Source organism: Streptomyces abyssomicinicus (assembly GCF_008974245.1).
GTDB classification, from domain to species: Bacteria; Actinomycetota; Actinomycetes; order Streptomycetales; family Streptomycetaceae; genus Streptomyces; species Streptomyces abyssomicinicus.
In genome coordinates, this window is the sequence record NZ_BBZI01000011.1 from 55,568 (window position 1) to 110,497 (window position 54,930).

At 72.2% G+C, this 54,930-nt stretch carries 53 protein-coding genes, 1 tRNA gene and 4 pseudogenes (1 of these 58 running past the window's edge); 29 read left to right on the top strand and 29 right to left on the bottom strand.

The annotated features are described in order from the left end of the window. Window positions 1-166: 166 nt before the first annotated feature. The 3 genes from GBN72_RS25555 to GBN72_RS36115 all read right to left on the bottom strand — a co-directional run bounded on the left by GBN72_RS25555 (window position 167) and on the right by GBN72_RS36115 (window position 4,038). Window positions 167-1,693 carry a response regulator gene (locus GBN72_RS25555; RefSeq protein ID WP_151774280.1) on the bottom strand — a complete coding sequence of 509 codons (1,527 nt, stop codon included), beginning with the start codon at window positions 1,691-1,693 and terminating at the stop codon, window positions 167-169. Window positions 1,694-2,126: 433 nt separating this feature from the next. Further along, complete coding sequence (locus GBN72_RS25560) at window positions 2,127-3,275, bottom strand: C40 family peptidase (RefSeq protein WP_151774281.1); 1,149 nt, start codon at window positions 3,273-3,275, stop codon at window positions 2,127-2,129. A gap of 430 nt (window positions 3,276-3,705) precedes the next feature. Beyond that, window positions 3,706-4,038, bottom strand: a complete 333-nt coding sequence (locus tag GBN72_RS36115; protein ID WP_369695906.1) for a GIY-YIG nuclease family protein — start codon at window positions 4,036-4,038, stop codon at window positions 3,706-3,708. Window positions 4,039-4,543: 505 nt separating this feature from the next. Here GBN72_RS36115 and GBN72_RS25570 point away from each other — a divergent pair. From GBN72_RS25570 to GBN72_RS36120, 3 genes are all read left to right on the top strand, one after another. Then, window positions 4,544-4,705 (top strand): hypothetical protein, encoded by a 162-nt coding sequence (locus GBN72_RS25570; RefSeq protein WP_246212902.1) that lies wholly within the window; start codon window positions 4,544-4,546, stop codon window positions 4,703-4,705. Window positions 4,706-5,128: 423 nt separating this feature from the next. Next, window positions 5,129-5,605, top strand: a complete 477-nt coding sequence (locus tag GBN72_RS25575; RefSeq protein ID WP_246212903.1) for a hypothetical protein — start codon at window positions 5,129-5,131, stop codon at window positions 5,603-5,605. A gap of 162 nt (window positions 5,606-5,767) precedes the next feature. After that, complete coding sequence (locus GBN72_RS36120) at window positions 5,768-5,998, top strand: DUF5959 family protein (RefSeq protein WP_369695907.1); 231 nt, start codon at window positions 5,768-5,770, stop codon at window positions 5,996-5,998. A gap of 93 nt (window positions 5,999-6,091) precedes the next feature. Here GBN72_RS36120 and GBN72_RS25580 read toward each other — a convergent pair whose 3' ends face one another. Beyond that, a complete protein-coding gene (locus GBN72_RS25580; RefSeq protein WP_151774283.1) occupies window positions 6,092-6,853 on the bottom strand; it encodes a phosphoglyceromutase in 762 nt (253 codons plus the stop codon). 141 nt (window positions 6,854-6,994) lie between these two features. Here GBN72_RS25580 and GBN72_RS25585 point away from each other — a divergent pair, with 141 nt between their 5' ends. Further along, window positions 6,995-8,284 carry an MDR family MFS transporter gene (locus tag GBN72_RS25585; RefSeq protein WP_151774561.1) on the top strand — a complete coding sequence of 430 codons (1,290 nt, stop codon included), beginning with the start codon at window positions 6,995-6,997 and terminating at the stop codon, window positions 8,282-8,284. A gap of 144 nt (window positions 8,285-8,428) precedes the next feature. Here the strand turns inward: GBN72_RS25585 and GBN72_RS25590 are convergent, their stop codons facing one another. Then, entirely contained in the window at window positions 8,429-8,941 is a 513-nt protein-coding gene (locus tag GBN72_RS25590; RefSeq protein ID WP_151774284.1) for a DUF2199 domain-containing protein, read from the bottom strand. Then, window positions 8,938-9,558, bottom strand: a complete 621-nt coding sequence (locus GBN72_RS25595; protein WP_151774285.1) for a nucleotidyltransferase family protein — start codon at window positions 9,556-9,558, stop codon at window positions 8,938-8,940. The genes GBN72_RS25590 and GBN72_RS25595 overlap by 4 nt, the downstream gene beginning before the upstream one ends. Before the next feature lie 153 nt (window positions 9,559-9,711). Between GBN72_RS25595 and GBN72_RS25600 the strand changes: the two are divergent. Continuing rightward, window positions 9,712-10,116, top strand: a pseudogene (locus GBN72_RS25600) (GNAT family N-acetyltransferase); the annotation flags it as partial. A 98-nt stretch (window positions 10,117-10,214) separates the two neighbouring features. After that, window positions 10,215-10,814, top strand: coding sequence for an HD domain-containing protein (locus tag GBN72_RS25605; protein WP_246212904.1), 600 nt, complete (start codon window positions 10,215-10,217; stop codon window positions 10,812-10,814). Window positions 10,815-10,855: 41 nt separating this feature from the next. Here GBN72_RS25605 and GBN72_RS25610 read toward each other — a convergent pair whose 3' ends face one another. Together GBN72_RS25610 and mshA are read right to left on the bottom strand one after the other, a co-directional pair. After that, window positions 10,856-11,341 carry a type III secretion system chaperone family protein gene (locus tag GBN72_RS25610; protein WP_151774287.1) on the bottom strand — a complete coding sequence of 162 codons (486 nt, stop codon included), beginning with the start codon at window positions 11,339-11,341 and terminating at the stop codon, window positions 10,856-10,858. After that, window positions 11,334-12,680 (bottom strand): D-inositol-3-phosphate glycosyltransferase, encoded by a 1,347-nt coding sequence (gene mshA, locus GBN72_RS25615; RefSeq protein ID WP_151774288.1) that lies wholly within the window; start codon window positions 12,678-12,680, stop codon window positions 11,334-11,336. Before mshA ends, GBN72_RS25610 begins: the two co-directional genes overlap by 8 nt. A 258-nt stretch (window positions 12,681-12,938) precedes the next feature. On the opposite strand from mshA, the gene GBN72_RS25620 reads away from it, so the two are divergent. Beyond that, window positions 12,939-13,754: a class I SAM-dependent methyltransferase gene (locus GBN72_RS25620; RefSeq protein ID WP_174887200.1), complete on the top strand. Its 816-nt coding sequence runs from the start codon at window positions 12,939-12,941 to the stop codon at window positions 13,752-13,754. 153 nt (window positions 13,755-13,907) lie between these two features. On the opposite strand, the gene GBN72_RS34305 is transcribed toward GBN72_RS25620, so the two are convergent. After that, window positions 13,908-14,063 (bottom strand): hypothetical protein, encoded by a 156-nt coding sequence (locus tag GBN72_RS34305; protein ID WP_164540881.1) that lies wholly within the window; start codon window positions 14,061-14,063, stop codon window positions 13,908-13,910. Window positions 14,064-14,278: 215 nt separating this feature from the next. Then, window positions 14,279-14,947, bottom strand: a complete 669-nt coding sequence (phoU, locus tag GBN72_RS25625) for a phosphate signaling complex protein PhoU (RefSeq protein WP_151774289.1) — start codon at window positions 14,945-14,947, stop codon at window positions 14,279-14,281. A 277-nt stretch (window positions 14,948-15,224) separates the two neighbouring features. Between phoU and phoR the strand changes: the two genes are divergently transcribed. Together phoR and phoP are read left to right on the top strand one after the other, a co-directional pair. Then, entirely contained in the window at window positions 15,225-16,565 is a 1,341-nt protein-coding gene (phoR, locus tag GBN72_RS25630; RefSeq protein ID WP_151774290.1) for a two-component system sensor histidine kinase PhoR, read from the top strand. 5 nt (window positions 16,566-16,570) lie between these two features. Continuing rightward, window positions 16,571-17,242 (top strand): two-component system response regulator PhoP, encoded by a 672-nt coding sequence (phoP, locus tag GBN72_RS25635; RefSeq protein WP_501207498.1) that lies wholly within the window; start codon window positions 16,571-16,573, stop codon window positions 17,240-17,242. 106 nt (window positions 17,243-17,348) lie between these two features. Here the strand turns inward: phoP and GBN72_RS25640 are convergent, their stop codons facing one another. Then, window positions 17,349-17,987, bottom strand: coding sequence for a copper chaperone PCu(A)C domain-containing protein (locus tag GBN72_RS25640; protein WP_151774292.1), 639 nt, complete (start codon window positions 17,985-17,987; stop codon window positions 17,349-17,351). Window positions 17,988-18,666: 679 nt separating this feature from the next. Here GBN72_RS25640 and GBN72_RS25650 point away from each other — a divergent pair. From GBN72_RS25650 to GBN72_RS25675, 6 genes are all read left to right on the top strand, one after another. Further along, window positions 18,667-19,149 carry a CarD family transcriptional regulator gene (locus GBN72_RS25650; protein ID WP_003953493.1) on the top strand — a complete coding sequence of 161 codons (483 nt, stop codon included), beginning with the start codon at window positions 18,667-18,669 and terminating at the stop codon, window positions 19,147-19,149. Window positions 19,150-19,456: 307 nt separating this feature from the next. Beyond that, the gene (gene ispD, locus GBN72_RS25655) at window positions 19,457-20,233 is read left to right on the top strand and encodes a 2-C-methyl-D-erythritol 4-phosphate cytidylyltransferase (protein ID WP_164540900.1); all 777 of its coding nucleotides are present in this window, start codon (window positions 19,457-19,459) and stop codon (window positions 20,231-20,233) included. Continuing rightward, window positions 20,223-20,735 carry a 2-C-methyl-D-erythritol 2,4-cyclodiphosphate synthase gene (gene ispF, locus GBN72_RS25660; RefSeq protein ID WP_151774294.1) on the top strand — a complete coding sequence of 171 codons (513 nt, stop codon included), beginning with the start codon at window positions 20,223-20,225 and terminating at the stop codon, window positions 20,733-20,735. The genes ispD and ispF overlap by 11 nt, the downstream gene beginning before the upstream one ends. Before the next feature lie 151 nt (window positions 20,736-20,886). Beyond that, on the top strand, window positions 20,887-22,287 hold the full coding sequence (gene cysS / locus GBN72_RS25665; RefSeq protein ID WP_151774295.1) for a cysteine--tRNA ligase: 1,401 nt from the start codon (window positions 20,887-20,889) through the stop codon (window positions 22,285-22,287). A 104-nt stretch (window positions 22,288-22,391) separates the two neighbouring features. Then, complete coding sequence (rlmB, locus tag GBN72_RS25670) at window positions 22,392-23,333, top strand: 23S rRNA (guanosine(2251)-2'-O)-methyltransferase RlmB (protein WP_151774296.1); 942 nt, start codon at window positions 22,392-22,394, stop codon at window positions 23,331-23,333. Between the two features lie 185 nt (window positions 23,334-23,518). After that, window positions 23,519-25,579, top strand: coding sequence for a DoxX family protein (locus GBN72_RS25675; RefSeq protein ID WP_246212905.1), 2,061 nt, complete (start codon window positions 23,519-23,521; stop codon window positions 25,577-25,579). A 265-nt stretch (window positions 25,580-25,844) separates the two neighbouring features. Here the strand turns inward: GBN72_RS25675 and GBN72_RS25680 are convergent, their stop codons facing one another. The 3 genes from GBN72_RS25680 to GBN72_RS25690 form a co-directional block, all read right to left on the bottom strand. Then, on the bottom strand, window positions 25,845-26,576 hold the full coding sequence (locus GBN72_RS25680) for a nucleotidyltransferase family protein (RefSeq protein ID WP_151774297.1): 732 nt from the start codon (window positions 26,574-26,576) through the stop codon (window positions 25,845-25,847). Window positions 26,577-26,713: 137 nt separating this feature from the next. Continuing rightward, on the bottom strand, window positions 26,714-27,169 hold the full coding sequence (locus tag GBN72_RS25685) for a hypothetical protein (protein ID WP_151774298.1): 456 nt from the start codon (window positions 27,167-27,169) through the stop codon (window positions 26,714-26,716). 224 nt (window positions 27,170-27,393) lie between these two features. Then, the gene (locus GBN72_RS25690) at window positions 27,394-28,509 is read right to left on the bottom strand and encodes an ABC transporter ATP-binding protein (RefSeq protein ID WP_151774299.1); all 1,116 of its coding nucleotides are present in this window, start codon (window positions 28,507-28,509) and stop codon (window positions 27,394-27,396) included. Between the two features lie 194 nt (window positions 28,510-28,703). Between GBN72_RS25690 and GBN72_RS25695 the strand changes: the two genes are divergently transcribed. Next, a tRNA-Thr gene (locus tag GBN72_RS25695) sits at window positions 28,704-28,780 on the top strand. Window positions 28,781-28,857: 77 nt separating this feature from the next. Here GBN72_RS25695 and GBN72_RS25700 read toward each other — a convergent pair. The 3 genes from GBN72_RS25700 to GBN72_RS25710 all read right to left on the bottom strand — a co-directional run bounded on the left by GBN72_RS25700 (window position 28,858) and on the right by GBN72_RS25710 (window position 32,722). Next, window positions 28,858-30,009, bottom strand: a complete 1,152-nt coding sequence (locus GBN72_RS25700) for a tyrosine-type recombinase/integrase (protein WP_151774566.1) — start codon at window positions 30,007-30,009, stop codon at window positions 28,858-28,860. A 900-nt stretch (window positions 30,010-30,909) separates the two neighbouring features. After that, the gene (locus GBN72_RS25705) at window positions 30,910-31,617 is read right to left on the bottom strand and encodes a hypothetical protein (RefSeq protein ID WP_151774300.1); all 708 of its coding nucleotides are present in this window, start codon (window positions 31,615-31,617) and stop codon (window positions 30,910-30,912) included. 511 nt (window positions 31,618-32,128) lie between these two features. Further along, window positions 32,129-32,722 carry a TetR/AcrR family transcriptional regulator gene (locus tag GBN72_RS25710; RefSeq protein WP_151774301.1) on the bottom strand — a complete coding sequence of 198 codons (594 nt, stop codon included), beginning with the start codon at window positions 32,720-32,722 and terminating at the stop codon, window positions 32,129-32,131. 94 nt (window positions 32,723-32,816) lie between these two features. Between GBN72_RS25710 and GBN72_RS25715 the strand changes: the two genes are divergently transcribed. The 4 genes and pseudogenes from GBN72_RS25715 to GBN72_RS25730 all read left to right on the top strand — a co-directional run bounded on the left by GBN72_RS25715 (window position 32,817) and on the right by GBN72_RS25730 (window position 35,810). Beyond that, a complete protein-coding gene (locus GBN72_RS25715; protein ID WP_151774302.1) occupies window positions 32,817-33,758 on the top strand; it encodes an aldo/keto reductase in 942 nt (313 codons plus the stop codon). A 146-nt stretch (window positions 33,759-33,904) separates the two neighbouring features. Then, window positions 33,905-34,114 (top strand): annotated as a pseudogene (locus GBN72_RS35555) (NUDIX hydrolase); the annotation flags it as partial. A gap of 10 nt (window positions 34,115-34,124) precedes the next feature. Further along, the gene (locus GBN72_RS25725; RefSeq protein ID WP_246212906.1) at window positions 34,125-34,502 is read left to right on the top strand and encodes a hypothetical protein; all 378 of its coding nucleotides are present in this window, start codon (window positions 34,125-34,127) and stop codon (window positions 34,500-34,502) included. Window positions 34,503-35,459: 957 nt separating this feature from the next. Continuing rightward, window positions 35,460-35,810: a hypothetical protein gene (locus tag GBN72_RS25730; RefSeq protein WP_246212907.1), complete on the top strand. Its 351-nt coding sequence runs from the start codon at window positions 35,460-35,462 to the stop codon at window positions 35,808-35,810. Between the two features lie 216 nt (window positions 35,811-36,026). Here GBN72_RS25730 and GBN72_RS25735 read toward each other — a convergent pair whose 3' ends face one another. Beyond that, on the bottom strand, window positions 36,027-36,773 hold the full coding sequence (locus GBN72_RS25735; RefSeq protein ID WP_151774303.1) for a hypothetical protein: 747 nt from the start codon (window positions 36,771-36,773) through the stop codon (window positions 36,027-36,029). A 527-nt stretch (window positions 36,774-37,300) separates the two neighbouring features. Continuing rightward, complete coding sequence (locus GBN72_RS25740) at window positions 37,301-37,858, bottom strand: CGNR zinc finger domain-containing protein (protein ID WP_246212908.1); 558 nt, start codon at window positions 37,856-37,858, stop codon at window positions 37,301-37,303. A 72-nt stretch (window positions 37,859-37,930) separates the two neighbouring features. On the opposite strand from GBN72_RS25740, the pseudogene GBN72_RS25745 reads away from it, so the two are divergent. Then, window positions 37,931-38,017, top strand: a pseudogene (locus GBN72_RS25745) (phosphodiesterase); the annotation flags it as partial. A 154-nt stretch (window positions 38,018-38,171) separates the two neighbouring features. On the opposite strand, the gene GBN72_RS25750 reads toward GBN72_RS25745, so the two are convergent. Further along, window positions 38,172-38,843: a hypothetical protein gene (locus GBN72_RS25750; protein WP_151774304.1), complete on the bottom strand. Its 672-nt coding sequence runs from the start codon at window positions 38,841-38,843 to the stop codon at window positions 38,172-38,174. Window positions 38,844-38,911: 68 nt separating this feature from the next. Between GBN72_RS25750 and GBN72_RS25755 the strand changes: the two genes are divergently transcribed. From GBN72_RS25755 to GBN72_RS25765, 3 genes and pseudogenes are all read left to right on the top strand, one after another. Continuing rightward, window positions 38,912-39,364 (top strand): hypothetical protein, encoded by a 453-nt coding sequence (locus GBN72_RS25755; RefSeq protein WP_151774305.1) that lies wholly within the window; start codon window positions 38,912-38,914, stop codon window positions 39,362-39,364. A 28-nt stretch (window positions 39,365-39,392) separates the two neighbouring features. Then, window positions 39,393-39,536, top strand: a pseudogene (locus GBN72_RS25760) (GNAT family N-acetyltransferase); the annotation flags it as partial. 60 nt (window positions 39,537-39,596) lie between these two features. Then, complete coding sequence (locus GBN72_RS25765; RefSeq protein ID WP_151774306.1) at window positions 39,597-40,097, top strand: GNAT family N-acetyltransferase; 501 nt, start codon at window positions 39,597-39,599, stop codon at window positions 40,095-40,097. Here GBN72_RS25765 and GBN72_RS25770 read toward each other — a convergent pair. From GBN72_RS25770 to GBN72_RS25785, 4 genes are all read right to left on the bottom strand, one after another. Further along, window positions 40,051-41,265 (bottom strand): FAD-dependent oxidoreductase, encoded by a 1,215-nt coding sequence (locus tag GBN72_RS25770; protein WP_151774307.1) that lies wholly within the window; start codon window positions 41,263-41,265, stop codon window positions 40,051-40,053. The genes GBN72_RS25765 and GBN72_RS25770 overlap by 47 nt on opposite strands. A 209-nt stretch (window positions 41,266-41,474) precedes the next feature. Continuing rightward, window positions 41,475-41,975, bottom strand: coding sequence for a hypothetical protein (locus GBN72_RS25775; RefSeq protein WP_151774308.1), 501 nt, complete (start codon window positions 41,973-41,975; stop codon window positions 41,475-41,477). 179 nt (window positions 41,976-42,154) lie between these two features. Further along, window positions 42,155-43,147 carry a bifunctional GNAT family N-acetyltransferase/NUDIX hydrolase gene (locus GBN72_RS25780; protein ID WP_151774309.1) on the bottom strand — a complete coding sequence of 331 codons (993 nt, stop codon included), beginning with the start codon at window positions 43,145-43,147 and terminating at the stop codon, window positions 42,155-42,157. 70 nt (window positions 43,148-43,217) lie between these two features. Further along, window positions 43,218-43,793: a TerD family protein gene (locus GBN72_RS25785; protein WP_151774310.1), complete on the bottom strand. Its 576-nt coding sequence runs from the start codon at window positions 43,791-43,793 to the stop codon at window positions 43,218-43,220. Window positions 43,794-44,046: 253 nt separating this feature from the next. On the opposite strand from GBN72_RS25785, the gene arfB reads away from it, so the two are divergent. Next, window positions 44,047-44,481: an alternative ribosome rescue aminoacyl-tRNA hydrolase ArfB gene (gene arfB, locus GBN72_RS25790; RefSeq protein WP_151774311.1), complete on the top strand. Its 435-nt coding sequence runs from the start codon at window positions 44,047-44,049 to the stop codon at window positions 44,479-44,481. A 53-nt stretch (window positions 44,482-44,534) separates the two neighbouring features. On the opposite strand, the gene GBN72_RS35565 is transcribed toward arfB, so the two are convergent. Then, entirely contained in the window at window positions 44,535-45,137 is a 603-nt protein-coding gene (locus tag GBN72_RS35565; RefSeq protein WP_439959810.1) for a flavin reductase family protein, read from the bottom strand. A gap of 1,402 nt (window positions 45,138-46,539) precedes the next feature. Here GBN72_RS35565 and cdgB point away from each other — a divergent pair. Together cdgB and GBN72_RS25805 are read left to right on the top strand one after the other, a co-directional pair. Then, window positions 46,540-48,366, top strand: coding sequence for a diguanylate cyclase CdgB (gene cdgB / locus GBN72_RS25800; protein WP_151774313.1), 1,827 nt, complete (start codon window positions 46,540-46,542; stop codon window positions 48,364-48,366). A gap of 128 nt (window positions 48,367-48,494) precedes the next feature. Next, entirely contained in the window at window positions 48,495-49,487 is a 993-nt protein-coding gene (locus tag GBN72_RS25805; RefSeq protein ID WP_151774314.1) for a carbohydrate-binding protein, read from the top strand. A 45-nt stretch (window positions 49,488-49,532) separates the two neighbouring features. On the opposite strand, the gene GBN72_RS25810 is transcribed toward GBN72_RS25805, so the two are convergent. From GBN72_RS25810 to GBN72_RS25820, 3 genes are all read right to left on the bottom strand, one after another. Then, on the bottom strand, window positions 49,533-50,465 hold the full coding sequence (locus tag GBN72_RS25810; protein ID WP_151774315.1) for a 1-phosphofructokinase: 933 nt from the start codon (window positions 50,463-50,465) through the stop codon (window positions 49,533-49,535). Window positions 50,466-50,598: 133 nt separating this feature from the next. Beyond that, window positions 50,599-51,828, bottom strand: a complete 1,230-nt coding sequence (nagA, locus tag GBN72_RS25815) for an N-acetylglucosamine-6-phosphate deacetylase (protein WP_151774316.1) — start codon at window positions 51,826-51,828, stop codon at window positions 50,599-50,601. Continuing rightward, window positions 51,825-52,808 (bottom strand): ROK family protein, encoded by a 984-nt coding sequence (locus GBN72_RS25820; protein WP_151774317.1) that lies wholly within the window; start codon window positions 52,806-52,808, stop codon window positions 51,825-51,827. The genes nagA and GBN72_RS25820 overlap by 4 nt, the downstream gene beginning before the upstream one ends. A 123-nt stretch (window positions 52,809-52,931) precedes the next feature. Between GBN72_RS25820 and GBN72_RS25825 the strand changes: the two genes are divergently transcribed. Together GBN72_RS25825 and otsB are read left to right on the top strand one after the other, a co-directional pair. Continuing rightward, the gene (locus GBN72_RS25825; RefSeq protein WP_151774318.1) at window positions 52,932-53,159 is read left to right on the top strand and encodes a DUF3263 domain-containing protein; all 228 of its coding nucleotides are present in this window, start codon (window positions 52,932-52,934) and stop codon (window positions 53,157-53,159) included. 40 nt (window positions 53,160-53,199) lie between these two features. Then, on the top strand, window positions 53,200-54,078 hold the full coding sequence (otsB, locus tag GBN72_RS25830; protein ID WP_151774319.1) for a trehalose-phosphatase: 879 nt from the start codon (window positions 53,200-53,202) through the stop codon (window positions 54,076-54,078). 381 nt (window positions 54,079-54,459) lie between these two features. Here otsB and GBN72_RS25835 read toward each other — a convergent pair whose 3' ends face one another. Continuing rightward, window positions 54,460-54,930 carry the 3' portion of a hypothetical protein gene (locus tag GBN72_RS25835; RefSeq protein ID WP_151774320.1) on the bottom strand. It continues 162 nt past the right edge of the window, so the window shows 471 of its 633 coding nt (coding positions 163-633); its start codon lies off the right edge, out of view — the gene reads right to left on this strand; its stop codon occupies window positions 54,460-54,462.

The following is a 54,930-nucleotide window of genomic DNA, read 5'->3' on the forward strand; positions in this document are numbered from 1 at the left end:
CACCGGGTTGACCAGCGTGGTGACCGCCGGCGGTGCGCCGAGGCCGGAGCGGTAGGCCGTCTGCGCGATGAGCAGGCCAGGAGCCGTGGCCGCGGCCGGGGCCCGCGCAGGGGACGGGGCGGCCGGGGGCCGGGCGCCTCACCCGCGGCGGAGGCCGACGTCCCGGCTAGCCCCGTTCGAGCAGCAGCACGGCCACGTCGTCGGTGAGTTCGCCACCGTTGAGCGAGCGGACCTCCGCCAGCGTCTCGCGGAGCAGCGGCTCACCGCTCAGGCCCGCGGCCAGATGGTGGCGGACCAGGTCGGCCATGCCGTCCTCGCCCAGCCGCTCGCCCTGGCCGTTGCCGTCCCGGCCCTCGATCAGGCCGTCCGTGTACAGCATCAGGCTCCAGGCGTCGCCCAGCCACATCTCGGTGCGCGGCCAGCGGGCGTCCGGCAGCAGCCCCAGTGCCGGGCCGTTCTCCTCGTAGGGGAGCAGGTGCGCGCCCTCGCCCGGGCGGGAGATCAGCGGCGGCGGGTGGCCCGCCAGACACACCCCGGCGCTGCGTCCGTCGGGCGCGATGTCGACCTGGCAGAGGGTGGCGAAGGTCTCCTCGCTGTGCCGCTCGTGTTCCAGGACCTTCTGGAGGGTGGTGAGCAGGTCGTCACCGCTCAGCCCGGCCAGCGTCAGCGCGCGCCAGGCGATGCGGAGCTCGACGCCGAGCGCCGCCTCGTCGGGGCCGTGGCCGGCCACGTCGCCGATCATCACGTGCACCGCCCCGTCCGGGGTGCGCACCGTGTCGTAGAAGTCCCCGCCGAGCAGGGCCCGGGAGCGGCCGGGTCGGTAGCGGGCCGCGAAACGCAGCAGGGAGCCGTCCAGGATGGGTGTGGGCAGCAGACCGCGCTCCAGGCGGGCGTTCTCCTGGGCCCGCATCCGGGACTCGGTCAGCCGCCGCTCCGCCGTGTCGGACCGCTTGCGCTCCACGGCGTAGCGGATGGCGCGGCGCAGCAGCCGCCCGTCGAGCTCGTCGCGGACCAGGTAGTCCTGCGCGCCGACGCGCACCGCCTCGGGGCCACGCCGCTCGGCGTCGCCGGAACTGGTGAGGGCCAGGACGGCGTGCCGGGGCGCGATCCGCAGCACGTGCTTGAGCACGACCAGCTCGTCCTCGGCCGCGCCGTCCTCCGACGGGGCGGTCCGGCCGGGGGCGGGGAGGTCGAGATCGAGCAGGATGCAGTTCACGTCGTCGGTGAGGAGCCGCTCCGCCTCGGTGAGGTTGCGGGCGGTACGGACCCGTACGGGCCTGCCGTCGGAGGCGAGGAGTTCGGACACGACGGCGGAGCCGCCCGGGTCGGCCTCGATCAGCAGCAGCGTCAGCTGCGCCGGGGCGGGGGCCTTCTCGGCCACCGGGGCGCTGGACGCGGGGTTCTCCGGCGAGGGGTGCTCCTCGTGGTGCGGGTCGGCCTGGCGGACGTGGTCGTCGCGACAGGGGTCGTCGGGTCGGGTGCCGTGGTGGTGCGGGTCCTCGGGGAGGGCGTCGTCGCCCGCGGGCGGGACGGCGTGGGGGTTCGCCGGTGCCGCCGAGGTGACGGCCTCGGCCGTCTCCTGCGGGCGCGGAGCCTCCTCGGCGGGGGCGCCGTACGTCCAGGCGCCGAGGTCCGCCGCCGGATCGCTCTCCACGGACGGGACTGCCCGGGGCCGCGGTATGTGCATCGGCATGGGTTCGGTTTCCTTCCCTCCCCCCGAGACGGCGGGATCGAGAGGGTTCGACGCCCACCGAGTGGGGACCTTAGCGGCTCACAAGGGCACAACGGAATGCCGGACAGCCCTCGGGAAGGACTGCCCGGCAGTGTCAAATGCCGCGTTCAGGAGCGCTTTTGGACAGGACGGCGGCCTCGGCGGGGATGACGAACGTCACGCGTCGGAGGGGGCCGGAAGAGCGGCCGGGGTGGAATGGGTCACTCCGTCCACCGGTCACCGGAACGTCCCGCAGCGGTACTTCGGTCCCGGTTGCGGCCTCCGGTGCTCCCTGCTCCAGGGGACGGGACTTGGTCCTCCTCGACGGAGGCGTCCCGCGGCCCTTCCAGACGGAGGCGCCCCGCAGCCCTTCCAGACGTAGGCGTTCCGCAGTCCTCCTCGACGTCGGCGTTCCTCAGTCCTCCTCGACGTTCGGCCGGTGCGGGTCGGGGCGGACCACGCCCAGGATCGGCATGCTGCCCGCACCGGCCACGGTCACGGAGCGGCCGGGACGGGGCGCGTGGATCATCAGGCCGTCACCCACGTATATGGCGACGTGGGTGGCGTCGCTGTTGTAGATGATGAGGTCGCCCGGACGCATCTCCTGGACGGACATCCGGTGCAGTTGACGCCACTGCTCCTGCGAGGTGCGCGGGATCGGGTAACCGGCCTTGGCCCACGCCTGGGAGGTCAGGCCCGAGCAGTCGAAGGAGTCCGGCCCCTCGGCGCCCCACACGTACGGCTTGCCCAGCTGATCGGTCGCGTAGGCGATGGCGCGGCGGGCGGAGGCGGAGGTCGCGTCGTCGAGTCCGGCGAGGATGCCGGATCCGACCCAGGCGGCGTGGGACTGGCGGGCGGCCTCGGCCTCCATGGCGGCGAGCCGCTCCCGCTCCTCCTTCTGGAGGCGCGACTCCAGCTTCTCGGCCTCGGCGATCTGCTTCTCGATCTTCTCGCGGGCCTTGTCCTTGGTCCGGCGCTGCTCCTCCAGGTCCGCCCAGCGGGAGGAGGCGGCCTGCTCCAGCTTCTCCAGCTCGTCCCGGGTGGAGACGAGGTCGGCGAGCAGGCCCTTGGCGGCCTTCTCGCCCTCCTGGACGCGCCGGGCGCCGTCGAGGAAGTCCTCCGGGTCCTCGCTCAGCCAGAGCTTCGCCTCCGGTGGCAGTCCCGCGCTCCGGTACTGGGCGCGGGCGGCGGCCCCGGCCCGCTCGTACAGGTCGTCCACCCTGTCCTGGACGCCGGCGATCTTCCCGGTGAGTTCGTCGATCTCCTCGGACTGCTTCTTCGCCTTCTCCTCCGCCGCGTTGTACGCCTCGGTGGCGCGGGCGGCGTCCTTGTAGAGGGCGTCGAGCTTCTCGCGCACCGCCTCGAGTTCGGCGTTGGTCGCCGGCGTGGGGGCGGGCGGGGGAGCGGGGTCGGTGGGGGCGGTCACCGAGGATGGCGCGTGGGTGCCCGCGAACGCCGTGCCGGGCGCGCCGAGGGCGGTGATCGCGCAGACCAGCGCCACCGCCGTGGCGATCAGTCCGCGGCGGCTCGGGCCGCCTCTGCGTCTGTCTCTGCTCGCTGCCATGGGTCGCCTCCCACCTGCCTTACCGTCGGTAACGTCTGTTCTTCCGGGGGATGCTGCCATGCCTTGCGGGCAAAGCGACAGAGGTCGTGCCGGGCCGGTCCGAATCGGACGGGTCGGCAGCCACTCCGAGCGGCCCCCCGGCCACCCTCTCGCACGGCCACCTTTCCCGATGGGGACGCCGTGCGTGACGATCTCTCAGGTGGTGTGACGAACAGCGCAGAACGATCGTTCCCCGGGGAACGGGGTCGATCGGGTGACGTGTGTTCAGGGGCCGTGGGGCAGTGGGCCTGTGCGTCCGGTGGTCGTCGTCGGCCGTCATCCGCCCCTGTTGAGCGCGCCACGGACGGCCCGGAGGCGGTGCGGGCGACGGCCTGGAGGCGGCCCGGAGGCAGCCCGGAGACAGCCCGGACCGCGGCCCGCTCGGCGCGGCCTATGAGCTGATGGGCAACTTTCGTGCTCGCCCACGTGCTCGGGCCCGCAGCTCCTTCAGGCGGCCATGGAACGCGTTGTGGCGGTTCTGGTCGAGGTTCAGCGGGAGGTCGAGCTGGGAGACGAGCTGTGACTCCAGGTCCCATGGCTCGCTCCGCTCGATCCAGCACACCTGTGCGTGGTCCGCCATCCACCGGCTCGGTGTGGCTTCGCCGGACGAGGCCCAGGCTGTGGACGCCGCGCAAGGTACTCGGCACCGTTTCCGGACCGTCTCTCGACGGCTGGTGCGTGAGCGTCCGATTCGGATCCTCGGATTCGGCATCCGGTTCCACATTTCATATCCCAGGTTCCGAATCCAAGTCGGTCGGTGCGGTCGAATCGGTTCACCCAAAAGGGATTGCCCAAAAGAGATTGCCCAAATCGGGTTGGTAAAGCGGCTGGGGTTTCGCCGACGGGATCTGGCGGCTCTGCGGCCAATCGGGTCCCGCCGGCGTGCTGCGGTGCGGCGACGTGCGGGAAACGACGCGGTGCGGGGCGCCGGGCCGGTGTGGACCGGCACAGCCCGGTGCGGGACGACCTGAAGATTGGAAGTCGTTGGAAGAGCCAGGAAATGGTTGGAGTCTCTGCCTGTCCACGATCGTGGGCGAACTGTCTACGAAAGTGAACAGGGTGGCTTTCAGCTGCGCGTTTGTCCGTCGCGTGATGACTATGGGAAAGTTCCAGCGGCATGCGAATGCCGCCCGGGCAGGGGCGGCATTCGTCTCCGTGCCACGCCCAAGAAATCACGATGGCAAGTGAACTGAGCACAGCTGGAGGACCCCATGGTCCCACGCGTCGGCGTGACCGTTGACATCCACCTCCGCGATCTGCCGATCGCGCTGATTGGTACGGCCGGCGGCGCGCTCGCCCTCTGGGCCGACGCTCCCGCCGGGATCGCCATCCCTACGGCCCTACTGATCGTCTTCGACATCCGCGTCCGGCGCTGGTGTCGACGCGTCTGACGGCGAGAGGGCCGAGTCCCCCACCAGCGGAAGAACAGCTGACCGTCATTGGTCGCTGCTTGCCGGCGTTGAGCGGCCTCGGGCGGCCCAGAGGCGGCCCTGGCCTGGACGGTGGTGGTGAGGCAACCGACCCCCGTCGCACCCCGGGTCGCGGCCTCTGCCGTGCGGACGACCCTCACCGCCAGCAGGCTGCGCCTTCTGATCCGTAGCTCCGGAGAAACTGGTCAGCAGCATGCCATCAGCCCGTTTCCCGGCCTTGCCGGGGTACTGACGGCCAGGCGCGGTCGCCTTGGTTGCGGTACTTCGTCGCTGTACATCTGTGCTGGGCCAGAGCGGCTCCGGAGTCGACCGGCCGTCCCGGTCTGCGGGAACCGACTGCTCGTTCACCGCGTCGAGTCCAACTGGTACCGGAGGAAGGCGCATATGAGGACGCTGGTTGGTTCGCTCGGCAGTGGCCTGCTGGTTGTCGGGATCACCACGGGGGTGTGGTGGAGCTGGTCTCACGAGCCCTATGACCTGACCGACGCGCCCATGGTCGACGTGACGGTGCGCGCGGAAGGGTCCACGTACCCCGACGTGCGGGAGACGGCCGAGGACGTCGACACTCTCGTACGGGTCTACGTCCAGCGGCTCAAGGATGGAAACGCCAAGGGAATCGCCGAGCTGGCTGGGCCGGCTTACGAGCAGCCCGGCCCTACTGCGGCCAAGTACGTACGCGAGTACGGCCAGGCAGCGGGCGGTCCCGTCGAAGTCACCGTGCTGGAGGGAGTCGTTCCCTACTTCAACTCGGTGACGGTGGCGTACAAGCAAAGCGGTCAACGGCAGGAGCTGCTGCTGGTGAAGAATGACGGGCACTGGTGGATAGGCCTCGGCGACGGTGACCCTGCGGCGGGCATGTAGCGACCACCGCGGAAGACAACCTTTGAGGGTGCAGCCTCATCCTCATCAGGTCGGCCACAAGGGCCCAGGACATCCGTCAACCGGCTTCCTGCCTTGAGTGATCATCCGCGCTGAGGTCCGGAGCCGATCGCCACTGTGCGCGGTTGTTGGTGTCAGCCGCTGGTGTCGGTCGATCGACCCCCTTCCGAGGAACCGCAAAGTTTCCCCGCGGATGACCCATGGACTCGCGGATGGCACAGGTTCAAGCCCCAGGAGAGCGACGGGCTTTCGGTGTCCGTGCACGACGGGCCGGCGACCGGAATCACGGTCACCCTCCCGTTGTCCGTGCTGCCACCGACGTGGGTCGCCGATCAGCGCGACCTCCTCACCCGGTGCATACGAGTGGCGGCGTGACCGCCGGGCCTGACGGCCCGAAGGCGGCTCCGGGGTAGCGAAAAGCCCCCTGCCGGCGGAGAACCCGCGGGCAGGGGGCTCACGCGTGGGCGGTTACTTCTTCTTGCCCTGGTTCTTCACGGCCTCGATGGCGGCCTTGGCGGCCTCCGGGTCGAGGTAGGTGCCGTGCGCGACGACCGGCTTGAACTCGGCGTCGAGCTCGTAGGCGAGCGGGATGCCGGTGGGGATGTTGAGGCCGGCGATGTCGGCGTCGGAGATGCCGTCCAGGTGCTTCACCAGCGCGCGCAGCGAGTTGCCGTGGGCGGCGACCAGGACGGTGCGGCCGGTCAGCAGGTCGGGGACGATGCTGTCGTACCAGTACGGCATCATCCGGTGGACGACGTCCTTGAGGCACTCCGTCTGCGGGCGCAGCTCCGGCGGGATCGTGGCGTAGCGGGCGTCGTTGTACTGCGACCACTCGGCGTCCGCGTCGAGGACCGGCGGCGGGGTGTCGTAGGAGCGGCGCCACTGCATGAACTGCTCCTCGCCGAACTGCTCGAGGATCTCCGCCTTGTTCTTGCCCTGGAGGGCGCCGTAGTGGCGCTCGTTGAGGCGCCAGTTGCGGTGGACCGGGATCCAGTGCCGGTCGGCGGCGGTCAGGGAGAGCTGGGCGGTGCGGATGGCACGCTTCTGGAGGGACGTGTGCACGACGTCGGGGAGGAGCCCGGCGTCCTTCATCAGCTCGCCGCCGCGGATCGCCTCCTTCTCGCCCTTGTCGGTCAGGTCCACGTCCACCCAGCCGGTGAACAGGTTCTTGGCGTTCCACTCGCTCTCGCCGTGGCGGAGGAGGATCAGCTTGTACGGTGCGTCGGCCATGGCACCCAGCGTAATCGGAGGGGGGTGGGGGCCGCGCGCGCGTCCACAATGCGGTGGCTGCCGCGCGACGTGCGGGAGTAACATGCGCTGACCGCTTTTGCCGCTTACGGCTTGCACTACGGCTGCTCCATGGAGGCCACCTTGTCCCTCGTCTCGCCGAGACGTGCCCTCCGGGCGACCGTTTCCGGGCTCCCCAGGGAGTTCTGGTGGCTGTGGACCAGTTCCCTGGTCAACCGACTGGGAGCGTTCGTCGCCACCTTCATGGCGCTCTACCTGACCATGGAGCGGGGCTACTCCGCCTCCTACGCGGGCCTGGTGGCCGCGCTCCACGGACTCGGCGGCGTGATCTCGTCGGTGGCCGCCGGGGTGATGGCGGACCGGCTGGGCCGCCGCCCCACGATGCTGGTCGCCCAGCTCTCCACGGCGGCCTCGGTGGCGCTGCTCGGCTTCGTGCAGGATCCGGTGGCCATCGCGTGCGTCGCCTTCCTGGTGGGCATGGCCTCCAACGCCTCCCGGCCCGCGGTGCAGGCGATGATGGCGGACATCCTGCCGCCCGAGGACCGGGTGCGGGCGTTCTCGCTCAACTACTTCGCGGTCAACCTCGGCTTCGCGGTCTCCGCGGTGGGCGCCGGGTTCATCGCCGAGTTCAGCTACCGCGCCGGGTTCCTGATCGAGGCCGGGATGACGCTGGTCTGCGCGGTACTGGTCTTCGCGAAGATCCCCGAGTCGAAGCCCGCGGCGCCCGCCGGCGCGGCGGGCGGCGGCAAGGAGAGCGGCGCCGAGGTCAGGCTCGGCACGGTGCTGCGCGACGGGCGGTTCATGTCGCTGGTGGGGCTGTCGTTCCTGATCGCGCTGATCTTCCAGCAGGGGTACGTGGCGCTGCCGGTGGCCATGGGGCAGCACGGGTTCAGCCCGGCCGACTACGGCCTCGCCATCGCCGTCAACGGCGTGCTGATCGTCGCGGTGCAGGTCCCGGTCACGGGGCTGATCGCGCGCCGGGACCCGCGCCGGCTGCTGGTGGTCTCCGCGCTGCTGGCCGGGTACGGGTTCGGGCTGACCGCCTTCGCCGGCTCGGTGGGCGTGCTGGCGCTCACGGTGTGCGTGTGGACGATCGCCGAGATCCTCAACGCCCCCACCCAGTCCAGTCTGGTGGTGCGGCTCTCCCCGGCGGAGGGACGCGGGCGGTACCAGGGGATGTACACGATGTCCTGGTCGCTGGCGGCCCTGGTGGCGCCGCTCGTCTCCGGCGTGGTCATCGACGCGTACGGGGCGAACTGGCTGTGGGGCGGGTCCGCCGTGCTGGGCACGATCGCGGCCGTGGGGTACGCGATGGTCATGCGGAGCCTGCCGCCCGAGCCCGAGGTCGCCGTCTCGGGCGGCACGCGCAAGCCGGTGGCGGAGACGGAGCCGACCGGGGGCGTCACCGCCTGACGTCGGGCATGGCGTCACGGCCCGACAAGGGGCGTGGCCTCAGGGCCTGACGCGCGGCGGGACGGTGCGGGCGGCTGCCCTGCGGGCACGCCGCGGCCCGCGCCCGGGCTGTCCCGGGACCGGGTCGGACCGCACCGCGGCGACTCACCCCCCGTGCACGACCGCCTCGGCGATCTCCCGGACCCGCGCCAGGGTGATCCCCTCGCGCTGCTCCACCGCCAGCGGATGGTCCGTCGGCTCCAGTTCCACATAGGGCCGGCGGCCCACCTCACGGGTGTGGACGTTGGTGCGGAGATTGAGCGTGCTGGGGGAGTACAGCGGCAGCTCGGTGGTGAGCCAGCCGAAGTACGGCGGCTCCGACTCCCGCCCCGGCGTCTCCCACAGCTCGTCCGAGCGGCGGAAGTTCTGGGCGCTCAGGGAGACCCAGACGCCCCACTCGAACACCTGGCCGGTGTCGCGCACCGGAATCTCGATCAGGCCCTTCACGAGGAAGTGCTCGCCCTTGATCACGCACTGGTCGGGGGAGAGCACGCTGTCCTCGCGCTCGGCGTAGCGCGGGTCCCAGACGTCGGGCGCCTCGGTGGAGTAACCCATGGGGAGGCCTGCGTGGCGCTCGCCGCAGCGAGAGCAGACGAAGCCGGGTTCCTCTGGTGTCATGACCCGAGAGTAGTGGCCGCCTCCGACGGCCACGGCAGAACCGTCAGTCCGGGCCACTGCGCCCGCCACCGCGCGGTCTTGGCCTCGTACACCGCGCGCGGGGCGAGCACCGGGTTGGGGCGGACGACCAGGCCGAACACGTCGGACAGCCCGTGCGGCGCGTACACCCGCCATTGCCCGCCGGGTTCCAGGCGGACGCCGACGCAGCAGGTCGTGGCGGCGAAGCTGTCGATGGCGGCCTCCGTGCAGTCGTACGGGGCGCACGGCACGCCGAACCGGTCCTCGTACCAGAGGTGCACCCGCGCCTCGTTGCGGATCTCGACCTCGGCGGGCAGCCCCGCGAACACCTCGCGGCCGGCGCGGATCACGGCGTCCTCGGCCTCCCAGGAGAGATCGCCGCCGTCGAAGTAGAACAGGTCGTAGTCCTTGATCCCCGCCGTCGGCGGGCGGCCGGTCACCACGTTCCACACCGTCTGGAAGACGCAACCGGCCGTCAGGTACCAGTCGGGGAGCCGGAGTCCGGCGGCGCGTTCCAGCACCTCCACCAGGATCGTGTTCCGGGTCAGCACCTCTCGCAGACGGTCGGGCTGTTCGTCGGACGGAAGTCGTGTCGCCATCCCTGCCACCCTGCCATCCTGCCAGTGAGTCAGGAGGAGGACCGCATGCCGTATCTGCCCGGAACCGACAACACCGCGACCCGCGGCGCAACCCCCGCCGACGCCGACCCCCGCGTCCGGCTCAGGCCCGCCCGCCCCGGTGAGGCACCCGCGCTGAGCGGGCTGGCGCTGCGCTCCAAGGGCCACTGGGGCTACGACGACGCCTTCCTCGCCGCCTGCCGGGACGAACTCACCCTGCGCCCCGAGGACCTGGCACCCGGCACCGCGACGGTGGCCGAGGACGGCGCCGGGCGCGTCCTGGGTTTCGTCCTGGTCGACGGCGCCCCGCCGCGGGGCCGCCTCGACATGCTCTTCGTCGACCCGCCCGCCATCGGCTCCGGGCTGGGCCGCCGGCTCTTCGCCGCGGCCCTGTCCACCGCCCGCCGCCTCGGCATGAGCCGCCTCACCATCGACGCCGACCCGTACGCGGAGCCGTTCTACCGGGCGATGGGCGCCCAGGTCACCGGGACCGTCCCGTCCGGCTCCGTCCCGGGCAGGTCGCTGCCCCTGATGGCGGTCGACGTCCCACCGGCCGATCCACCGGCCGATCCACCGGTCGACGCACCGGCCGATCCACCGGTCGCCCCGCCCGCCGCGCCGCCCGTCGGAACGCTGCCGTGACGTCGTCCGCGAGCCTCCTGTGGCAGGCCCTGCACGGCCCCGCCGACCCGCCGCTGCGCCCCCTGCCGGACCGTGTCGTGAACCTCCTGACGGCCCTCCGCTGCCCGCCGCGGCTCGCGGCCCACCTGCGCGCCGTCCACGACGTGGCGCACCAGGTGACGGACTGGGCCGAGCGGCACCGTCCCGCCGTGGTCCTCGACCGGGAGGCGGTGCTCTTCGGCGCGGCCACGCACGACATCGGCAAGATCCTCCACCCCGGCGAGCTCTCCGGTCCCGGATCCGCCCACGAGCGCGCGGGGCGCGCGCTGTTGCTCGAGCACGGTGTCGAGCCCCCACTCGCCCGCTTCGCCGCCACCCACGCCTCGTGGACGGCACCGGGCGTCCGCCTGGAGGACCTGCTGGTGTCGCTCGCCGACAAGGCGTGGAAGGGCAGGCGCGTACCCGGCCTGGAGGACCTTGTCATCACCGGGCTGGCCGAGCTGAGCGGGCGGCCGGCCTGGGAGGAGTTCGCCGCCCTCGACGACCTGCTCACCCGCGTCGGGGAGGACGCGGACCGCCGCCTGGCGTTCCAGGCGTCGTTCCCGGTGCGCGGCTGACCGCAGCCCGCCGGGGAGGCCGAGCCCCGATCGGGTTCACGCTACTCGCGTTCGAGGAGGTGGGCGAAGGCGTCCAGGTTCCGGGTCGACTCGCCGCGGGAGACGCGCCAGGCGTACTCCTTGCGGATGGAGGACGCGAAACCCAGCTCCAGCAGCGTGTTGAAGGCGCCGTCGGCGGCCTCCAGGACCTGGCCGAGGAGGCGGTCGATCCCGTCGGCGGTGACCGAGGCCAGCGGCAGGCGGGCGGTGACGTACACGTCGCCGTGCGCGTCCACGGCGTAGGAGACGCCGTACAGCTTGAGGTTGCGCTCCAGGAGCCAGCGGTGGACGCCCGCCTCGTTCTCGTCCGGGTGGCGGATCACGAAGGCGTTCAGGGAGAGCGAGTGGCGGCCGGCGATCAGCGAGACCGTGGTGGAGAGCTTCCTGACGCCGGGGAGGGTGACGACGTAGTTGCCCGGCTCCGGGGACTCCCACTCCAGCTCCGCGTCCCGCAGGAACTCCTCGATCACCTCGCGCGCGTCAGCCATGGGCCGAGCGTACGCGACGGCGGTGGGCGTGCAGGGCGGCCGTGTAGACGTCGGTGGTCGCGCTGGCGGCACGGTCCCAGCCGAAGCCCTGGGCGTGCCGGGCGGCGTTCGCGCCGAGGCGGTCGGTCAGCGACGGGTCGTCGGCGAAGCGGCCCAGCACGTCCGCGTAGTCGGCGGGGTCGTGGCCGCGGACCAGACAACCGGTCTCGCCGTCCCGTACCGCCACCGGCAGGCCGCCCACCGCGGCCGCCAGCACCGGCGTGCCGGTGGCCTGCGCCTCGATGGCGACCAGGCCGAACGACTCGCTGTACGAGGGCATCACCAGCAGCGACGCCGCACGGAACCAGTCGGCCAGCCGGTCCTGCCCCACCGGCGGGTGGAATCGCACCACGTCACCGATACCCAGGCGCGCCGACAGCTTCTGCAGCCGCTCCGGCTTGGCCAGACCGCTTCCGCTGGGACCGCCGACCACCGGCACCACCAGGCGCGGGCGCAGCTCGGGCCGCCGCTCCAGCAGCACCGCCACCGCGCGCAGCAGCACGTCGGGGGCCTTGAGCGGCTGTATCCGTCCGGCGAAGAGGGGAATCAGGGCGTCCTGCGGGAGTCCCAGACGCGCCCGGGCGGCGGCCCGGCCGTCGGCCGGGCGGAAGCGGTCCAGGTTGACGCCGGGGTGCACGATCTCGACCTTCAGGGGGTCGGCCTCGTAGTGACGGACCAGGTCGGCGGCCTCGTCGGCGGTGTTGGCGATCAGCCGGTCGGCGGCGTCCACGATCTGCGTCTCGCCAATGACCCGCGCGGGCGGCTCGGGCGTGTCGCCCGCGGCGAGGGAGGCGTTCTTCACCTTGGCCATGGTGTGCATGGCGTGCACCAGCGGCACGCCCCAGCGCTGGGCCGCCAGCCAGCCGACGTGTCCGGAGAGCCAGTAGTGGGAGTGGACCAGGTCGTAGTGGCCAGGACGGTTCCCCGCCCACGCCTGCATCACGCCGTGGGTGAAGGCGCACAGCTGCGCCGGCAGGTCCTCCTTGGCCAGGCCCTCGTACGGCCCGGCGTCCACGTGGCGCACCAGCACACCCGGGGCAAGCTCCACGGCCGGCGGGAGGGAGGCGGAGGTGGCACGGGTGAAGATCTCCACCTCGACGCCCTGCGCGGCGAGGCGGCGGGCCAGCTCCACGATGTAGACGTTCATGCCGCCCGCGTCGCCCGTACCGGGCTGGTGCAGCGGCGAGGTGTGGACGGACAGCATGGCGACCCGGCGCGGACGGCGCGGTGCGCCCGGCAGCCGCAGCCTGGCCGGCGACGCCGAGGAGAGACGCCCGAGCCTGGTGACGTACTGGCTCACGTGGCAGTCCTCCATGGGTGTCGGGTGGGGTCGGACGGGGTAGGCGTCGGTGCCGTTCGGGCGGGTGGGCGGTCAGGCCCCCTCCACGGCGGAAACACCGGCGGGGCGCGTGCAATTTCGACTTTGCCAAAACGTTACGCCGCGTGGCGGCGGCGTTGCCCGCGCGTGAACGGCCGGCGACGGCCCCGACCGGGGCTTCCGTACCCCCGGAACGGGGCTTCCGTACCCCCCGACCGGGGCTTCCGTACCCTCGTAGGCATGACGCCCCGCGCAGCGACCCGCCCCGTGGGAACGGTGACGCGCGGGACGACCAACCCCAACCGGCTCCGCCGCATGGACCGCTGGATCGCCGCCACGCACGGTGCCGAGCTGCGCCGCGCGGCGGAACCGGTCGCCGTCGACCTGGGCTACGGGGCGGCGCCCTGGACCGCCGTCGAACTGCTCGGCCGGCTGCGGACCGCCGCGCCGCGGACCCGGGTCGTCGGCATCGAGATCGACCCGGCACGGGTCGCCGCCGCCCGGCCGTACGAGCGGGAGGGGCTGGAGTTCCGGCACGGCGGCTTCGAGGTGCCGCTGCCGGCCCGACCGCACCTGATCAGGGCCGCCAACGTGCTGCGCCAGTACGACGAGGAGCGGGTCGCCGAGGTGTGGGCGGGGCTGTGCGCCCGCCTCGCACCGGCCGACGGCCCCGGTTCGCGGGGCGGACTGCTGGTGGAGGGCACCTGCGACGAGATCGGGCGGCGCCACGTCTGGGTCGCCCTGGGCCCCGAGGGCCCGCGCACGGTCACCTTCGCGACCCGGCTCGGCTCCCTGGACCGCCCGTCCGACCTCGCCGAACGGCTGCCCAAGGCGCTGATCCACCGGAATGTGCCGGGCGAGCCGGTCCACTTCTTCCTGCGCGACTTCGACCGCGCCTGGGCGGCGGCCGCGCCCTACGCCTCCTACGGCGCGCGCCAGCGGTGGATCCGGACGGTGCGCGACCTCGCGGCGGTCTGGCCGGTGACGGACGGGCCGTCCCGGTGGCGTCAGGGCGAGGTCACGGTGGCGTGGAGCGCGCTGGCGCCGGGCGGCTGAGCACCTCCGTCGGCTGAGAGCACCTCCCGGGGCGCGCGATGACGCTCCGGCCCGAGCGCTCACGGACGCCGGGCACACGGATGCCCGGGCGGGCACACGGACGCCGGGCGCGCGCCGTCGCGCGCCCGGCGGTGTTGGTGGTGCGGTGTGTGGTCAGCCGCACTGACAGGGGGCGCCGGACTGGCAGCCGCAGCCGCAGCCGGAGCCGCAGCCGCAGGCCGCGAGCAGTGGCAGCGCCCGCGGTGCCGGCGCCTCCTCGGTGTCGGCGGCGCGGGTGGGGTCCTCGTCCGTGCGGGGGGCCTCGGGCATCTCGGTCCATCCCTCCAGGGGCGTCCTACAGGAGCGTGCAACGGTGCTCCTCCATTGCACCGGCCCCGGCCACGGCGCATCAACGGCGCACGGTGGCGCCGGCCCGGCCCTGCCCGGCCCGGCCCTGCCCGGAGAACCGGGAGGCCGGGCCCCTCACCCCGCCACCCCGGCTCCCCGGGGGCCGCCGCTACGCGCCGGGGCCCCGAACGCCGCCGCTACGCGCCGCCCTCGGCCGCGAAGTCCCCGGCGTGCTCACCGGTCACCAGGAACACCACCCGCCGCGCCGCGGAGACGGCGTGGTCGGCGAACCGTTCGTAGTACCGGCCGAGGAGCGTCACGTCCACGGCGGTCTCGATCCCGTGCTCCCACTTGTCGTCCATCAGGTGCTGGAAGAGCGTGCGGTGCAGGGTGTCCATCGCGTCGTCGTCCTGCTCCAGCTGGAGCGCGAGCCGGACGTCCTTGGTGGCCAGCACCTGGGCCGTCTTGGCCATCAGCCGCTGGGCGAGCTGCCCCATCTCCAGCACGGTGGCGTGCAGGTCGGAGGGGACGGCCTTGTCCGGGTAGCGCAGCCGGGCCAGCTTGGCCACGTGCTTGGCGAGGTCCCCGGACCGCTCCAGGTCGGCGGAGATCCTGAGCGAGGTCACCACCGTCCGCAGGTCGGTGGCCACCGGCTGCTGGCGGGCCAGCAGGGCGATGGCCCTGGCCTCCAGGTCGTGCTGGGTCTCGTCGACGCCCCGGTCCGCATCGATCACCCGCTCCGCGAGCGAGAGGTCGGCGTCCAGGATCGCCGTGGTGGCCCGGCCCATCGCCGAGCCGACGGTGCGGGCCATCTCCACCAGGTCGTCGGTGATCGAATCCAGCTCCTCGTGGTACGCGTCGCGCATCCGTGTTCCCCTTTTTCCGATGACGGACGGTCCCGGGCGGATCCCGGGGAAGGCTCCCCGAGCGGGCCGATCATGAACGTGATTCCACGTGCGGTCCGTCCTACCCGCCCCTCGCGGCCTGAAGCCCCCGAAAGCGCGGCCGGCCCGCCCTGCCCGCCCCGTGGCGGGCCGCCGGGGTGAACCGACACGGGCCGGAAGGTGAACTCTGGGCGACCAGTGCGCCAGGTCTCCCCCAGAGGGCTGGGGAGTACCCCCTCACCCCGCCTAACCTGGAGTCATGGACGTGGACGCGGCGGTCGCCGCAGCGGCGGCGATCGCCGGTGTGCTCACCGGTGTGATCGCCATGCTGGCGTTCCGCTGGAGCGAGAGCGACCTGGAACGCCCCTCGAGGGCCTCGGCGCACGCGGAGTCCGCCCTGCCCCGCGGGGTGGACACCGTGCTGTCGGTGCTCCGCTCCTCGGCCGTGGTGCTGGACGAGGCGGACGCCGTCGTGAAGGCCAGCTCGGCCGCGTACGCCCTGGGCCTGGTCCGCGGCGGGCGGCTGTCCGTCGAGCCGATGCTGCAGATGGCCCGGGACACCCGGCGGGACGGCGAGATACGCCAGGTGGAGCTGGAACTGCCCCGACGGGGAGCGGGCCGCGCCGAACCGCTCGCGGTCTCGGCCCGGGTCGCCCCGCTCGGATCACGCCTGGTGATGCTGCTGGTCGAGGACCTGACCGAGGCCCGCCGCATCGAGGCGGTCCGGCGCGACTTCGTCGCCAACGTGTCCCACGAGCTGAAGACGCCCGTGGGAGCGCTCTCCCTGCTGTCGGAGGCCGTGATGGACGCCTCCGACGACCCGGAGGCGGTGGAGCGGTTCGCCGGCCGGATGCAGATCGAGGCCACCCGCCTCACCAATCTGGTGCAGGAACTCATCGACCTCTCCAGGATCCAGAACGACGACCCCCTGGAGTACGCCGAGCCGGTCAAGGTCGAGGTGCTGGTCGCCGAGGCGATGGACCGCTGCCGGCAGCAGGCCGGCTCCAAGAACATCACCATGGCGGCGGCCGGCGCCGAGGGGCTGTACGTCTGGGGCAACCGCGGCCAGCTGGTCGGCGCCCTGGGCAACCTCGTCGAGAACGCCGTCAACTACTCGCCCGCGCAGACCAAGGTCGGCATCGCTGCCCGCCGGGTCGCCGGGCCGGGCGGCGAGATGGTCGAGATCGCCGTCACCGACCAGGGCATCGGGATCTCCGACCGTGACCGGGACCGCATCTTCGAGCGCTTCTACCGGGTCGACCCGGCCCGCTCCCGGGCCACCGGCGGCACCGGCCTGGGCCTCGCCATCGTCAAGCACGTGGTGGCCTCGCACGGCGGCGAGGTCACCGTCTGGAGCACCGAGGGCCAGGGCTCCACCTTCACCATCAGGCTTCCCGAGGCCCGCTCGGCGCGTGGGCGCCAGGGCTCCGCGAACGCCGGCGGCTCGACCGCCGTCTCAGCGGACGCCGGCGGCCCGACCGCCGTCTCCGAGGACTCCGGCGGTCCGACCGCCGCGTCCGCCACGTCCCCCGCCGTCGGGTCCACCGCCGTGCCCGCCGTCCAGCCAGATCCGCTTCCCGCTCCGGAGGTCCGCCCGTGACCCGTGTGCTCGTCGTCGAGGACGAGGAGTCCTTCTCCGACGTACTGTCGTACATGCTTCGCAAGGAGGGCTTCGAGGTCGCCGTCGCGGCGACCGGCCCCGACGGCCTCGAGGAGTTCGAGCGCAACGGAGCCGACCTGGTCCTGCTCGACCTGATGCTGCCCGGGCTGCCGGGCACCGAGGTCTGCCGCCAGCTGCGCAACCGCTCCAACGTGCCGGTGATCATGGTCACCGCCAAGGACAGCGAGATCGACAAGGTGGTCGGTCTGGAAATAGGCGCCGACGACTACGTCACCAAGCCGTTCTCCTCCCGGGAACTGGTCGCCCGGATCCGCGCCGTGCTGCGGCGGCGCGGCGAGCCCGAGGAGACGACGCCCACCGCCCTGGAGGCGGGCCCGGTCCGGATGGACGTGGACCGGCACGTGGTCACCGTGGACGGCGCCAAGGTGGACCTGCCGCTCAAGGAGTTCGACCTGCTGGAGATGCTGCTGCGCAACGCCGGCCGGGTGCTGACCCGCATGCAGCTGATCGACCGGGTGTGGGGCGCCGACTACGTGGGCGACACCAAGACGCTGGACGTCCACGTGAAGCGGCTCCGGGCCAAGATCGAGCCCGACCCGGGAGCCCCGCGCTACCTGGTCACCGTCCGGGGGCTGGGCTACAAGTTCGAACCGTAGGCCGGCGGACGCACACACACGGAAGGGGCGGCTCCGCGCGGAGCCGCCCCTTCCGTGTGTGCTGGTGTGTCCTGCGCGCCTCCCGGCGCGCCGGGCCCCTGCCGTCTCAGTGGCCGGCGTCGGACCCGGTCTCCGCGGACTCGTCCTCGGTGTCCTCCTCGGGGGACGCGGCGGCGCCCGACGGCTCGCCGGAGGGGTCCACCGACGGCTTGGCGGTCGGCGACGCGGTGCCGGGAACGGCCCCGGGACCCCAGTCGGCGAAGTGGTGCTCGGCGGGCAGCACCAGGACGTCGAGGGAGACGGCGCCGGTCTCGCTGAAGGTGAAGGTCATCCGCTGGTTGTCGCCGTCACGCACGGCCTCGCGGCCGACGGGCAGCGTCGCGGTGGCGTTGTCCTCGCCGCCGATCACCACACGGCCACCGGCCGGGACCGTCACCGAGGTGCCCTCGACGGGCTCCAGCTCCACGGTGGGACCGCCCTCCAGCGTGATGGACTCCAGCGTCTGGTCGGTGGACCCGTCGTTGAAGACGGTCGCCATGACGCTGGCCGGTCCGGTGGCCTGGGGGTCCTCCTGCGTCAGGATGGCGACGTTCTGGACCTTGATGTCGCCGACCGCGACGTCCGACAGGTCCGGCTTGATCTGGAGGGTCTCGGCGTTGTTGCCGGCGCCGCAGGCGGCGAGCGAGGCGATCGAGAACGCGATGGCGGCGGCGGCGAGGGCGCCGCGTCGAAGGCTGCTGCTCACGGCGGCGGCATCTCCTTGAACGTGGGCGGAGCGGGAGGGCGCGGGCGCCGCTCCCCTGGGTTCGTATGGCGCCCCAAGATTACCGAGCCTCTTCTTCCCCACCGCACCCGACCCACCCTCTGCGCACCACGCGTGCACACGGCGTGAACCCGCGGATCGCGGGCACAGGAACTTCACGGGTCCGCTTGACGTTCGTCACAACAACGCCTTGTCGTCCGCCGTGAGGGTTCCGCGGTCCCCTCTTCGGGCTGCGGATTCCGCACTCACCCGTTCAGCATTCGCATAACTGCGGGGCGTTATTTCCGCAGGCCCGGAATGGCGATGACGAAAATCGATCAGGGGTTCACTCCGTCGGCCGATGATCAATTCCGCATTGCCGCGGCCGCCCCTGCGCCGGTCCGGCGGCCCGCTCGAACGGAGTAGCGGAGTTCGCTCACTTGGAATCGGACATTCTGGGGCGTAACGTCGTTGTCGCAGGGCCCCGAAGGGGTGTAACGTCCGCGTTTCGCACGGCCGTGATCCCCCCTCCGACCTGCGAATACCCCCTTCCGTTCCCCTTAGGAAGCATGCACCGGCAGGAGTTGTCAAGCCCCGAGATATGCCCTGACCTGCGAAAACGCCATTCAGAACACGCCCAATCCGTGTTACCCTGGATAGCCACGGAAGGGGTACCTGTCACATGACGTTCAAGGTTGGCGACACCGTGGTCTATCCCCATCACGGGGCCGCGCTGATCGAGGCCATCGAAACTCGCCAGATCAAAGGCGTGGACAAGACCTACTTGGTGCTGAAGGTCGCCCAGGGCGATCTCACTGTGCGCGTGCCGGCGGACAATGCGGAGTTCGTGGGTGTGCGCGACGTGGTCGGTCAGGATGGACTGGACCGGGTCTTCGAGGTGCTGCGCGCGCCGTACGCCGAGGAGCCCACGAACTGGTCGCGCCGTTACAAGGCAAACCTGGAGAAGCTGGCCTCCGGTGATGTCATCAAGGTCGCCGAGGTCGTCCGCGACCTGTGGCGTCGCGAGCGGGAGCGCGGCCTGTCCGCCGGTGAGAAGCGCATGCTCGCCAAGGCCCGCCAGATCCTGGTGAGCGAGCTGGCGCTCGCGGAGAACACCAACGAGGACAAGGCCGAGGCGCTGCTCGACGAGGTGCTCGCCTCCTGATGTTCCCCCGGGCGTGCCGGCGGTTCCGCCGAGCGCGACCGGAAGCAGGTCACTTGCTGCCGTGGTGCCCGATGATGCGAAAGCATTGCCGGGCGCCGCGGCATGTCCGGAGGCATGGCGGTTGCGCCGCGAGCACGGCCCGGACCCCGAAAGGCCTGTCACCGCAGCCCGGTTGTCCCCGAAGCCCGGTCCGACCCGACCGTCTGTCACGGAAGGGGTCCGGTCGGTGGCGGGCGTCCGGTTCGCAGAGGCCATACCCATCCGCGTGGAGCACACAAACCTGACGGGAACCATGTCTGAAGCAGTGTTGTCCCAAGAAGAGCGTCCCGCCCCGTCGGCCGCGCACGCCGCCGTGGTGATCCCGGCCGCCGGCCGGGGCGTACGCCTGGGCCCCGGCGCCCCCAAGGCGCTGCGGACGCTCGGCGGCACCCCCATGCTGATCCACGCGGTGCGCGCCATGGCCGCGTCCCGTCATGTCTCCCTGGTCGTGGTGGTGGCCCCGCCGGAGGGCGTGGCCGAGGTGCGGTCGCTGCTCGACTCGCACGCGCTGCCCGGGGGCGCCCCCGGCGGTGGCCGGGCGGGCACCGACGTCCTGGTGGTCGCGGGCGGGGAGACCCGCCAGGAGTCCGTGCGGCTCGGCCTGGAGGCCCTGCCCGCCGGGCACGAGGTGGTGCTGGTCCACGACGCGGCCCGGCCGCTGGTCCCGGTGGACACCGTGGACACGGTGATCGAGGCGGTCCGCGACGGCGCCCCCGCCGTGGTCCCCGCGCTGCCGCCGGCCGACACCGTGAAGGAGGTCGAGCCCGCGGCGGTGGCCGGCGTGCCCGAGCCGGTGGTGGCCACCCCGGAGCGCGCCCGGCTGCGCGCCGTGCAGACCCCCCAGGGGTTCGACCGGACCACCCTGCTCCGCGCCCACAAGGAGGTGGACGGCGAGGTGACCGACGACGCGAGCATGGTCGAGCGGCTCGGCCTGCGTGTCGTCACGGTGCCCGGGCACGAGGAGGCGTTCAAGGTGACCCGCCCGCTGGACCTGGTCCTGGCCGAGGCGGTCCTGGCCCGAAGGAGGCGCAACGATGGCTTCTGAGCAGCCCGTTCTTTCCCACCCGCTGCCGCAGGTCGGCATCGGCACCGACATCCACGCCTTCGAGGAGGGCCGCGACCTGTGGTGCGCGGGCCTGAAGTGGGAGGGCGAGGGCCCCGGTCTGGCCGGGCACTCCGACGCGGACGTGGTGGCGCACGCCGCCTGCAACGCGCTCTTCTCCGCCGCCGGACTCGGTGACCTGGGGCAGCACTTCGGCACCTCGCGGCCCGAGTGGTCCGGCGCCTCCGGGGTCACCCTGCTCACCGAGGCGGCCCGGATCGTCCGCGAGGAGGGCTTCGTCATCGGCAACGTCGCCGTGCAGGTCGTCGGCCCCCGGCCGAAGATCGGCAAGCGGCGGGACGAGGCGCAGAAGATCCTCTCCGAGGCGGCGGGCGCACCGGTCTCCGTCTCCGGGGCGACCACGGACGGCCTCGGCTTCCCCGGCAGGGGCGAGGGGCTGATGGCGGTGGCCACCGCCCTGGTCGTCCGCACCCCCGGCGGGTAGGTCCGCCGGAGCCGGCGACGGGGCCGCGGGCGGGGCCGGCGACGGGGCGACGACGCCCCTGGGGATGGGGCCGGCCAGGGCCTCCGGACGCGGTGGCCGGTTGTTGTGCGGTGGGCGTGAGGCAGTGCCGCACGCCCACTACTCTTGAGGCGTGACTATTCGCCTGTACGACACCAGCGCCCGGCAGATCCGTGACTTCGTCCCGCTCACGCAGGGCTGTGTCTCGATCTACCTGTGTGGTGCCACCGTGCAGGCGCCGCCGCACATCGGGCACATCCGCTCGGGCCTCAACTTCGACATCCTGCGCCGCTGGTTCGCCCACCGCGGCCACCAGGTGACCTTCGTCCGGAACGTCACCGACATCGACGACAAGATCATCACCAAGTCGGCCGAGTACGGCCGCCCGTGGTGGTCCATCGGTTACGAGAACGAGCGCGCCTTCACCGCCGCCTACGACGCGCTCGGCTGCCTGCCGCCGACGTACGAGCCGCGGGCCACCGGCCATGTCACCGAGATGGTCGAGATGATGCGCGGCCTGATCGAGCGCGGCCACGCCTACGAGGCGGACGGCAGCGTCTACTTCGACGTGCGCTCGTTCCCCGGCTACCTGGAGCTGTCCAACCAGGACGTCGACGACCTCCGCCAGCCGGACGAGGGCGTGGCCGGCAAGCGCGACCCGCGGGACTTCGCGATGTGGAAGGCGGTCAAGCCGGGCGAGCCCAGCTGGGAGACGCCCTTCGGCCGCGGCCGCCCCGGCTGGCACCTGGAGTGCTCGGCGATGGCCCACAAGTACCTGGGCTCCGCCTTCGACATCCACGGCGGCGGCCTGGACCTGATCTTCCCGCACCACGAGAACGAGATCGCCCAGGCCAAGGCGTTCGGCGACGAGTTCGCCCGCTACTGGATGCACAACGCCTGGGTGACGATGAGCGGCGAGAAGATGTCGAAGTCGCTCGGCAACTCGGTGCTGGTCTCCGAGATGGTCACCCGGTGGCGGCCGATCGTCCTGCGCTACTACCTGGGCACCCCGCACTACCGGTCGATGATCGAGTACAGCGAGGAGGCGCTGCGCGAGGCCGAGTCCGCGTTCGCGCGGATCGAGGGCTTCGTCCAGCGTGCCGTCGAGCTCGCGGGCGGGCCGGTCGAGCCCGCCGCCGAGGTGCCGCCGGCCTTCGCCGAGGCGATGGACGACGACCTGGGCACCCCGCAGGCGCTCGCCGTCGTCCACACCACGGTCCGGCAGGGCAACAGCGCCCTGCAGGCCGACGACAAGGAGACCGTCGTCGCCCGCCTGGCCGAGGTCCGCGCCATGCTCGGCGTGTTCGGTCTCGACCCGCTGGACGAGCAGTGGTCCGGCGGTGCCGGGGGCCGCGGCGAGGAGCTCGAAGGCGTGGTCGACGGCCTGGTCCGGCTGGTGCTGGAGCAGCGTGAGGCCGCCCGGGCCCGCAAGGACTGGGCGACCGCCGACGCCATCCGCGACCAGCTCGGCAACTCGGGCCTGGTCATCGAGGACAGCCCGCAGGGACCGCGCTGGTCCCTCGGCGGCCGCTGACCCGACCTGCGCGACCTGCGCGAATGTGCCGTCCGGGCTTCCGGGCGGCACACTTGCACTTCACGACGTACACATCCCCCCAGCTTCACGGAGACGATCAGCTCATGTCCAAGGACCGCCGCGCATCGAGTAAGAAGGGCGCGCAGGTCGGCAGTGGCGGCCAGCGACGCCGGGGCCTCGAGGGCAAGGGGCCGACCCCGCCCGCCGAGATGCGCAAGGGCCACGCCAAGCAGCGTGCCGCCAACGCGAAGGCCCGCCGCGCCCAGGGCCGGCCGGCCACCGCCCGGCGGGGCGGCGGCCGCTCCACCTCCGAGCTGGTCGTCGGCCGCAACCCGGTCGTCGAGGCGCTGCGCGAGGGCGTGCCCGCCAAGATGCTCTACGTGCAGCAGTTCATCGACAGCGACGAGCGGGTCCGTGAGGCGCTGCAGCTCGCCGCCGAGCGCGGCGGCATCAACCTGATGGAGGCGCCGCGCCCCGAGCTCGACCGGATGACCAACGGGCTCAACCACCAGGGCCTGGTCCTCCAGGTCCCGCCGTACGAGTACGCGCACCCCGAGGACCTGGTCGCCGACGCCGCCGACGCCGGTGAGGACCCGCTGGTCGTGGCCCTGGACGGCGTCACCGACCCGCGCAACCTCGGCGCCGTGGTCCGCTCCGTGTCCGCCTTCGGCGGTCACGGCGTGGTGGTGCCGGAGCGCCGCGCGGCCGGTATGACGGCGGGCGCGTGGAAGACGTCGGCGGGCACCGCGGCCCGCACGCCGGTGGCGCGGGCCACCAACCTGACCCGGGCGCTGGAGCAGTACAAGAAGTCCGGCCTGGTCGTGGTGGGTCTGGCGGCCGACGGCGAGCACGAGATCGGCGAGCTGGAGGCGCTCTCGGGCCCCGTCGTGATCGTGGTCGGCAGCGAGGGCAAGGGCCTGTCCCGGCTGGTCGGCGAGACCTGCGACTTCCGGGTCCGCATCCCGATGCCGGGTGGCGCCGAGTCGCTGAACGCCGGTGTGGCGGCGGGCATCGTGCTCTACGAGGCGGCACGCCGACGGGACTGATCCCTCGGCGCGCCGGCGGGACTGATCCCTCGCCCGGCACGGGGCCAAGGGGCCTCGCCGGACCTCGAACAGGTGTGCAGAAATTCGCCCGCGCGGGGTGTTTTGCGGACGACTGCCGAGCTTGACGTGCTTCGGACAGATCGGGGCGCATGGAGCAGTGTCCTTACGTGTCGTCACTCGGTTAGATGAGTGTGGACACCAGAACACCCCGCACACCTACGGGGGACCGTCCGTCGGGCTTCGACGACACCCCCGCGCTGAGCATGGTGAAGGTGCCCTGCGATCCCGCGCAGGTCATCGTCAATCACGTGAGTTTCCGCGTGCAGTTGGGCGCCTCGGCGCGGCGGGCCAGGTCGACGCGGATCGCCGGGCACGTGAGAGCCACCGAGGACACGACGCCGATCCCCGTCGTCGCGCAGCCGGGTCCGGCCGCCGCCGGCCGGAAGCGGCGACCGGTCGTCTGGAGCGGGCGGTCGGCGCCGGACGACACGGGGGCGCACCGGCTGCTCCAGGCCGTGCGGGGCGCGCAGTTGCGCGGCGCCCTCGCCCAGGGAGCCACCGGGCCCGCCGCTCCCGGTGCCGTCGCGCCCGGAGCCCCCGTGGCGCCGGCGCCGCCCGGGGCGACCCAGACCATCCCACGGCTGCCGGACCCCGGAGCGGGGTACGGCGGCGGCTTCGGCGAAGGGCTGGACGGGGGCTACGACAGGGGCGCGCCCGCCGGGTACGCGGGCGTCCGCGAGGAGGACCCGGCCGAGCGGACGCTGGAGAACCCGGTGATCGGCGAGGGCGCGCGTCTGCTCCCGCCGATGCGGTCGGTGGGCAGCGCCTTCGAGGAGCCCGGCTACCTGGCGCCGGACCCGTACGAGCCCTACGGCGACGAGTACGCCGCCGACGGCTACGGCCGCCCCGGCGCGTACCGGGACACCGGCTCCCGCCGCGACGGGTACGGCGCGAACGGCTACGGCCGCCGGCCCGGCGCCTACGGCACGGACGGCTACGCCGGCGGTTACGGCACCGACGGCTACGGCGCGGACGTCCAGGGCGCAGACCGCTACGGGACCGACCGCCACGGCGCCGACCCCTATGACGCGGACGGCTACGGGGCCGGAGGGTACGGCGCCGACGGCTACGGGGCCGACGGTTACGGTGCCGGGGGTCTCTCGGCGGAGGAGGCCGAGGAGGGGCGCGGGGCCCGGCGGGCTTCCGAGAAGCACGCCTACTACCCCGGCCGCCGGATGAACCTCGGCGTGGTGCTGCTGCCGCTGCGGGTGTTCCTCGGCTTCGTCTCCGTCTACGACGGCATGGGCAAGCTCTGCGACCCCGTCTACTTCGACGGCGGCGAGCGCGGCTCGATGACCCGGCTGCTGCACTCCCTGGAACCGTGGGGCATCGGCGAGCCGCTGCACGGCTTCGCGCTCCAGCACCCGGTGGGCTCCGGACTGACCGTGGCCTTCCTCCAGGTGATCGCCGGCGTGCTGACGGTCCTGGGCCTGTGGCAGCGGGTCGCCGCGGGCCTGGGCGTGCTGCTGGCGTCCGCGCTGCTGATGGGCGTGAGCTGGCAGGCCGTGCCGGTGTACGAGATGGCGGACGTCATCTACCTGGCGGCCTGGTCGCCGCTGGTGATCGCGGGCGCGCCGGTCTACTCGGTGGACGGCGCGCTGGCCGGGCGGGCCTGGCGGAGGCTGGGACCGCGGGCCGCGATCTGGGACCTGCGGCGCTACGTCCTGCGGCGGGGCGCGCTGGCGGCGGGCGTCGTCACCGGCCTCACCCTCCTGGTCGGATCGCTGCTGGGCGCGGCGGTGCGGGACGCGGACCGGGTCGTCGTGCCGCGCCCCGGCGAGCCGCCGCGGAACGCGCTGCCGGGGTCGCCGCTGCCGGGTGAGGCGGCGCCGGGCACCCGGTCGCCGTCCGGTGCCGCCTCGGGCGGGCCGACGGCGGGGTCGGACGGTACCGCGGGAGCGCGGGAGACGGCCGGCACGGCCGGCGAGCAGGAGCGGAGCGCGGACACCGCCGGCACGCAGACCGGCGAGGACGTCGCGGGTGCGGACACCGGGGCGACCGGTGACGTCACGGGCGGACGGCCCAGCGAGTCGGGGCAGGCGCCACCGGTGGAACCGGCCCCGGAGGAGGCGCCGGCCTCGGGTTCCTTCGACGGCGCGCCCTCCTCCGGCAGCCCGTCCGGCAGCGGCGGCTCCTTCGAGGAGCCCCCCACCAGCCCGGGCCTCGTCGGCGGTCTCTTCGGCTGACCGGTGCGGCGGTCGTCCCCGCCGCCGCGAAGGCCCCCGGAACCTTTCGGCTCCGGGGGCCTTCGCATGCCCCGCTTGCGTGGCAGCGGGTGGGTGCGGGTGGCGGGGCGGGTGTGGGCACGCTGCGGTCTCCGACGGGCAGCCGTGCCGCCCGGGAAGGGGACGGGGGGGATCCGGCGCGGAGTGGCGCGGTGCCGTGTCCGAGCCGCCCCTGTGCGGGCGCCGCCGCGCGGTCCGGTGCCGCGCGGCCGGGCGCCGCGCCGCATCAGCTGCTGAGGGCGGCGAGTTCCTTGGCGGCCTCCGTGAGGTCCTTCGCCGTGTCGATGGCCCGCCAGTACGCACCGTGCGGGATGGAGAACCCGGCCAGCCGCCGCTCACGGGCCAGCTGCGGGAACGTGCTGCGTTCGTGGTCCCCCCGCTCCGGCAGCAGCTCCGCGAACTCGGGCGAGAAGACGTAGACACCCGCGTTGATCTCGAGGGTCGACGGGGGAGCCTCGATGAAGTCGCTGATGTAGCCGAACCCGTCGGTCCGGACCGCCCCCCACGGCAGCCGCGGCCGCGCGAGCGCCAGCGTCGCAGTGGCGCCTCGGCCGGCGTGGAAGTCCGCCATGTCCCGCAGCGAGAACCGGGTCCAGATGTCCCCGTTGGTGGCGTACCACGGGCGGTCGGGGTGCGGCAGACGCTCCGCGGCGTACTTGAGCCCGCCGCCCCGCCCGAGCGGCTCGGGCTCGACGACGGTGGTGACCCGCACCGGCAGGTCGGCGGTGTCCAGCCACTTCTCCAGCACCTCTGCGAGGTGCCCGCAGCTGACGACCACGTCGGTCACGCCCTCCTGGGCGAGCCAGGCGATCTGGTGGCCGATGATCGGCGTGCCCGTGCCGGGGATCTCCACCATCGGCTTGGGCCGGTCGTCGGTGTACGGGCGCAGGCGTGAGCCCTGGCCACCGGCCAGGATGACGGCCTGGACGGGGCGCGCGGCGGCGTTCGGATCGGTCATGGACCGCACTGTACGTGCGCCCCGCGCGCCACAGGTCGAGCAGGGGGAAGGGAGGCGGGAAGGGAGGCGGGAAGGGGGACGGAAGAAGGGGAGACGGGAGAAGGGGAGGAGCGGGAAGGGCAGAGGCGCTCGCGGGCCTAGTTGCCCGCGGCGGCCACCCCCGTGGCGAACGACGTGTCGCACACCGGCCGCGAGAAGGACTGCGCCTGTACCGGCCCGTAGGCGCGGACCGCGGCCCTGCCCAGGGCGCGTGCGATGGAGGCGCAGTGGCGGGCCAGCGACGGCCGCTCGTCGATCGCCTTCTGCAGGTGGGTGAGGGCGACGCCCGGGTCCTTCTCCTGGAGCTCGGCCAGGAGCCGGTCACGGAGCACGTCCTGCGCGGCGGGACGGCCCTTGGCGGAGACGCCCGCCGGAGCGCCCGCGTTCGCCGCTGCGAGCACCTGGTCGGCGGGCTCGCCCGACCAGTTCACCCGGGTGACCGCGAGCGTGCCGGAGAGGACCAGGACGACGGGGAGGACGAGGGCGAGCGTGCGGCCGATCCCCCGGGCGGGACCGCGGCCGGCGCGCGTCTGCTGGTTCGTGGTGTGCTTCACGCGAGTGAGGGTAGCGGGCGGTAGTTGTCCGGCGACATTTGGTAACCCTGATGGGTGACGTTTCGGTGAAGCATTCGAGTGATCAGGTTGACGCGGCGGGCAGGGTTCGCGCGGCGCCCGCACGGCGAAAGGCCCCGCGGCGTGACGCCGCGGGGCCTTCGAGTCCGAGCCGAAGCCGGGCCGGAGCCCGAGCCGGAGTCCGGGCCGGAGCCCGGTGTGCCGGATCAGTCGGAGAGGCGCTCGCCGGTAGAGGTCGAGAAGACGTGGGTCTCGCCCGCCTTCGGGACGACGTGCAGCTTGGCGCCCTTCTCCGGGACCTGACGGCCGTTGACGCGGACCACCAGGTCCTTGTCCTCGCCGCCGACCCGCGCGGTGCCGTAGACGTAACCGTCGGCGCCGAGCTCCTCGACCACGTTGACCGAGACCTCGAGACCGGCGTCCTTGGCGAGACCGGCGGAGCCGCCGAGCTCCACGACGTCGAAGTGCTCGGGGCGGATGCCCACGGTCACCGTGGTGTCGCCGCGGTTGGCGGCGGCGGACAGCGCCTCACGGCTGACCGGCACCACGCTGTTGCCGAACTTCACGCCACCGTCGGTGATCGGGACCTCGACCAGGTTCATCGCGGGCGAGCCGATGAAGCCGGCCACGAAGAGGTTGGCGGGGCGGTCGTACATGTTGCGCGGGGAGTCGATCTGCTGGAGCAGACCGTCCTTGAGCACGGCAACCCGGTCGCCCATCGTCATGGCCTCGACCTGGTCGTGGGTGACGTAGACGGTGGTGATGCCCAGACGGCGCTGGAGCGACGCGATCTGCGTACGGGTGGAGACGCGGAGCTTGGCGTCCAGGTTGGACAGCGGCTCGTCCATGAGGAACACCTGCGGCTCACGCACGATGGCGCGGCCCATCGCCACACGCTGGCGCTGACCGCCGGAGAGCGCCTTCGGCTTGCGGTCCAGGTACTCGGTGAGGTCGAGGATGCGCGCGGCCTCCTCCACCTTCTGCCGGATGACGTCCTTCGGCACGCCCGCGATCTTGAGCGCGAAGCCCATGTTCGCGGCGACCGTCATGTGCGGGTAGAGCGCGTAGTTCTGGAACACCATGGCGATGTCCCGGTCCTTCGGCGGCAGGTGGGTGACGTCGCGGTCGCCGATGCGGATCGCACCGCCGTTGACGTCCTCGAGACCCGCGAGCATGCGCAGGGAGGTGGACTTGCCGCAACCGGACGGACCGACCAGGACGAGGAACTCGCCGTCCTCGATCTCGATCTCGAGCGCGTCGACCGCGGGCTTGGTGCCGCCGGGGTAGATGCGGGTCGCCTTGTCGAACGTAACAGTGGCCATGGTGAGAGGCCCCCTTCACCGGCAGGAACGTGCCGGACGATCCGTAGTGGAAGGTGGTGGCTGTGCGGCCCGGAGAACCGGGCTGCACGGACGTTAACCCGCCCGACCCTCGAAAGTCAGCAGGGTCCGGGGGAGAAGTTCACAACAATTCTCGGCGGGGTCACCGCACCCGGTGGGTACACTGCTCGGGCAACGCCTCCTTAGCTCAGCTGGCCAGAGCACCGCTCTTGTAAAGCGGGGGTCGTCGGTTCGAACCCGACAGGGGGCTCCAGGCAGGACAAAGCGAAGGCCCCGGACCGATCATGGTCCGGGGCCTTTGACATCCACGTCTGACATCAACGAGGGCGGTCACTCACGGGCGGGCCGCCGCTTGAGCAGCCGGTCCATATGGCTGATCGCCTCGCGCTGGGTGTCCTGCACGACGTGCGTGTAGACGTCCATGGTCATGCTGATCTGGCTGTGGCCCAGGATCTCCATCACCACGCGGGGCGCGACCCCGGCCGCGGTGAGGAGGGTGGCGCAGCCGTGCCGGGCGTCGTGCAGCCGGACGGGCCGGAGGCCGGCGGACTCGCTGACGCGGACGAAGGACCGGTGCACGTTCCGCGGCTCGATCGGCCGCCCGGTACGGGTCGCGAAGACGTAGCCCTTGGGAACCCAGTCGATGCCGGCGGCCGCGTACGCCGACTGCTGCCGCATCCGGTGCCAGCGCAGCGGAGCGATGCAGATGGCTGGCAGGGGCAGGGCCCGCGAGCGGCGCCCTTTGGTCTCGTCGTTGTAGAGCACCCCGCGCCGACGCTGCACCTGCTGGCGGACCAGGAGGACGCGGTTCTCGAGGTCGACGTCCTGCCAGCGAAGCCCGACGATCTCGCCCCGGCGCAGCCCCATGGCGATGGCGAGCACGAAGGCCGCGTACAGCGGGTCCCGGCGGGCGGCGGCGAGGAAGTCGAGCGTCTCATCCAGAGACCACGGGCTCAGCTCCCGTGGGGTGGGCCGCGGCGGCTCCACGAGCGTGGCGACGTTGCGCGAGATCAGCTCCTCGCGGCAGGCGGCGGAGAGAGCCGTGCGCAGGACGCGGTGCGACTCCTTGGCGGTGGCCGCGGTGGTCTTCTTCTCCAGCTGCAGGAGGAAGCGGCGGACGTCGGGAGCGCTCAGGGACTCCAGCCGCTTCGTGCCCAGCATCGGGGAGAGGTAGAGGCGGACGTGCGCCTCGTACTTGTCGTAGGTGCTGAGTTTGCGGCGCGGCTTGACCACGCTGTCCAGCCAGAAGGTCAGCCACCCGGCGAGCTTGGCCGACCGGGTGGGCACGGGCACGCCCTGGTCCACCTTGGCGAGGAGTTCCCGGCGCTTGCCGTCGCACTCGGCCCAGGTCTTGCCGTAGGCGAACTTGCGGGCGCGGGTGCCGTCGGGCTGAAGGACGTACACGGCTGCCTGATAGCGGCCGTCCTTGCGCTTGGTGATGGTTCCCGCCCCGTTGGGGTTGCGTTTGCGCTGCTGGGCCATCAGTACAGTGGCGCGCTCCACCTGGACGCCCGGCACCGCGCCTGCTCCACGGAGTGTGGGGCGACGGCACACGGGATGGGAGCTGGGGAGAGCAGAGCGGTGGTTCAGGTGTTTAGCCCGCTATCGCAGGGACTGATTCAAGACATATTGAAGTCCGGCTAAGTTAGTCTTTGTTTCCCTAATTCTATGTACTTTGCCCAGCTCAGATGCATGCCCAAATCGCCCATTAGGTGGTTGATCTGGGAAAATATCTGACTCATTAACGCGTTGCAATGCAACGTGTTGAGGCTCGAAAGGCTGTAGGCACCCCAGGCCGGTTGCTATCCCGTCATTCCCGTGCGGCTCCTCCGACCAGGCACCATGTGCCTCAACACGTCGGAAGCCCACCACGCTGCGCTCGCGTACCAGGCAGAAGCAGCGGGGTGGGCCTGAACCCGGAGGTCCTGCCATGAATTTGGCCCCTCAACCGCATGATCTGTCAAACCGCTACCGGTACCCGTGGGTGCTCGTGATCGTCATCCTCGTGATGTGGCTGTGGCCGGCGGCCGAGGAAGCGTTTGGTATCTACGCCGATGCCCTTCCTGTAGCGACCCTTCTCGTAGGGTTGAGTGCAGCAGCAAAGTACAGCATCCGCTGTGGCCTTCGACGGCGTTTCGCGGCCGCTTAAGACCGAAACGGCGCCCTGACAACCGTTGTCGCCCGCTCCATATAGAGCTACGGAGAAGAAGGCCAGAACGGCACCTTTCCTTCGCCAAGGAAGGACACAGACGCTTCCACGTCGGGGCCGGACAGAAGGAGGATCCTACGTACCTGATCGTTTTGCAGCCGCAAGCGAACTCGGCGTCACCTCACGGCTCTCGCCAGCCCTTACTGGAAACAGCCAAGCTTCGTCTGGGCGTGTCATTCAGAGCGGGCCGGCCGCCGGGACTCCATCGCCACGAACAACGTCAGGCAAGCGAGCAGCACCGCCAGCGGCCCCCACACGAGGAACAGGGCCGGATGGCCGTCCTCGCCATGGAAAACACGCCACACGACGAGGAATAGTGCGGGCAAGTAGGAGCACAGCATGCAGATGAAGGCCCTGTTCCAACTGGCCCGACGCAGTGCTCGGCGGCGGATCTTCTCCTCCACCTCCGGCAGGCGGGTCCATGGCATGTCGCGCCACGCGGCACCATCGGTGCGGATGGCCTCCACCTCGGCAGGGAGGTCGTCACACTGCTGGCTGTCCACGAAGAAGAGCGGCAGGCGACGCCCGTCCATGCCGTAAGCCAGCGTCGAGTGGTCGGGACTCCACCTGCCGGCCGGGGTTGGCTCGACCCTGATGTCGTAGAGGTCGGGCCAGGCCCGGTGGCGGCGAATCACGGCTCCTCGAGTGGTCACCCCGTCCGGCCCGATGAAGGTGTGCCCGACTCGCAGGCGTGCCAGCAGCCAAGTGAACATCAAGAGGAGGGCGACGATCACCCCTGCCTTGAGCCACGGCATCCAAGGGCGGTCGTTGTCGAGAGTGCCCAGATTGACCGTCACCCACAGCACGTAGAAGCCCAGGACCACCTTCCATGACCGGGGCATGCTTTTGCGCTTCCGGTATTCCCGCTGCCCTCTGTCCACGCTTCTGTCCCACCCCTTGCGCTGCCGATCGTCGCGACACAGTAGCCGGAACGTTTCCGCAGGATGCGGGCCGGTGCCCTCCCTTCTCTTGCCCGGTGGCAGGCGAGTAGGCGCGAGACTGACAACCGCAGTCACCAACGGGCGCCGCAGGCGAGACACCCCGTGACTTCCGACTTGAGCGACCATCATCTTGACCGGCAGCCGCCAGGCAGTGTCGCTGCGCCGGACAGAGAGCGACGGATCAGGCGGCTTCTGACATCCACGGCTGACATCAACGACGCCGGACGGTGGCGAACACCAGCGTCCCCGTCCGGCCCTCGTGGCAGTGGCCGACCGCGGCAGGAACGGGTCCGGACCGAAATTGTAAAGCGGGGGTCGTCGGTTCGAACCCGACAGGGGGCTCCAGGCGTGACCTGCGTCGACGCCCCCGCGATCTTGGATGGCGGGGGCGTTGACGGTAGTACTTGACGGCAACCGCCTCTAGCAAGGCTTGTCCGGCAGATCTTGGTGGCTAGGCTGCGGACGCGGGGAACAGGCGCTGGACCGCCGTCACGATGGCCTCACGGCGGGCGGCAAGGAACGCTGCGCGCTGCTTCTCCCCGGAGGGCAGTAGGTCGGCTTGTCCTGCCCACGACATGGCGAGCTGGTTCACGAACATCAGGATGTCGGCCGGGTCCCACGCAGGGTCGAGGTGGCCGGCCTTCTGTGCTTCGCGCAGCTGCTCCGTCTTGTGGAACACGGTGGCCCGGATGGGGTCGTTCGGGTCGGGCGCGGTGTCACCGGGGAGTTCGAGGCGACCCCAGTTCATCAGGCGGAGCCGGTCGGGGTGGGCAGTGAAGTAGTCGTGGACGCGCCCGGCGTAGCCGGGCAGGTCGGTGACATCGAGGCGGGTGGCCTCGGCGACCAGGGTCATCTCGCGGGCCACGACGGTGGCGTAGAGCTCTTCCTTGCCTCGAAAGTGAGCGTAGAGACGCTCCTTGCTGGTCCTGGCCGCTTTGGCGATGCGCTCGATGCGGGCGCCGGCGATGCCGTGCCGAGCGAACTCCGCGGTTGCCGCGACGACGATGCGATCGCGAGTGGAATCCGTCCCGGTTGAAGCGCTCATGGCACCAATCTAAGACCGAACCGTTCGGTTTGCCGTAAGTGGAGGGCGGACGTACGGTAAAACCAAACAGTTCGGTTTGGTAGAGGAGTGCTTCATGGAACAGCGGACTCTCGGAACCCAAGGCCTGACCGCCTCCGCGATCGGCTACGGCGCGATGGGCACCGCCGTCGGCTACGGCCCGACCGACGACACCCAGTCGATCACCGCGATCCGCCGCGCGCACGAACTCGGCGTCACGCACTTCGACACCGCCGAGATGTACGGCTGGGGCGAGGGCGAGAAGCTCCTGGGCCACGCCCTCGGGCCGATCCGCGACGAGGTGACGATCGCGACCAAGTTCGGCTTCACTCCCGCTTTCGCCCCCAACTCGCAGCTCAACCACGTCCGCGAGGTGGTCGACAACAGCCTGCGCAACTTGAACACCGACGTGATCGACGTCCTCTACCAGCACGTACCCGACCCCAGCGTGCCGATCGAGGACGTCGTCGGGGTGATGAAGGAGTTCGTCGACGCCGGCAAGGTCAAGTACCTCGGCCTGTCCAACGCCAACGCCGACACCGTCCGCCGTGCCCACGCGGTGCACCCGATCTCGGTCCTGCAGAACGAGTACTCCCTCTTCGCCCTCCACGACACCGCCCCACTCCTGCCGGTCCTGGAGGAACTCGGCATCGGCTTGGTCGCCTACTCCCCGCTCGCCCGCGGCTTCCTCAGCGGCGCGGTGAAGTCCCGCGACCACTACACCGCCGACGACTTCCGCCAGCGCCTGGCCTGGTGGAAGCCGGAGAATTTCGACGCCAACCTCGCCATCGTGGGCAAGCTGACCGAACTCGCCGAAAGCAAGGGCGCGACCCTTTCCCAGCTCGCCCTCGCGTGGCTGCTGGCGCAGAAGGACTACATCGTCCCCATCCCCGGCTCGCGCAACCCCGACCGCGTCGCGCAGAACACCGCCGCGGCCGACCTGACCCTCACGGCCGAAGACCTGGCCTGCATCGCCGAGATCGCCTCCGACGGCGGCGTCGGCGGACGCCTGAACTGACACTCACCCCGTGCCCGCCCCCTCCACGAGAAGGGGCGGGCACGTCGGGTCTGGCGGACAGGACCTACCGGCGTCGTTTCAGCAGCCGGTCCATGTGGCTCATCGCCTCCCGACGGCTGTCATCGCTGACGTGCGTGTAGACGTTGACACGAGGAGTCGTCGCCCTCGTATTCCGCTGCAAGCCCGCGGGCGGCAACGAGCGAACGTCGAATGAGTCGACGGCCGTCGACTGGTTGACGCCCGACGAGGTCTCGGAACGCGTGGCCGAGGTCTACTCGATCCGGCTCCTGGACGCCATTGACGGAACGGGCCCTCATGTGCGGAGCCACGACGGCCGACAGCTTCTCACCCAGTAGGAGAACCAAAGTGCCGGCACCCGATGCGACTGGACGCGCCTCGAAGCACGCGAGCGAGCTGAACGACGTCTACGAGCTGCTCGACGAGGTCCGCTTGCGGCCAGGGATGTGGGTGCGTGGCGGCTCCCTGCTGCACCTCGATTCGATGCTGATGGGTTACCGCATCGCCCTGAACCCTCACGGCGTCGACGAAGACTGGCCCTTCTGGAGCCCCGGCAAACCGGGCCTCTTCACCGACTGGCTGTGGCGACGGCTGGGCGAGCACAGTTCACTGGGCTGGGCAGCAGAGATCGAGCGCCAGGCGCAGGCCGCCGGTCAGTCAGCCATGGACCTGTTCTTCAGCCTCTTCGACGAGTACCGAGCCGAGCACGACCAGACAGTGCGATAAGAGTTTCCCTACTTCCTCAAGCCCGGCTGCGCTCCGCTCCGCCGGGCGCGCTCCCGGCTCCGCGTCGCGCTGCGCTCCTGCCTTCGGCCCGCTCCGCGCACGCTGCGCCGACGCGCGCCCACGACAAGAGGGGCCCGGACTGCAAGGCGAGCACCGCGCGACTGGGGCCGCGGTGAAGGACATGCCTCCGGCGGGGGATCGGCCGACGCCGGGATGGAGGGGGCGCCGCTGCCGAGTGCCGGCCGAGTGTGGCGAGCGTAGGGAGCTCCCATCCCGCAGGCCGTCGACCCGGGCAGAGCCGAGCAGACACGGCACCTGGCGTCCAGGTCGTTCGTACAGTGGCGCGCTCCACCTGGACGCCCGGCACCGCGCCTGCTCCACGGTGTGTGGGTCGACGGCAGACGGGATGGGAGCTGGGTGAGTGGTGGGTTGAGGTTCGTTGGCATGGAACGGCAGCTTTCACATGCGGGCCCTCTGGTTTCGTCCAAGAGCGGCAGCCGACGGCCTTACTGCGCACGCTGGCGGTCATGGTTCAGTTGGATGACGCCCACCGCATATATCGCCAATGGGTAGAGGCCGGCCGCCCTCCCTGTGACCACGACAACGTTGAACGGGAGTACCACCTCAGCTCCAACACGGGAGACTGGGTCTGCATGAACTGCGGGGAGAACTTTTCGCGGCAACAGGTCGACGCCTTGCGAGCAAAGCGCCAGAAGGGCCAGGGCCAGTCGGGATCGGAATCCGACAGCAGCGACTGAACCCAACAGGGGTGGTGACTGGAGCTCACGGGATAATCTCGGGGTGGACGCAGGAGGAGTAGCTCTCGTAGGAGCGATCGCTGCGGTGGTCGGCGCAGCGGTTGGCGCGGGTGGTGCGATATCAGCTGCAGCGGTGACGGGGCGGGGACAGAACAAGCAGTGGCGACGCCAAACCCGCCGTGATGCCTACGTAGTGTTCTTGACAATCGCGATGGCCACCCACCAGCTGCTCGACGAGATCGGGCGCGGCATCCTTCATGCGGCCTACGACGACAGTGAGCGGTCAGAGCGCTTAAACCTCGCACGTGAGCAGATCGGGAAACTTGAAACAGCCCGCATCGTTGTCTCACTCGAAGGTCCAGCTTCTGTCACACAGGCCGCCTACGAGGTCTGGCGCTCGTGTAGTGAGTGGCACAAAGAACTACGCAAAGCGGACCCAGATGTACTCGGCGTCGAGCTGACGCGAAGCTGCATATGGAGCTGTCAGGGCGACGCAGACCACTGCATGGAAGAGGCCCACGAGGCTTGCCGCCTTGCCATGGTCCGTTGACAGCAGGCACACAGAGCCCATGTGGTTGCCCTGATTGGTGCTCTTGCGCTGAGTGTCTAACTGTGTGACAACGTCCACGCACAGCGGCGGACAAACGCGAACGCCTGCGACCCGTCAGCGCAGGTGAAAGACGCGTAGGCCCAAGAGGGAGTCCTCGCGCAAGTTGCTTCGGGACGAAGAGGTCCTTGGGCCAAACCCCGCCGCCTCCCCCGGTTCTCAGCTGGAACATGCAGCGATCTGCCCGACAACGGAGAAGCGCTGCTCACACTCCGGGCAAGTCGCCTCACCGAAGGCATAGGTCAGGGCATGCGCGACTTCCTCGTGGCCGTCAGCCAACGCGAGGTCATGGAGGCGGCGGCCCAGACCTTCCAGGGTGCGGGGGTCGGCCGGATGCAGAGGATAGGTTTCGATGTCCTCGGAGAGGGCGTAGTCCTCCGCCGCACTGAAGAAGCCCCGCTCCCCGATGATCACCCATAGCGACGCGCACCCGTCGGGATCCGGGCACTCAAACTCGTATTCCTCGCTGACGATGCCCCAGATCAAGTCCTCCGCCCAGTGGATGTCGCCCTCCAGGTTCAGGACCGCCTCAACCAGATAGCAGTAGTCGTTCCGGTCGGCGGTGGCCTGCCTCCACCGGTTCGCGGCGCTCAGTAGGCATGCGACTTCCGACGCGTACTGGTATCGCAGATTCCGGGTCTCGAAGCGCTGGTCGGCCTGGACCAGAAGGGCGCCGGCCAGGTGGAGGGCCGAAGCTGCCGTGTCGGCCTTGTCGGCCTCCGCCATGTCGGCCAGTGTGCGCAGCACCAGCGGATGGGTGACGTCCAGAGAGCCGTTGTGGTAAAGCTCCGTCCAGAGGTCGCTCCAGGCCTGACTGTCCCGCCCCTCGGAGGCACTTTCCAGCAGGCCCCGCAGACGGTCGGATGCGGCGCCGTCTGCGCGGGAACCAGGAGAACTCGTCGTCATTTCCGGCATCCAAGCAGACAGCCGCAACCGCACTTTCGTCGACCTGTCGATTGCTGTGGTCGGCGCGTTCGGTGAGGATCGGCCCACCTTCCTGTGAGTCTGCCGGTGTTGGAGCCGTTCCGCTGACATCCAACTTCGACATCAACGACCACGAACAGCGGTGGAGTCCGGCAATCATGTGCGGTGCCCGTGCCCACAGGCGCCGCCGCTACGTGAGCCGCTGCTCGAACTTGTGCAGCGGGGGTCGTCGGTTCGAACCCGACAGGGGGCTCCAGGCAGGACACGGCGAAGACCCTCAACCGATCTTGGTTGGGGGTCTTCGGCATCCATGGACGCGTGGACGACGTCAAGGACCGCGTGACGCCACCGCGGTCGGCGCGGCCCCAGTCGAGGATCGGCAGCAGGGGCGGGGCTGCTTGCCCACACTTTCACCGCACTCGGCTTACGTCCCCGGCCGCGGCTGCGGCTCCGTCGACCAGGCGGTCCTGCTGGGGTGGCGATGCGTTGCAGCGAGAGCGCGATGGGCGTCAGGGGGTGGTGGAGTCGTCACTGGCCACCAGGCGTTGGCGTTGGTAGTGACGAGCTGCGCGGGCACGGTTCCCGCACGAGGGCTTGCACCATTCCTGCCGCCCGTGACTCCTGACGAAGTAACGCACGCAGCGGGGTGCGGTGCAGGCGCGCAACTGTTCACGCTGCGGGCTGCTCAGGAACTCGATGGCCGCGCGTGCCAAGGCCGCCACGAGTCGGGTATGCGGATCGCTCTCTGCAGACAGCAGACGGGCAACGGGCGGCGTGCCTTGCCCCGGCCAGTTTAACTGGGGGACGACCGGTTCACGAGCGGCGACCGTGTTGAGGTGGGCCAATGCCTGGTTGGCCGGCATCGGTCGACGGGCGTCCGCCGAGCTGGGGGGTGCGGGGTCGACCGCCCGGGCGAACAGCGCCCGGACTGCGCGACGCAGTTCGGTGATCTCGATCCGCAGGCCCTCGTCCACTGTGATCCCCCCGACCGAAACCGCGTCGGTCAGGTGGTCGGCCTGGGCCTGGATCCAGCGGGTTGTCCCGTGCGTCGTGGCGAGGTCGTCCATGACGCCGCCGTCTCCGTCGTGGCGGATCGTGCTCGCCAGTTCCAGCGTCAACCAGCGCTCGACACCACCCTCGCAGACCGGGACCAGCCGCCCGGCCTCGCCTTCCACGTCCTGGGCGACGACCGTCGCCTGACCACCCACTACCGCGTCGTGCTCTGATTTCGCCCGCTCGATCCAAAGACGCCGTGGTCCGTCCCCGTGCCGTTCTCGGGTTCCTGGCGGCCCTCATCCCCTCGATGCCGCCCCTGGAGCCGGCCTGACCTTTCTGGCCCAGCGCGTCACCGAAGGTGGTCGACGTCAAGCTCTCCCCGCCCTACGCGCCGTTGTGTTCCGTCAGGCACGTGTACATCAGGTTCGCCCCCCAGTCCGTGGACTCCGCGAAGGAGAGCACGGCGGCCCGCGACGGCTCGGCGCACTCGGGGGCCTCGGTCATGAACGGTCCGCTCGCAGGGTCGTACGGCAGGAGATCCGCGCACTGGTAGGCCGGCGCGTTCAGCAACAGGATCGCCTCGCGCTCGGGCCCCGAAGCGCTCCCCGTGTACACCAGGCAGAACGTCGCCGCGACGTCGCCGCCGGTCGACGGTGTCTGGATGATGCGGACCTGTTCGAGAGCGGCCGCTCGGACAGTGGGCTCAGGTTCGGGCTCGGATTCGGGTTCGGGCTCAGGTTCGGGCTCGTTACCGGGAGAGGGGGTGGCGGCCTCGCTGCCGGCAGGCGGTGAGGTGGGCGCCTCGGCGCTGGGTGCGGGGGCGGCGGCCGGCGTCTCGTCGTCCAGGACCCGCTGCGCGACGAGTGCTCCGCCCACGCCCGTGAGGAGGCCCACGCCCAGGACGGCCGCGATCAGCCGGCCGACGGGGGTACGCCGTGGAGGCGGCGTCAGGGACTGGACCACCGGCAGGTTGTCGAGGGTGTCCCCGTTGTGGAACCGCCGCAGCAGCTCGGCTTCCTCGTCGGGGCGTGGTGGTCTCTGCAAGCCCTCGGACATGGATCAATCCCCCCGGACGATCGGGCAACGGTCGGAGGGGCAGTATCCACCTGAGGCAGGATCAGGCCATGTCGACAGATGTCAGCGGAATGATCGAGTGCCGGCCGGGAGCCCGACTGTGGGGGCCGGACGACGAGGAGACGGTCTGGGAAGCGGGCATCGACCTCATGCTGCTGAACAGCGGCAACGCCTACGACGGCCTGGCCTGTCTCTTCGGGATACGCAACTACTTCGGCTTCCGACCGCTTGCCGAAGGCCGTGGTTTTCCGGAGGACGCGTCGGAAGGGCTGCGGAGGGAGTTCGCCGAGTACGGCGGCCCCCGCTGCGTGCACGGAACGACGTGGCTGACCTGGGCCGAGCTGGAGGCCACCGACTGGCAGGAGACGGACGCCTCCGGGACGCGAAGCCGCGCGTCGGCCGCGGGGACCGGCACCGCCTGGGGCCGCGTCTGGAGTGTCATGCGCGTCCTCGGCGAAATCCACCGCGCGGAGAACGTACGTCTCGTCGTCTGGTTCCACTGACCTCAGGACGGGCGCACGGGGGTAGTGGGGTGCGCAGACGGTCGGGACGGTGGTGCTGTCGTCCAACGGGGACGGGCTGCGGTTCGCGCCGGCGCGCGGGTTCGTGGAGGTCGAGAGGTGTCTGCTGGACGACGGGGACACCGTTCCCTGGATCGATCTGCGCCTCGCCTGAGGACGTCCGGTCCCCGGGACGGGGCCGCCCGGCCACGCCGCACCGTGTGAGGATGGCCGCATGATCCGACCCGCCGCGCCGGCCGACGTGCCCGTCATCCACGCCATGGTCCGTGAACTCGCCGATTACGAGAAGGCGCTCGACGAGGCCGTGGCCACCGAGGAACAGTTGCGCCAGGCGCTGTTCGGGGAGCGGCCCGCCGCCTACGCCCACATGGCGGTGGACGACGTGACGGGGGAGCCGGCCGGGTTCGCGCTGTGGTTCCTGAACTTCTCGACCTGGCGCGGCGTGCACGGCATCTACCTGGAGGACCTGTACGTCCGGCCGCAGGCGCGCGGCGGCGGGCACGGGCGGGCGCTGCTCGAGGAACTGGCGCGGCTCTGCGTGGAGCGGGGCTACCAGCGGCTGGAGTGGTCGGTGCTGGACTGGAACGAGCCGGCGATCGGCTTCTACCGGGCGCTGGGCGCCCGGCCGCAGGACGAGTGGACGGTGTTCCGGCTGACCGACGAGGCGCTCACCGCGCTCGGGACCGCACGGCGGCCCGGGGAGCCGGTGGCCTGAAGCCGGGGACGGCGCGGTACCGGCCGAGCGCCGATGACACGGCGGTGAGCGCGCTGGCGGCCGCCACCGCGGAGAGCACGCCCGGCGCCGCGACCTGGTCGCCGGCCAGGTAGACGTCGCCGCCGCGGTCCACGGCGGGGCGGTCCCGCCACGTCGTTCCGGGCGGGTCGACGGCCCCGGTCCGGCCCTCGGCCAGCGCGTCGCGGCGGTACGTGACGCGGTCCCGCCAGTCGGGCAGGCCGAGGTCCAGCAGGGTCTCGCCCCGGGCGACGGCGTCCTCGCGGGGAGCGCCGGGCGCCAGCGGGAACTGGGCCTGGAGCAGGTGCTCGCCCCTGGGGGCCAGTGTCGGGTCCTGCACGGTGAACCGCTCCACGTAGCCGGGGCCGTCGAGGTCGGAGAGGACGAACGCGTCGCGCGGGTCCTCACGCAGTGCCAGGTCGACCAGGACGGTGCGGCCGCTCGGCCAGGTCAGTGACGGGTCGTCGAGGAGCGCGCGGGCCGCGGCCAGCGAGGTGGCGACGATCACCGGGCCGTCGTGGGGGCGGGCGTCGGCCAGGGTGTGGATCCGCGCGCCGGTCTCCGTCCGGACGCCGAGGTTGCGGGCACGTGCCGCCATGCGGTTCACGATGGCCTGCCACCCTCCGCGGGGGTAGCGGACCTCCGGCGGGAAACCGGTGACGCGCCGCAGCCGTTCCTGCACGAAACGGGCGGAGAGTGAGCCGGGGTCGTGGTGGAAGAGCACCACGGAGGTGAGGTACGCGGTGGCACGGGCCGCCTCGTCGCCGATCCGCCAGGCGGCCCAGCTGAGGAAGTTGACGTCCGCGGGCACCTGGCCGGCGTCGGTGCCGAGCAGGCGGACCATGCCGATCGGCGGGGTGCGGCGCAGGGCGCCGTGGTGGCGGAACCGGGCCCCAGCGACGTCGCTCAGCCGGAACGGGGCCAGGGGGCCGATCAGGCCGCGGTCGTTCAGCCAGGCCCAGTGGGGGCTGCGGCTCAGGAAGGCGTGCGGGCCCTCGTTGGTGCGGTAGGGGGCGGCGGCGGTGCGGGCTCGGCCGCCGAGGTCGTGATGGGCCTCGTACAGGGTGACGTCGGCGCCGCGCTCGGCGGCGGCGATGGCGGCGGTGAGTCCGGCGAGGCCGCCACCGACGACGGTGACGGTGCGGGGCATGGTTCTCTCCCTCGGACACGGACACGGACACGGACACGGACACGGACACGGGCGGGACGGGACGGGACGCGCGGGCGCCGGGTGGTGCGGTGCGCCGGTGCGCCGGTGCGCCGGTACGACGTCCGAGTCCCCCTTCGCGCGGTGTCGACGCGGCGGCCGGGGAGGGAGCCGGAGCGGGGGGAGTGGAGGGAGAGGGGGGAGCGCGGTTGTTACGGCAGGCGGGGGAAGCGGGCCTGGAGGGTCCAGACGGCGGGGTTCTCGGCGAGGTCCTCGTGCATGTCGCAGAGGTCCGCGATGAGGTCGTGCAGGAAGTCCCGGGCCTCACGCCGCAGGGCGGAGTGGGAGAACCGCAGGGGCGGCTCGTCCGTGGTCATCCAGTCGGCGTCGATCTCGACCCAGCCGAAGCGGCGCTCGAAGTAGAGCCGGTCGGTGGACTCGGTGAAGTCCAGCTCCGCGTGCTGCGGGCGGGAGGCGCGGGATCCGGCGGGGTCGCGGTCGATCTGCTCGGTGATGTCGCACAGGGCCCAGGCGAAGTCCAGGACCGGAACCCATCCCCAGGTTGTGGAGATCTCCTCGTCCTTCTCGGTGTCGGCGAGGTAGACGTCACCGCAGAACAGGTCGTGGCGCAGGGCGCGGACGTCCGCGCGCCGGTAGTCCGTCTGGGGCGGGTCCGGGAAGCGGTTGGAGAGCGCGTAGCCGATGTCGAGCACACGCCGATGGTGTCATGCGCCGGACCGGCGTCGCGTCCACCGCCGGCCGCGAACACGCGCCGCGACGAGGTGCCGCGATCAGGTGCCGCGATCACGTGGTGTGCCCCGGCGGCCAAGGGCCCGGCTCGCGTCCGCGGTGCCGGGTGACGACGGGGCTCTTCGCGTCCGTGGCGCCCCGGTCACGGCGAGGCCGGTCGGTCCGTGGCGGTGGCGGCGGCCACCAGCATGGCCAGGCGGGGCGGCCAGATCGTCTCCTCCGTGGCGGCCAGCTCCTCCAGCGACCACCAGCGCCAGGCGAGGATCGCGTCGTCGGCGTGCGCCTCCGTGAGGTCGCCCGCCAGGTCGCGGAGCGGGGCGCGGGCCAGGTAGACGTGCTCGTGCTGCCGTACCGGGACGCCGCGGTAGGGGAAGTCGTGCTCCCAGACGCACAGCAGCGGGCCGGGGGTGACGTCGCTCCAGCCGGTCTCCTCGCGAACCTCTCGGGTGGCGCCCTGGAGCGGGCTCTCACCGGGCTCCAGTCCGCCGCCGGGCAGCGCCCAGTAGGCGCCGGTGCCGGGGTTCTCGTACCGGAGCAGGAGGACCGCCCGGTCGGGGTCGGGGCCGACCACGGCGACCCGCGCGGCGGCGCGCGGCATGCGGGGCGTCCGGGGGTCCTGGAGCGGCTTGCGCAGCACCGAGCAGGGGCGGTGGTACTGGCGGTCCACGCGGTGGCCGATGACCTGGTAGCCCAGGGCGGTCCAGAAGGCGAGCGAGTCGGGCGTGCTGTCCAGGACGGCGAGGCGCACGGCGGTGCGGCCGCCGGCGAACAGGCGGGCCTCCACCGCGGCGACCAGCCTGCGGCCGAAGCCCTGGCGGTGGACGGAGGCGTCCACCATCAGCAGGCCGATCCACGGGTCCGGGTCCGCCGGGTCGGGGTGATGGGCGAGGGTGACGGCCAGGCCGACGAGGCGGCCGGAACTGCGGGCCAGCAGCACCTCGATGTCCGGATCGGCGAGTTCTTCCGCGAGGGCGGCGGCCACCTGCTCGGGGCGGATGTCGTCCGGGTCGGGGAACTCGTCGCCCCCGCTGAGCGCGTGGAACTCCCGGTTCGAGGCGTACAGGGCGGTGAGCTCGGTGAGCACGGGGCCGGGGATGTCACGGTCCGGGGTGAGGGTCAGCGGCTCCAGGATCATGGGCGCACGCTAATGGACGGCGGGGCCGGCCCGCCCGCGGTGCGGACGGGCCGGTTGTGGCCGAGGGCTGTCAGACGCTGACGCCGAAGTCCTGGGCGATGCCGGCGAGGCCGGAGGCGTAGCCCTGGCCGACGGCGCGGAACTTCCACTCCGCGCCGTGGCGGTAGAGCTCGCCGAAGACCATGGCGGTCTCGGTCGCGGCGTCCTCGGAGAGGTCGTAGCGGGCGATCTCGGCGCCGCCGGCCTGGTTCACCACGCGGATGTACGCGTTGCGGACCTGGCCGAAGTTCTGCGAACGGTTCTCGGCGTCGTAGATGGAGACCGGGAAGACGACCTTGTCGATCTCGGCCGGGAGACCGGCGAGGTTGACGTTGATCGCCTCGTCGTCGCCCGCGCCCTCACCGGTGCGGTTGTCGCCGGTGTGGACGATGGACTGGTCCGGCGTCGCCTTGTTGTTGAAGAAGACGAAGTACGTGTCCGCGTAGACCCGGCCCGCGGCCGTGACCGCGATGGCGGACGCGTCGAGGTCGAAGTCCGTGCCCGTGGTGGTGCGGACGTCCCAGCCCAGGCCAATGGTGACGGCGGTCAGGCCCGGAGCTTCCTTGGTGAGCGAGACGTTGCCGCCCTTGGACAGGCTTACAGCCATGGTGGGAGTCCCTTCCTTCGTTGTGTGACTGACGGGCTTCGCACTGGGGGCGAAACTACCGTCGCATCGTTGAACGCCGGGAGAGGTCTGTGAGGTTCCGGCTGGCTTTACCTTTTTTACCGTTCACCCGGACGGCGGGACGCGAATCGGACGCGGACCGGACCTGGACCGGACGTGTACCGGACCTGGGCCGGACCCGGAGCGGCCGGAAACCCGGATGACTGGGCCGCCCCGCGCAGGGGACCATGGGGGCATGTCCGGTCGCCCCCTTCTCATCCGCGGCTCCGTGCCTCTGCCCGAGGCGGAGCTGAACTGGCGTTTCTCCCGTTCCGGAGGGCCGGGCGGACAGCACGTCAACACCAGTGACACCCAGGTCGAGCTGCGGTTCGACCTGGCCGCCAGCGAGGCGCTGCCGCCGGTGTGGAAGGCGCGGGCGCTGGAGCGGCTGGGGTCGCGGCTGGTGGACGGGGGCGTGCTGGTGGTGCGGGCGTCGGAGTTCCGCTCCCAGTGGCGCAACCGCGAGGCGGCGATGGAGAGGCTGACGGCCCTGCTGGGCGAGGCGGTGGCGCCGCCGCCGAAGGTCCGCCGGCCGACCCGGATCCCCCGCGGCATCAACGAGCGCCGTCTGCGGGAGAAGAAGAAGCGCGCGGACACCAAGCGGGGACGCAATGCCCGCGACTGGGACTGACCGGCGCGGTTGCTCCGTCCGCGCCCGCGTCGCGCCCGCGGTCTCCGCCCGATTCAGCTCAGGTGCCGGTAGCGGCTGCGGAAGTGGAGCAGCGGACCGGAGTCGCCGGGCGCGGTGGCGGCCGTGAGGACGCGGCCGACGACCAGGATGTGGTCGCCCGCCTCGACGCGCTGCTCGGTGCGGCACTCCACGGTGGCCAGCGAGCCGGTGATCAGCGGGGCCCCGCTGGCCTCGCCGCGTGTGTGCGGGACGTCGGCGAAGAGCAGGCGGTCGCTGATCCGCCCCTTCATGGCGAACCGCCCCGCGATGTGCCGCTGGTCCTCCGCCAGTACCGAGACCGCCCACAGCGGCTGCTCCGCCAGCAGGTCGTCCATCCGGGAGCCGGTGCGGAGGCTGATCATCGCCAGTGGCGGGTCCAGCGAGACCGACATGAAGGCCGTCGCCGTCATGCCCGCGTCCTCGCCGGCCGGGCCGTCGGGGTCGGGCTGGGGCTCGTGCGCGGTCACCAGGACCACGCCCGAGGCCAGCCGGGACATGGCCGCGCGGAATTCTTCGTCGTTCACACCTTCAGCATGCCCCGGCTCCGGGACGGCATGGAACGCAGGGGCTGCAGGGGGCAGAGGGGTTGCAGGGGTTACAGGAGTCACGGGGGTCACCAGGGTTTCAGAGGCGATGGGGGCTGTCGTGGGCGCGGGCAGCGGGTGGCACCGAGGGCGTGGGGGGCGCGGCGTCCTGAGGGGGCACGGAGGTCCGGGGGGCCGATGGGGGCGAAGTGGCCGGCAGGCCGGACGTGGCCGATGAAGCCTCTGGGGCCGGCGACCCGGACGGGTCCGCGGAGCCGGGTGGGACCGGGGAGCCCGCGGAGCCGGGTGGGACCGGGGGATTCGCCGGGGCCGGGTGGCCCGGACGGGCAGCCGAGCCCACTGGGCCGTGGGAGCCCGCTGGGCGTGGAACATCTTGTGGGGCCGGGTAGCCCGTTGAGGTCGCTGAGGCTGCTGGGCTTGGGGAGTCCGTTGGGGCGGAGGAGCTCGGAGGGGTAGTTGAGTCCAGCAGGCCGGGCGAGTCCACCGGGCCCAGAGAGTCCGCTGGGGTGGAGGAGTCCGTTGATCCCACGGAGGCGACTGAGCCTGTTGGGTCCGCGGAGTCTGTGGGGTCCGGAGGGTTTCCTGGGACCAGCGAGCCCGCTGGGCCTGCTGGGTGTGGCGAGGCCGAGGGATCTGCCGAGCTGGCCGGGCTCGTGGAGCCCGTTGAGCCCGTTGAGCGCACCCGGACCTGTGAGGCGGCCGGGTCTGCTGAGCCGGCTGGGACCGGTGAGCTCGCCGGGTCCACCGAGCGCACCGAGACCGGGGAGCCCGGGGAGGTGTGAGGTGCCTGGGGGAAGGAAAGGGTCGCCACATGAACGACGCTAGGCGCCGCCACGCCTGCCGCGCATCGGCCCCCGGCCGCAACCCGTCCCCGCTCCGGGACCTAGGTCCCACGCCCCCGCGACCGGCGGCGGCCCTGCGTGCACCGGCCGTCCCACCGACCTCACAGGCCGCCCCACCGACCTCACAGGCTGTCCGGCCCGCCTCACGGGCTGTCCGGGCCGCACCGACTGTCCGGGCTGCCTCACCGGCCCTCAGCGCCGCCTCCAGCGCCGCCTCACCGGCCCCCCGAGCCGTCCCACCGGCTGTTCGGCCCACCCCGCCCGCCTGTCAGGTCACCCGCCCGCCCGTCAGGTCACCCCGCCGCCCGTACCGGCCGTCCTGCCGACCGCGCGGGGAGGTCCCGCCGACCGCGCGGGCCGTCCCACCCGCCCCACAGGCCCCGCGGGTCGTCCCACCCGCCCCACACGTCCCGTCGCAGGCCCCGCCGCCGTGGAATTCCGCCGTCGTCTTCCCCGTTCTCACCACGTTGTCCAAGTTTCCCGTGATACATGTGACTTGACTCACAGCGTAAGAAATTTGCTGACCCTGCGTACCGGTGAGGCAGCGCGCTGTGATTCAGTGGCGTGGAAGCTGCACGAGGACGCCGAAGACAACCCTTGATTCGCTACGAGGTCTCGGGGGGAGGGCGAGCATGGAGACCGAGTCGGAACCGTATGTCCGCCTTGCGACTCTGCGGCAGCTGCATCAGCTGATGGCGCGGATGAACACGGCGCGCAGCCTCGCCGACACCCTGCAGACCGTGGCCGACGGTCTGGTCGAGGGGCTGGGCTGGGAGCTCGCCGCCGTCAACATGGTCCGCCCCGAGTACAACGACCTGGTGGTCGCCGCCGTCGCGGGCAACACGGCCGCCGAGGCGCTGCTCACCGGTCGTTCCGGGTCCCGTGACTCCTGGGACCGGCGGCTGACCATGGGCGAGTCCTGGGGCACGCTCCGGTTCATCCCGCACACCGAGGCCTGGGCCCTCAACGAGGACGACGTCCCGACCTGGCTCACCGGCGGCCCGCTGCCCCGCTTCGAGGACGAGTGGCACCCCGACGACCGGCTCATCGCGCCGATGTACGCGCCCGGCACCCTGGACCGCAAGACCGGGCCCGAGCTGATCGGCGTGATCTCGGTGGACCGCCCGCGCAACGGGCGCCGCCCCGGCGCCTGGGGCCGCGAGGCGCTGGAGACGTACGTCTTCCACGCCGCCATCGCGATCACCAACGCCCGGCTGCGCTCCAACATGCAGCGCGCCCTGGTCCGCCTGGAGCGCGAGCAGCAGGCGCTGCGGGCCAGCGAGGAGAGCTTCCGGCACGCCTTCGAGTACGCCCCGTCCGGCATGGCCATCACCGACATGGGAAGCGGCGACCAGCACGGCCGGATCCTGCGGACCAACGACGCGCTGTGCCGGCTGCTGGGCCGCCCGTCGACGATGCTGTGCAAGCGGTCCTTCGAGGGCCTGGTCCATCCCGAGGACGCGGACACACTGCGCCGGACCTACGCCGACGGCGGCCGGGCCGAGCTGCGGCTGTCCCGGCGGGACGGCAGCTACGTCTGGGTGTCGCTGCGCAACTCGGTGGTCGCCGACACCGCCGACGGGCCGCGGTTCCTGCTGAGCCACGTCGAGGACATCGAGGAGCGCAAGCGCCGCGAGCTGGCGCTCGCCCACCGGGCCTCGCACGACTCGCTGACCGGCCTGCCGAACTCGGCGGAGCTGCGGGCGCGGCTGAGCGCCCGGCTCTGCGACCGTCCGTACGCGCCGTCCACGGCCGGGTCACGGCTGGCCGGGGTGGTGGAGTCGCTGGACGCCGCCTACGGGGACGAGCCGTGCGAGCTGGGGATGTACGAGCCCGGGATGTACGAGCCGGGCGCGTACGACACCGGTGTCTACCGCGACCTGCCGTTGGAGCACGTCCACCCGGGCGTCCCCGGCGCCCCGGGCGGCCAGGCCTTCGAGGCGGACCCGTTCGAGAGCATGGGGCACAGCCGGTTCCCGGTCCCCGCGGACCGGTACGGCATCGTCGGCGAGCCCCGCCACGTGCACACCGTGGCGCCGCTCGAGACCCGGGACGACGGCACCAAGGGGCTGGCGGTCCTCTTCTGCGACCTGGACGGCTTCAAGGGCGTCAACGACCGCTACGGCCACAACGCCGGCGACGCGGTGCTGATAGAGGTGGCCCGCCGCCTCAGCGAGGGCGTCCGGGACGGCGACACGGTGGCCCGGCTGGGCGGCGACGAGTTCGTGGTCCTCGCCGACGGCCTGGGCCGGGCGGACGCCGAGGACCTGGCGGTACGGCTGCGCAGCCGGATCGTCCAGCCGATCACGGTGGACGGCAGGGACATGCGGGTCGGGGCGAGCTTCGGCATCGGCTGGGCGCACTGCGGCATGACGGCGGAGGAAGTGCTGAAGTCCGCCGATGAGCGTATGTACGTGCAGAAACGATCACGTCCGAAAACTCACAGACGCGCGGGTTGAACCGCAGGTCAGCGGCCGGTCACCTGCCGGTGGGATCTGTGTCACCCACTCGGGCTACAAACACCGGGTACGCTCGCAAGACATCACCTGTCGCACCTGACCCCGCATCTGTTGAGGAGTACCAAGGGATGACGTCCGGTAACAACGGCGCCAGCACGCCCGAGGACGACGACCCGTTCGGCTACCTCTACGCCGACGGACAGGCCAACGGCGCCCAGCCGCCCTCCGGCGGCGGTTACGGCTACCCGAACTCCGTCAACCGTGTGCGGGCCGTCGGCGAACGCCGGTACGGCGCCCAGCAGACGGCGCAGCAGCCGGCGCAGGCCCCCGGCGCGTACGGAACGCAGGCCCCCGGCGCCTACGGCAGCCCGAACCCCCACTACCAGGCGCCCGAGGCGGCCATGGGTTCCGTCGGGGTTCCCGGCGGTCCCGGCGCCCCGGGCTCGCGCCGCTCCCAGGACGGCGGCGGACGCGGACGCGGTCCCAACACCAAGGGCCTGATGATCGGCGCGGTGGCCGTGGTGGCCGCGGTGGTCGTCGGCATCACCATCGCGGTGACCGGCGGCGACGACGACGCCGACAAGACCGCGGGCACCGACCCGTCGCCGACGGCGACCTCCATGGAGAAGCCGACCGAGGCCGCGGGCGACGGCAAGGACAAGAAGAAGGACGAGTTCGAGCCGACGAAGATCGACGCGGCCTCGCTCGGCGAGTTCGCCGGCGGCGCCGCCCTCGCGAGCGACGTCCCGGGCTCCAGGGCCGAGGGCGGCTCCTACATCGCCGGCCTCAACACCCCCGGCTCCTCGGTGACCTGGACTGTCAACGGGGTTCCGAAGGACGGCCAGTACACCCTCTTCACCTACTACGGGGTCCCCGGCGAGGACGCCAAGGCCACGCTGACCGTCAACGGCGGACAGCCGGCCGAGGTCAACCTGAAGAACTACGCCGGTGCGGAGAAGGGCGACTGGGCCAAGGGCTGGACCCGGACCTACAACTACATCCCGCTGAAGCAGGGCACCAACACCATCACCCTCTCCTGCGCCGACGGCTGCAACGCCAACGTCGACCAGTTCGGCCTGGTCCAGGGTGAGGTCGCCAAGGAGCCGAAGGAGTTCTCCTGACGCCGGCGGCGTCCTGACCCCGACGGTGTTGCCGGCGGTGTCCGGTCAGCCCGCCGGGGCGGCCTCGGAGACCCGGACACGGCCGAGCAGCTCCTCGTAGAGCGGCCGGTCGAACTCCCCGGCGGCCGGTGAGGCCACGGTGGCCGCCGAGAGGGCGGCCGCCCGGGCCAGCCGCTCGGGCCAGGGCAGGCCGTCCACGAGCCCCGAGAGAAGTCCGGCGACCACGGAGTCCCCGGCCCCGGCCGGGTTGCCGCGCAGGCGGCGGGGCGGTGCGGCGCGCCAGTGGCCCTCCGGGCCGATCGCCATCAGGCCCTCGGCGCCCAGCGAGGCCACCACGGTCCGGGCCCCGCGCCGCCGGGCGTCCCGGGCGGCCTGCGGCGGGTCGTGCGAGCCGGTCAGCTCGGCCAGTTCCTCGGCATTGGGCTTGAGCAGGTCGGGCCGGGCCGCGACGCCGCGCCGCAGCGGTTCGCCGGAGGTGTCCAGCAGCACCGGCACCCCCGCCGCCCGCGCCTCGCGCACCAGGTGCGCGTACGCGCCCACCGGGACGCCCGGGGGCAGACTGCCGCAGAGGGCGACCGCCCGCGCCGCGGGCAGCAGGTCCCGGTAGACGACCTGGAGCGCGGCCCACTCCGCCGGGGTGACCGCCGGTCCCGGCTCGTTGAGCAGGGTGGCGTCGTCGGCGGCCGGGTCGAGGACCGAGACGGTACGGCGGGTGGCCCCGGCCACCGGTACCAGCGTGTCCACCAGCGGGCCCGGCGCGCGGGCCAGCAGTTCGCGGACCGTGCGTCCGGTGAGGCCGCCGGCGAAGCCGGTCACCGTGACCCGGTGCCCCAGGGCGGCCAGCACCCGCGCGACGTTGATGCCTTTGCCGCCGGGCCGCTCCACGACCTCCGAGACCCGGTGGCTGGTCTGCGGACGCAGCTCCCGGACCCGGTAGGTGATGTCGAGTGCGGCGTTCAGCGTGACCGTGAGGATCATCCGGTCCGCCTTTCCCGATGATGCGCCTGCTCGTCGAACGCGGCCGGGTCGCGGCCGCCCTTTCTGGTCCGATCATGCCAAACGCAGGCTCGGGCGCACAGGTCCGTGACGCCCGGAGTGGGGTGGCGCGGGCTCAGCCCTGCCGGGGGTCGACCACCCAGGTTCCCTTGCGCATCACCCCGCGCAGGGTGAACTCCTCGTCCAGCACGACGAGATCGGCGTCCTTGCCGGGTTCCAGCGAGCCGATCCGGTCGTCCAGTCCGAGCAGCCGGGCCGGGGTCGTGGAGATCGCCGCGACCACCTCCTCCACCGGCAGCGCGTCGTCGGTGACGGCCCGTCGGAAGGCGCGGTCCAGGGTGAGCGTCGAGCCGGCGATCGTGCCGTCGCCGGCCAGCCGGGCCACGCCGTCGACCACGTCGACCTCCAGTGGTCCCAGCAGGTAGCGGCCGTCGCCGAACCCGGCGGCGTCCATCGCGTCGGTGATCAACGCGACCCGGGCGCCACCCGCGTGACGGAAAGCCAGCTGGAGCGCGCCGGGGTGGAGGTGGACGCCGTCGTCGATCAGCTCGACGGTGACCCGCTCGTCCTCCAGCAGCGCGGTGACCGGGCCGGGGGCGCGGTGGCCCAGCGGGGGCATGGCGTTGAACAGGTGGGTGGCGACGGTGGCGCCCGCCTCGATCGCCTCCACCGTCTGCTCGTACGTCGCGTCGGTGTGGCCGACCGCGGCGATCACGCCCATCTCGCTCAGCATCCGCACCGAGTCGACGCCGCCGGGGAGTTCGGCGGCCAGGGTGACCATCCGGGCCTGCCCCCGGGCGGCCTCCACCAGCTTGCGGACCTCCGCCGGGTCGGGGTGGCGCAGCAGGGACTCGGAGTGGGCGCCCTTGCGGCAGGGGGAGATGAACGGGCCCTCGAAGTGGACGCCGGCGATCTCGCCGTCCTCGGCCAGCTCGGAGAGCATTCCGGCGCGCACGGCGAGGGTGTCCAGGTCGCCGGTGACGGTGGAGGCGACCAGCGTGGTGGTGCCGTGCGCGCGGTGGGTGCGCACGCCGCGCAGGATCTCCTCGACGGTGCCGGAGGAGAACGAGGCGCCGCCGCCGCCGTGGTTGTGGAGGTCGACGAAGCCGGGGACGATCCAGCAGCCGGGCAGGTCGACGACGGTGGCGGGGGCGTCGGCGGGGACGGTGGCCGGATCGGCGAGGCGGTCGCCCTCGACGACCACGCGGGCGCCGGGGACCGTGCCGCCGGGAAGCACCACCCGGGCGCCGGTGAGGACGGTGCGCGGGGGGCCGGAGTGGCCGCCCGCCGGGGCGGACTCGGGGGAGCGGGGAGCCTCGGGGGCGCCGGGATCGGTGGACGTCATGGAGCGGGGACCTCCGGGGTGGGGGCGTCGGGGGAAGGAGCGGCGGCCGGGGAGGCGGCTTCGGCGTCGAGCAGGTCCCAGGCGAGGAGACCGGCGCCCAGGCAGCCCGCCGTGTCGCCGAGGTCGGCGGGGACGATCTCGGGGCGGCGCTGGAAGGTGATCCGCGCGTCCACCGCCTCACGCAACGGGGCGAACAGGGTCTCGCCCGCCTCGGCCAGGCCGCCGCCGATGATCAGGCGCTGCGGGTCGAGCAGGGTCAGGCCGGTGACCAGGCCGTCGGCGAGGGCGTCCACCGCCTCCTGCCAGACCTCACAAGCCCGCTCGTCGCCGCGGGCCACGGCCGCCGCGCAGTCCGCGGCGTCGGCGTCCGGGTCGCCGCAGGCGCGGGCCCAGGCCTCGCTGACCGCGGAGGCCGAGGCGTACCGCTCCAGACAGCCGAGCTGCCCGCAGGGGCAGGGCGCGCCGCCGGGGCGGACGACGACGTGGCCGATCTCGCCCGCGTTGCCGTGGGCGCCCTCCTCGACCCGGCCGGCGATCCCGATGGCGCCCGCGATGCCGGTGCCGAGGGCGACGAACAGGAACCGGGCGGCACCACGGCCGGCCCCCGCCCGCCCCTCGGCGAGCCCGCCGGCGCGGACGTCGTGACCGACGGCCACCGGAATGCCGTGCAGCCGCTCGCCGATCAGCGCGCGCAGCGGGACGTCCCGCCAGCCGAGGTTGGCCGCGTAGACGGCCACGCCACGGTCGGCGTCCACGATGCCGGGGACGGTGACACCGAACGCAGACGCGCCCCGGCCGAGGCGCGCCTCGCCCTCGGCGTGGAGGTCGGCGGCGAAGCGGAGGATCTCGTCCACCACCGCCTCGGGGCCGCGGTGCCGGCCGGTGGCGCGGCGGGCCTGGTGCAGCAGGCGGCCGTCGGGGGCGACCAGGGCGGCCTTCATCCCCGTGCCGCCCACATCGAGGGCGATGACGTGTTTCACGGGATCAGTCTGGCGGGTGGGCCGGGAAAGGTCTAGTCCACTTGCGGTTCTCGCCCCTCCCGCGGTTCTCCTGGTGCCGTTCCCGCGGGGCGGGGAGTCGGAGGCAGCGGTTACGGTGCAGGGGTGGAGGAGCTCAGTGGCAGGGAACGGGACGTGCTCGCGCTGGAACGGCGGGGGTTCGCCGGTCCCGGTGCCAAGGAGCGGGCGATCCGCGAGGAGCTGGGGCTGGCCCCGGTGCGGTACTACCAGCTGCTCAACGCGCTGCTGGACGACCCGCGGGCGCTGGCCCACGACCCGGTGACGGTCAACCGGCTGCGGCGGATCCGGGACAGCCGCCGCACGGAACGCTGAGCGGGGGGTTGGCGCGGGGCTGCGCGGTTATGGTCCCGATATGGGCAGCGACCAGAACCAGACCTCTGCGACCTCTTCTTCTCCCGACGGCGGCCTTCCGGAGCCGGTGACGGCGGCCGGACGGGACGGACTCGCGGCGATCCTCGCCGCGCCGGAGCGGGCCGTGATCGCGCTGGACTTCGACGGCACGCTGGCGCCGATCGTGCCAAACCCCGACCTGGCCCGCGCACACCCCGAGGCGGTGCCGGCGCTGGCCGCGCTCGCCCAGAAGGTGGCGGCGGTGGCGGTGGTCACCGGCCGGCCGGCCGAGGTGGCGGTGCGCAACGGCGGGTTCGCCGGGGTGGACGGGCTGGACCGCCTGGTGGTGCTCGGGCACTACGGGGCGGAGCGGTGGGAGGCCGCCACCGGGAAGGTCACGGCCCCGGACCCGCATCCGGGGGTCGAGGCGGTGCGGCGGGAGTTCACCGACGTGCTGGCGTCTGTGCCGGCGTCGCGGGGGACGTGGGTCGAGGACAAGGGCCGGGCGATCGCCGCGCACACCCGGCGTGCGGAGGACCCCGAGGCCGCGTTCGAGGCGCTGCGGGAGCCGCTGGGGGCGCTGGCGGAGCGGCACGGGCTGATCGTCGAGCCGGGGCGGATGGTGCTGGAGCTGCGCCCGCCGGGGGTCGACAAGGGGGTCGCCCTGCGGGCGTACCTGCGGGACGTGGGTGCGGGGGCGGTGCTGTACGCGGGGGACGACCTCGGGGACCTGCCGGCCTTCGACGCGGTCGAGGCGCTGCGGGGGGAGGGGGTTCCGGGGCTCCTCGTGTGCAGCGCGAACGAGGCGGTCCGTGAGCTCGCCGCCCGCGCGGACGTGGTGGTGGCCGACCCGGAGGGGGTCGTGCGTCTCCTCGCCGCCCTCGCCGCGCGCCTCCCGTGACGGGGGCCGCCCGCCTGCGGCGCCGACCCGATCCGCGTCCGGGTCCGGGTCCGGGGCCGACGCTGCGTGCGGCTGGGACCCGGGCCGTCCTCGTGCGACCGTGACCGGGGCTGTTCCTGCGTGGGCCCGGCTTGGGGCCGGTCCCGCGGGCGCCCGGTGCCGGGGTTGGCCCAGGGTGCGTTCGAGGTGCGGGCCGGCTTCGCGCGTGGCCTGACCGGGCTGGTCGTGCGCGCGGCCGGGTCCGGGGCCGACCGCGCGTGCGGCCGTGACCGTGACTTCCCGCCCGCGTCCGGTTGCGGGGCCGGCCCAGCCTGACCGTGCCCGGGGCCGGTCCCGTGGGCGGCCGGTTCCGGTGCTGGGCGGGCGTGCGGCCGGGCCGGTTCAGCACCGTTGCCCGGGCCCGAGGACGGTGAGTCCGACCTGCTCGGCGAGCCAGTGCGCGTAGGGCTCCCGCATCTGGCGGCCGTCGACGCTGGCGCTGCGGACGTGGACGAGGACGGTGTGGTCGCCGGCCGGCTCGTCGAAGTCGCGGGTGCGGGTGTTGAGGAGGAGCGTCACCTCGGCGTGCTTGGACTCGCCGAGGAAGCCCAGCTCGGGCGCGTCCGGCCAGCACAGGCCGTACCAGTTGATCTCGCCCGCGTTCGGGCCGATCGCCGCCGTGAAGGCGTCCTCGATACTGCCGACCGGCAACTCGGACAGTCCGCACTCCACCGGTAGTCGCCCCGCGTACGCAGCCGGATCGGCCGGCAGACCGGGTCCGTGCACGCCGACGACCAGCGCGGGCTGGGCCTCCCACGGCACCCCGTCGAACTCCCCGTACTCCTCCTGTCCCCGGAACCACGCCTGGGGCAG

What these genes read in the sequence shown, in the direction of transcription:
- GBN72_RS25555 (WP_151774280.1), bottom strand. Translation starts at nt 1,693, where the DNA reads ATGCCGATGCACATACCGCGGCCCCGGGCAGTCCCGTCCGTGGAGAGC.
- GBN72_RS25560 (WP_151774281.1), bottom strand. Translation starts at nt 3,275, where the DNA reads ATGGCAGCGAGCAGAGACAGACGCAGAGGCGGCCCGAGCCGCCGCGGA.
- GBN72_RS36115 (WP_369695906.1), bottom strand. Translation starts at nt 4,038, where the DNA reads ATGTGGAACCGGATGCCGAATCCGAGGATCCGAATCGGACGCTCACGC.
- GBN72_RS25575 (WP_246212903.1), top strand. Translation starts at nt 5,129, where the DNA reads ATGAGGACGCTGGTTGGTTCGCTCGGCAGTGGCCTGCTGGTTGTCGGG.
- GBN72_RS25580 (WP_151774283.1), bottom strand. Translation starts at nt 6,853, where the DNA reads ATGGCCGACGCACCGTACAAGCTGATCCTCCTCCGCCACGGCGAGAGC.
- GBN72_RS25590 (WP_151774284.1), bottom strand. Translation starts at nt 8,941, where the DNA reads ATGACACCAGAGGAACCCGGCTTCGTCTGCTCTCGCTGCGGCGAGCGC.
- GBN72_RS25595 (WP_151774285.1), bottom strand. Translation starts at nt 9,558, where the DNA reads ATGGCGACACGACTTCCGTCCGACGAACAGCCCGACCGTCTGCGAGAG.
- GBN72_RS25610 (WP_151774287.1), bottom strand. Translation starts at nt 11,341, where the DNA reads ATGGCTGACGCGCGCGAGGTGATCGAGGAGTTCCTGCGGGACGCGGAG.
- GBN72_RS25620 (WP_174887200.1), top strand. Translation starts at nt 12,939, where the DNA reads ATGACGCCCCGCGCAGCGACCCGCCCCGTGGGAACGGTGACGCGCGGG.
- GBN72_RS34305 (WP_164540881.1), bottom strand. Translation starts at nt 14,063, where the DNA reads ATGCCCGAGGCCCCCCGCACGGACGAGGACCCCACCCGCGCCGCCGAC.
- phoU (WP_151774289.1), bottom strand. Translation starts at nt 14,947, where the DNA reads ATGCGCGACGCGTACCACGAGGAGCTGGATTCGATCACCGACGACCTG.
- phoR (WP_151774290.1), top strand. Translation starts at nt 15,225, where the DNA reads ATGGACGTGGACGCGGCGGTCGCCGCAGCGGCGGCGATCGCCGGTGTG.
- GBN72_RS25650 (WP_003953493.1), top strand. Translation starts at nt 18,667, where the DNA reads ATGACGTTCAAGGTTGGCGACACCGTGGTCTATCCCCATCACGGGGCC.
- ispF (WP_151774294.1), top strand. Translation starts at nt 20,223, where the DNA reads ATGGCTTCTGAGCAGCCCGTTCTTTCCCACCCGCTGCCGCAGGTCGGC.
- rlmB (WP_151774296.1), top strand. Translation starts at nt 22,392, where the DNA reads ATGTCCAAGGACCGCCGCGCATCGAGTAAGAAGGGCGCGCAGGTCGGC.
- GBN72_RS25675 (WP_246212905.1), top strand. Translation starts at nt 23,519, where the DNA reads ATGAGTGTGGACACCAGAACACCCCGCACACCTACGGGGGACCGTCCG.
- GBN72_RS25680 (WP_151774297.1), bottom strand. Translation starts at nt 26,576, where the DNA reads ATGACCGATCCGAACGCCGCCGCGCGCCCCGTCCAGGCCGTCATCCTG.
- GBN72_RS25690 (WP_151774299.1), bottom strand. Translation starts at nt 28,509, where the DNA reads ATGGCCACTGTTACGTTCGACAAGGCGACCCGCATCTACCCCGGCGGC.
- GBN72_RS25700 (WP_151774566.1), bottom strand. Translation starts at nt 30,009, where the DNA reads ATGGCCCAGCAGCGCAAACGCAACCCCAACGGGGCGGGAACCATCACC.
- GBN72_RS25710 (WP_151774301.1), bottom strand. Translation starts at nt 32,722, where the DNA reads ATGAGCGCTTCAACCGGGACGGATTCCACTCGCGATCGCATCGTCGTC.
- GBN72_RS25715 (WP_151774302.1), top strand. Translation starts at nt 32,817, where the DNA reads ATGGAACAGCGGACTCTCGGAACCCAAGGCCTGACCGCCTCCGCGATC.
- GBN72_RS25735 (WP_151774303.1), bottom strand. Translation starts at nt 36,773, where the DNA reads ATGACGACGAGTTCTCCTGGTTCCCGCGCAGACGGCGCCGCATCCGAC.
- GBN72_RS25740 (WP_246212908.1), bottom strand. Translation starts at nt 37,858, where the DNA reads ATGGACGACCTCGCCACGACGCACGGGACAACCCGCTGGATCCAGGCC.
- GBN72_RS25750 (WP_151774304.1), bottom strand. Translation starts at nt 38,843, where the DNA reads ATGTCCGAGGGCTTGCAGAGACCACCACGCCCCGACGAGGAAGCCGAG.
- GBN72_RS25755 (WP_151774305.1), top strand. Translation starts at nt 38,912, where the DNA reads ATGTCGACAGATGTCAGCGGAATGATCGAGTGCCGGCCGGGAGCCCGA.
- GBN72_RS25765 (WP_151774306.1), top strand. Translation starts at nt 39,597, where the DNA reads ATGATCCGACCCGCCGCGCCGGCCGACGTGCCCGTCATCCACGCCATG.
- GBN72_RS25770 (WP_151774307.1), bottom strand. Translation starts at nt 41,265, where the DNA reads ATGCCCCGCACCGTCACCGTCGTCGGTGGCGGCCTCGCCGGACTCACC.
- GBN72_RS25780 (WP_151774309.1), bottom strand. Translation starts at nt 43,147, where the DNA reads ATGATCCTGGAGCCGCTGACCCTCACCCCGGACCGTGACATCCCCGGC.
- GBN72_RS25785 (WP_151774310.1), bottom strand. Translation starts at nt 43,793, where the DNA reads ATGGCTGTAAGCCTGTCCAAGGGCGGCAACGTCTCGCTCACCAAGGAA.
- arfB (WP_151774311.1), top strand. Translation starts at nt 44,047, where the DNA reads ATGTCCGGTCGCCCCCTTCTCATCCGCGGCTCCGTGCCTCTGCCCGAG.
- cdgB (WP_151774313.1), top strand. Translation starts at nt 46,540, where the DNA reads ATGGAGACCGAGTCGGAACCGTATGTCCGCCTTGCGACTCTGCGGCAG.
- GBN72_RS25805 (WP_151774314.1), top strand. Translation starts at nt 48,495, where the DNA reads ATGACGTCCGGTAACAACGGCGCCAGCACGCCCGAGGACGACGACCCG.
- GBN72_RS25810 (WP_151774315.1), bottom strand. Translation starts at nt 50,465, where the DNA reads ATGATCCTCACGGTCACGCTGAACGCCGCACTCGACATCACCTACCGG.
- nagA (WP_151774316.1), bottom strand. Translation starts at nt 51,828, where the DNA reads ATGACGTCCACCGATCCCGGCGCCCCCGAGGCTCCCCGCTCCCCCGAG.
- otsB (WP_151774319.1), top strand. Translation starts at nt 53,200, where the DNA reads ATGGGCAGCGACCAGAACCAGACCTCTGCGACCTCTTCTTCTCCCGAC.